Raw genomic sequence first — 57,671 nt, 5'->3', positions numbered from 1 at the left:
GCGCCTTTCCTCTTCCCGGGTCAGGCGCTCGGGCGCGCGAGCCGGTCGATGACGCCGAGCAGGATCGCCTCGCGCAGCTCGGGTGAGAGGGCGTCGAGGAGGGCGTTGAGCGGGGCCATCCGCTCCGGCAGTGCGAGCCCACCCGCTCCGTCGCCGAGGCCCGCGAGCGCGAGGAGACCGTCGAAGGCGGCATCGTCGAGCGTCGCAGGGTCGAGCGAGCCTGCGGCGGCGACGAGCTCGGCCGGGACGGGGACCGGACCGGAGGCGCGGGCGGCCGCGGTCGAGTCGGCGAGGTCGCGCCCGATCCGGTCCGATGCCGTCGCCGTCGCGGCGCTGAACGTGAGGTGGAGCGTCGCCGGGAGGTCGCCGAAACGCATCTGCGGCTGGATGTACCACCCCCGGGCGAGCATCTCGTCGGAGATCGTGAAGACGTCGCACGAGCCGTCCGTCGTCAGGGACAACAGGGTGGAGTCCGGCTCGGCCGCGAGGGAAAGCCCCGGTATGCCGCTCACCGCGGTCGCGAGGTCGAGGGTCGCCTCGCGCGCGGTGCGGGCGAGCCCGGCATAGCCCTCGGCGCCGATGTGGTGGACGACGGCCCACGCCGCTGCGAGGGGCCCTCCGGACTTCGTCGACTGGGCCGTCGTGTTGAGCATCGTGTAGCCCGGCCACCGGGCCGAGGCGAACAGGTGGGTCCGGCGCAGCGCGGCCGAGGCGTGGAGCAGGACGGAGACGCCCTTGGGGGTGTACGCGTACTTGTGCAGGTCGAGCGAGAGGCTCGTGACGCCGGGGACGGCGAACGTCCACGGCAGCTGGTCGGGCTCCGTCGCGCGCAGGTGGGGCAGCACCCACCCGCCGATGCACGCGTCGACGTGGCAGCGGACCCCGGCCGCGGACGCCGCCGCCGCGATCGGCTCGACGGGGTCGATGACGCCATGGGCGTAGGAGGGCGCGGAGGCGACGACGAGGAGGGTTCGGTCGTCGATCGCCGCGGCCATCGCCTCGGGCACGGCCCGCTTCGTCACGGGGTCGACGTCGACGAACACCGGCTCGACCCCGAGCCAGTGCGCCGCCTTGTGGAACGCCGCGTGCGCCGTCGTCGGGAGGACCATGCGCGGCGCCGCGACGTCGGGCCGCCCGTCCCGCGCGGCGAGGACAGCGAGGAGGATCGACTCGGTGCCGCCGGACGTGACGACGCCGGCGAACCCGTCCGGTGCGTCGACGAGCCGGCCCGCGATGCCCACGAGGTCGTTCTCCATGGCGAGGAGCGAGGGGAAGGCCGTCGGGTCGAGACCGTTCGTCGACGAGAACGCCGCGAGGACCTCGCGCCCGATCGCGTCGGCGCTCGCGAGCCCGGAGTCGTAGACGTAGGCGAGGGTGTGCCCCCCGTGCGTCGGCAGGTCCCGTCCGCGCAGGGCCTCGAGGTGGGTGCGGATCTCGTCAGGGGTGAGGCTCATCGTCGACCTCTCTCAGCGGGGTTCGAGGGGGTGGCTTCGCCTGGCGACAGGCGGTAGCGGCGGAGTGCGAGGAGCGACACCGCAACGAGGACCGCCGGGACGAGCGAGAACCCGAGCGCGATCGCGGTCACGGCCGACTCCGGTTGGAAGAGGTTCGACCCCGTCGAGGAGACGTAGCCCCCGAGGGCGAGCACGGCGGCATACACCGCCGGGCCGAGGGCGAGACCGAGCGTTTCCCCGGCGGTCCAGACGCCCGTGTAGAGGCCGACGCGCGACTGCGCGTCGCCGGTGCGGCTCGCGACGTCGGGGAGCATCGCCATCGGGAACATCTGTGCCCCGGCGTAGCCGACGCCGACGACCGCGACGCACCCGTAGACGAGCCCCGCCGGCATCGAGCGCGACAGCACGAGCAGGAGCGCCCCGCCGCCGAGGAGGAACGACGCGAGCAGGTAGCCGCGCTTCTTGTCTCGGGAGGTGCCGTAGCGCTGCCAGAGGGGCGTCACGACGAGCGCGGGGGCGACGAAGCAGACGAAGAGCAGGCTGGCGGCGTTGGGGGAGCGCAGCACCCACCGCGCGACGTAGTCGACCCCGGCCAGCATCGCGCCCGTCGCGAGGGCCTGGAGGACGAAGGTCGTGAGCAGCAGCCGGAACGGTCGGTCGGACCGCACGAGCCGCAGCTGGTCGGCGAAGGACGTGCTCGTCACGGCGCTTGCGACGACGCGCGCCCGCTTGGTGCCGTGCCAGGCGCCCCACGCCCCGAGGGCGATGAGGGCCGCGACGAAGAACCCGACCGCGCGGTAGCCCCACTCCTGACCGAAGGCATCACGGATGACGGGCGACAGGCCCCCGCTGACGAGGATCGCGAACGCGAGGATCGCGACCCGCCAGGTCATGAGCCGGGTGCGCTCGTCGTAGTCGTCGGTGATCTCGGCGGGCATCGCGACGTAGGGCACCTGGAAGAAGCTGTAGGCCGTCGCGCAGGCGAGGTAGGCCACGGCCACCCACGCAGCCCCCGCCCACTCCGGCGAGGTCGGTCCGAGGAAGAGGAGCGCGAAGCAGGCCGCGAGCGCGAGCCCGGCCCGGATGAGGAAGGGGCGGCGCTTGCCGTCGGGGTGCTCGGACCGGTCGCTGATGCGGCCGGCGACGGGGTTGAGGACGACGTCCCAGGCCTTCGGGGCGAAGACGATGACACCGGCGAGCCCGGCGGGGATGCCGATGCGATCGGTGAGGTAGGGCAGCAGGAGCAGGCCCGGCACGGTCCCGAAGGCGCCCGTCGCGACCGAGCCGAGACCGTAGCCCCGGCGGACGGCCGGGTCGAGCCCAGGGGAGGGTGGGGCGGAGGGCCTCGTCGCACTCATGGACGCACCCTAGGTCAGCCCGGCCGGCCGCCGGGTCGGAACCCCGTGGACGACCCGGTCGGCCACCGGGGGACGGAGCCGGCCACCCGAAGGAGGAGGAAGGGGGAACGGGTGGCCGACTCCGCGCCTCAGGCGTCGCGGGCGGCCGGGCCGCCCGCGACGACGGCGAACGAGGCGGGTGGCGTGTACCCGTGCGCCTCGAAGGCCGTGGCGATCGCGCCCGCCACCACGTCGACGGCGTCGGCCGGGACGATGGCGATGCACGAGCCCCCGAAGCCGCCGCCGGTCATGCGGGCCCCGAGGGCGCCGTGGGCGCGGGCGGTGGCCGTCGCGACGTCGAGCTCGGGACAGGAGACCTCGTAGTCGTCGCGGAGCGAGGCGTGCGAGGCGTCGAAGAGCCGGCCAACCGCGGCGAGGTCGTCGCGGCCGAGCGCCGCGACGGTCTGCTCGACGCGGTCGATCTCGGTGACGACGTGCCGCACGCGGGCACGCACGACGTCGTCGGGCAGCCGCGCGCTCGCCGCATCGAGCTCGTCGACGGAGATCTCACGGAGGGTGTCGACGCCGAGCACGCGGGCGGCCTCCTCGCAGGCGGCGCGCCGGGCGGCGTACTGGCCGTCGACGAGCGCGTGGGGGGCGCGGGTGTCGGTGACGAGGAGGGTGAGGCCGCGGGAGGCGAGATCGAAGGGCACCTGGGAGGTCTCGCCGGACCGGCAGTCGAGAAGCAGTGCGGAGCGTTCGGCGCAGAGGAGCGAGGCCGACTGGTCGAGCCCGCCGGTCGGGGCACCCGCGATGACGTTCTCGGCCTCGACGCAGAGCCGGGCGAGCCGCGCGCGGCCCTCGGTGCTCTCGAGGAGCCCGAGCGCGGCGAGGTCGCTCACGGCCGCGGCGACCGAGCACTCGAGCGCCGCGGAGCTCGACAGGCCGGCCCCGACCGGGACGCTCGAGCCGACGACGACGTCGAGCCCGGGAACGGCATGGCCGTCGCGCTCGAGCGCCCACAGGACGCCGGCGACGTAGGCGGCCCAGCCGCCGGGATGGTCGGGCCCGATCTCGGCGAGGTCGATCTCGACCGTCTCGTGCGGGCGCTCGAGGGACCGGACGCGAAGGGTGCGGTCGCCGCGCGTGCTGACGGCGGCATACGTCCGCTGGGGGAGGGCGATGGGCAGGCAGAGCCCGCCGTTGTAGTCGGTGTGCTCGCCGATGAGGTTGACGCGGCCGGGTGCCGACCACACGCCCGTGGGGCTGTGGCCGACCATCTGCCGGAAGCCCTCGGTCACGGCCGCCGTGCGGTCGTCGGGGCGCTGGGTCACTCGGCCACCTCCCGGAGGCGGGCCGCGGTCCGCTCGGGCGGCACGTCGTTGATCCAGCCGCCGACGCCCGACTCGGACCCGGCGAGGTACTTGAGCTTGCCGGGTCCGCGCAGGACCGACATGAGCTGCAGGTGCAGGCGTGACGCGTCGCGGCCGCGCTTCGAGGGGGCTTGCTGCCAGGCGGAGATGTAGGGCATGGCGACGGGCGACCCGTCGGCGGCGACGTGGTAGCGGTCGAGCCGTCGCAGCAGGTCGCGGTAGACGACGGCGAGCTCGTCGCGCTCGTCGTCGTCGAGGGCGTCGAGGTCGGGGACGTCGCGGTGCGGCGCGAGGTGGACCTCGAGCGGCCACCGCGCGGCGAACGGGACGTATGCCGTCCAGTGCGTCCCGGAGACGACGACCCGTGAGCCGTCGGCCCGCTCGGCCTCGAGCAGGTCCGCGCCGAGGAGCCGCCCGGTCGCGGCGAGGTGGGCCTCGGCCCGGTCGAGGAGCTGCTGGCTCCGCTGCGGGATGTACGGGTAGGCGTAGATCTGGCCGTGCGGGTGGTGGAGGGACACGCCGATCTCGGGGCCGCGGTTCTCGAAGCAGAAGACGTGCTCGACCTCGGGCCGGGCGCCGAGGACCCGGGTCCGGTCGGCCCACGTGTCGATGACGGTCCGCACGCGGGGGAGCGGGAGGTTCTTGAACGCCGAGTCGTGGTCGCTCGTGAAGCAGACGACCTCGCACCGGCCCTCTGCCGGACGGGTGCCGAAGAGCCCGCGCGGGTCAGGCGCCTCGACGCCGCTCGACTCCGACGAGTAGGAGGGGAACCGGTTCTCGAAGACGACGACCTGGTAGTCGTCCTCGGGGATCTCGGAGGGCGCCGACCCCACGCCGTGCGCACAGAGGGGGCACTCGTCCTTGGGCGGGAGCAGGACGCGGTTCTGGCGGTGGCCGGCGATGACGACCCAGTCGCCGACGAGGGCGTCCCAACGCAGCTCGCCGGACGTGACGCGCTCCTCCGCGGGGCGCTCGTCGACGGCGAGGCGCTCGTGCGTGCCCGGCTCGTCGACGTAGATGATCTCGCGCCCGTCGGCCAGGCGCCTCGACGTCACACGGTTGGGCCCGCTCATCCGCGTCCCCCTTCGGGCGAGACGACCTCGAGGGTGCCCACGAGGTCGCGGAGTGCGGCCCGTCCGCGTTCGGAGAGCCCGTCGTCGGTGACGAAGAGGTCGACCTCCTCGAGGTCGCCGAAGGTGCTGAGGCCGATCGTGCCCCACTTGCTCGAGTCGGCGAGGACGCAGACCCGCCGGGCCGCCGCGATGAGGGCCCGGTTGGTCTCGGCCTCGACGAGGTTGGGGGTCGTCAGGCCGGCGTACGCGTCGACGCCGTGGGCGCCGAGGAAGAGCAGGTCGACGTGCAGGTTGCGGAGCGAGCCGAGCGCGACCGGGCCGACGAGGGCGTCGGACTTGGTGCGGATCCCGCCCGTCAGCACGACGGTCTGACCGGGCGCGCCGGACTCGTGGAGCAGCTGGGCGACTGGGACGGAGTTGGTGACGACGGTGATCGAGGGGATGTCGGCGACGTAGCGGGCGAGCTCGTACGTCGTCGTCCCGGCCGAGATGCCGATGGCGCTGCCGGGCTCGACGCGGTCGGCGGCGGCGCGGGCGATCGCCTGCTTCTGGGCCCGCTGAAGCTCCGACTTCGCCGAGAAGCCCGGCTCGTCGCTCGTCCGCGCGCCGTTGATGGCAAGGGCCCCGCCGTGGACCCGCTCGACCAGTCCCTCGCCCGAGAGGCGCTCGATGTCGCGGCGGATCGTCATGTCGGACACGCCGAGCCGTTCGACGAGGTCGGACACCTTGACGGCGCCGGACTCCTCGACGAGCTCGAGGATGACCGACCGGCGCTGGCTCGCGAGCACCTCAGCCCTCCCTGAGGACGGCGACGCCGCCCGGGGCGAGCTCGACGCCGTCGAGGCGCCCGTCGGTGACGAGGTCGTGGCCGCTCGCGGGGACCGCCTGCGGGGCGTCGGTGTGGTTGAGCAGGAAGAGCCAGGACCCCTCGCCCGACCGTCGGCGGGTCGCCTCCACGCCGGTCGGCAGGCCGGCGACCGTCGGCGTGACCCCTCCGGCGGCGAGGACGTCGTCGAGCAGGCGCCCGAGCCGGTCGTCGTCGGGGAGCGTGCTGAGGTACCAGGCCCCGCCCTGGCCGACGTCGCGACGCGTGAGGGCGGCCTTCCCGGAGAGGGGCCCGGCGGCATACGACTCGAGGACGACGGCGTCGGTCACCTCGACGTGCTCGCTCCACCACGTCCCCGTCCCGCCCGTCAGGGCGACCTCGCCGCCCGGGCCGAGCGGGAAGAACTCCTCGACGCGGACGCCGAGCAGGTCGCGGAACGCGCCCGGGTAGCCGCCCAGACGGACGTGGTCGTCGGCGTCGCTGATGCCGGAGAAGTACGTGACGAGGACCTGGGCGCCCGCCCGGGCGGCGTCGGCGACGGCAGCCGCGTGCTCATCGGTGATGAGGTAGAGCTGCGGCACGACCACGACGTCGTATGCCGTGAGGTCGGCGCTCGGGTGGACGACGTCGCAGGTGACCCCGCGGTCGTGGAGGAGCCGGTGGATCGTGTGCGCCGCCTCGAGCGGGTCGAGCTCGGAGCTCGGCATGCACGGTCCGGCCGCCGCCCACATCGACTGGTAGTCGTGCAGGAGCGCGACGCGGGCCTCGACCCGGCTCCCGACGAGCTCGCCGAGGCGCCCCGCGATCCGGCCGAGCTCCTCGACCTCGCGGAAGCGGGCGCTGTCGGCTCCGGCGTGCGGCACGACCGCGCTGTGGAACTTCTCCGAGCCCGCCCGGGACTGGCGCCACTGGAACCAGCCGATCGTGTCGGCGCCCCGCGCCACGTGCGCGAGCGCGTCGCGGATCGTCTGGCCGGGCGCCTTCGCGTGATTGGTCGGCTGCCAGTTGACCGCGCTCGTCGAGTGCTCCATGAGCATCCAGGGTGCGCCGCCGGCGAGGCCGCGGGTCAGGTCGCCGCTGTACGCGAGCTCGGAGCGCGGGTGCGCGAGCGCGTCGACGATGTAGTGGTCGGTGCTGACCACGTCGACGGTCGGCGTCCACTGGTGGTAGTCGAGGTGGCGGAAGCCCGAGAGCGTCATGAAGTTCGTCGTCACGAGCACGCCGGGCGAGTGCTCGTCGAGGACGGCGCGCTCGGCCCGCATGAAGTCGAGGAGCGCGTCGGAGGAGAACCGCTTGTAGTCGAGGACGTGCGTCGGGTTGTTGAAGCTCGTCGAGCGCCGCGGCGGCAGGACCTGGTCCCACGCGGTGTAGCGCTGGCTCCAGAAGGCCGTGCCCCACGCGTCGTTGAGCCGGTCGAGGGTCTCGTAGCGGCGCTGGAGCCAGGCCCGGAAGTGGCGGGCGCACTCGTCGCAGTAGCAGGGCAGGTTGTGGCAGGCGTACTCGTTGGACACGTGCCACATCGCGAGGGCCGGGTGGTCGTGGTAGCGCGTCGCCATCTGCCGGGTGAGCGCGAGGGCGTAGTCGCGGAAGACCGGCGACGTCGGGCACCACGCCTGGCGGCTGCCCGGCCACAGCGTGTGCCCGTCGCGGTCGACGGGGAGGATCTCCGGGTGGGCGGCCGAGAGCCACGGGGGCGGCGTGGCCGTCGCCGTCGCGAGGTCGACGGCGATCCCGCCCGCGTGGAGCTTGTCCATGATCGTGTCGAGCCACTCGAACTCGTACTCGCCCTTGGCCGGCTCGAGCCACGACCAGGAGAAGATCCCCAGGCTCACGAAGCTCACCCCCGCCCGGTGCATGAGCTCGATGTCCTCGTCCCAGACGGGTCGGGGCCACTGCTCGGGGTTGTAGTCGCCTCCGAGGGCGAGGGTCTTCGTCGGCCAATCGCGCATGGCGACAGCGTGACGGGTCAGGATGTTCGATGTCAACATTTTCCAACAGGCGACTCGGGGCCGCTCGGGGTGCCTCCGCTGCAGGACCACGGCGCCGGCGCCGACGGCGCCGGCGAGGAGCGGTGCCGACGAATCCATGCTCAGGGGGCCAACATTGGACAACATCGCCCGCCAGATAACGAACAGGTCACCGAAGCCTGGACTCGCGCCTCCCAAGTCTTGACAGGCCCCGGGTCGGGCGACATCCTCTGTTCATTGCTGACTGTTTGTGATGACTGATGTTCGAAATGGTGTCAGTCTGTGATCACCGTCGGCAGCACCCGGCACAGCGTCAAAGGAGACCGCCATGACCCGCCCGCAGAGCGAGGCCGAGTACCTCGCCAGCATCGTTCCCCCCTCCATCCGCGGCGTCGACCGTCGGACCCTGCTGCGCGGCGCCGTCGGCGTCGGCGCGCTTCTCGGCACCGGCGCACTCGCGGCCTGCAGCAGCGGCTCGACCTCGTCCGGCGGCGCCACCTCCGGCCCCATCACCGGGACCGTCACGCTCGGCTCCAACCAGTCGGACGCCGTGCCGAAGGCCGCCGTCCAGTCGGTCGTCGACGCCTTCCAGAAGGCCAACTCCGGCGTGACGGTCAAGGTCAACACGGTCGACCACAACACGTTCCAGGAGAACATCAACAACTACCTGCAGGGCTCGCCCGACGACGTCTTCACGTGGTTCTCGGGCTACCGCATGCGCTTCTTCGCCTCGAAGGACCTCGCCAGCGACATCTCCGACGTCTGGAGCAGCAGCATCACCGGCATGAGCGACGCGCTCAAGAAGGCGTCGACGGGCGACGACGGCAAGCAGTACTTCGTCCCGTCGACGTACTACCCGTGGGCGGTCTTCTACCGCAAGAGCCTCTTCAAGGACAAGGGCTACCAGGTCCCCAAGACGCTCGACGACCTCAAGACCCTCGGGGCCCAGATGCAGAAGGACGGCATCGCACCCATCGCCTTCGGCGACAAGGACGGCTGGCCGGCCATGGGCACCTTCGACCAGCTCAACCTGCGCATCAACGGCTACGACTTCCACATCAGCCTGATGGCCGGCAAGGAGTCCTGGACCGACCCCAAGGTCAAGAAGGTCTTCGACACGTGGGCCGGGATCCTCCCGATCCACCAGGCCGACCCGCTGGGCCGCACCTGGCAGGAGGCTGCGCAGGCGCTGCAGCAGAAGAAGGCCGGCATGTACGTCCTCGGCTCCTTCGTCGCCCAGCAGTTCGCCAAGGGTGCCGAGCAGGACGACCTCGACTTCTTCACCTTCCCGGAGGTCGACTCGACGATCGGCACCGACGCCATCGAGGCGCCGATCGACGGCTACATGATGAGCAAGAGCCCGAAGAACGAGGCGGCCGCCAAGAAGCTGCTCGCCTTCGTCGGCTCGCCCGACGCGCAGAACATCGCCGTCAAGGCCGACCCGAGCGTCATCGCGACCAACGACGGTGCCGACCAGGCCGCCTACACCGCGCTGCAGAAGAAGTCGGTCGAGTTCGTCAAGTCCGCCAAGTCGATCGCGCAGTTCATGGACCGCGACACCCGCCCCGACTTCGCCTCGACGGTGATGATCCCGGCGATCCAGTCCTTCCTCAAGAACCCGAAGGACATCGACGGACTCTGCAACTCGATCGAGCAGCAGAAGAAGAGCATCTTCGGATCCTGACGGGAAGTAGTGACGCCATGGCGAGCAAGAGGAAGTACCGAGGGATCGACCAGCTCTCGACCCGTGACAAGGTCATCGTCGGTCTGATGGTCGTCGTGCCGACGCTCATCGTCCTGTGGCTCGTCTGGCTGCCGGCGATCGGCTCGGTCCTGCTCTCGTTCACGAACTGGGACGGGATCGGGCCGCTCTCCGACATCAAGTTCGTGGGGGTGCAGAACTACCACGACATCGCGACGATCTACCCGCCGTTCTGGCCCGCGATCCAGCACAACCTGATCTGGCTCGGGGTGATGTTCTTCATCGCGACCCCGCTCGGCATCCTCTTCGCGGTCCTCATCGACCGCGGCGTGGCCGGGACGCGGTTCTACCAGTCGAGCATCTACCTGCCGGTCGTGCTGTCGCTCGCGCTCGTGGGCTTCATCTGGCAGCTCATCTACTCGCGCGACCAGGGCCTGCTCAACGCGATCACGGGTGGCACGACCGACTGGTACGGCGACCCCGACGTCAACCTCTGGGCCGCCCTGGTCGCCGCGAGCTGGCGGCATGCCGGCTACATCATGCTGCTCTACCTGGCCGGCCTCAAGGGCGTCGACCCGTCGCTGCGCGAGGCCGCCAAGATCGACGGCGCGAGTGAGACGAAGACGTTCTTCAGGGTCGTCTTCCCGGTCATGCGCCCGATCAACATCATCGTCCTCGTCGTGACGTTCATCGAGTCGCTCCGCGCCTTCGACCTCGTCTGGGTCATCAACAAGGGGCGCAACGGCCTCGAGCTCATCTCGACACTCGTCACCCAGAACGTCGTGGGCGAGGCCAGCCGGATCGGCTTCGGCTCGGCCCTCGCGACGATCATGCTCGCGATCTCCAGCGTGCTCGTCTTCGCCTACCTGCGCATCGCCATGAAGGAGGACTGACCGATGACCGACATCACGGTCGACACCCCGCGAGCCAAGGCGCGCCGCGCGCCGAGGGAGGGTGGCCCGTCCTCGGGCCGCCGGTGGGTCATGCCGGTGGTCCTCACCGTCATCTCGCTCATCTGGCTCTTCCCGATCCTGCTCGCCGTCGTCAACTCGTTCCGCGACTACGCCTACACCGCGAAGTACGGCTACGTCTCGTGGGGCGGCTTCACCATCGACAACTACAAGAACGCCTGGCAGCAGGCCGACTTCGGCATCCACTTCTGGAACTCGCTCATCATCACGGTCCCGGCCGTGCTCCTCACGCTCTTCCTCTCGTGCTGCGTCGCCTTCGTCGTCGCGCGGTTCTCCTACCGGTTCAACCTGGCGCTCCTCGGCTTCTTCCTCGCCGCCAACCTGCTGCCGCCGCAGGCCCTGCTCATCCCGGTCTACCGGATGTTCCGGGCCATCACGGTGCCGCTCTGGGTCAGCGACTCGGGCACGCTGCTCAACAGCTTCGCCGGGCTGATCCTCGTCAACGTGGCCTTCCAGACGGGCTTCTGCGCCTTCGTGCTCAGCAACTACATGAAGGCGCTGCCGCGCGAGCTCTACGAGTCGGCGGTCATCGACGGTGCGGGAGTCCTGCGTCAGTTCTTCACGATCACTCTGCCGCTCTGCCGTCCGGCTCTCGCGGCCCTGGCGGTGCTGCAGACGACGTGGATCTACAACGAGTTCTTCTGGGCGACCGTCCTGCTCCAGCAGGGTGACAAGTTCCCGGTGACGAGCTCGCTCAACAACCTGCGGGGCCAGTTCTTCACCGACAACAACCTCGTGGCCGCCGGGTCGATGATCGTCGCGATCCCGACCCTGATCATCTTCTTCGTCCTCCAACGACACTTCGTCGCGGGGCTCACCCTCGGCGCGACCAAGGGCTGAGTGTGGCTGCAACGCGATCGAACCCGTCCGACCGTCCCGACCCGACCCAGCCGGTCTTCATCGAGTCGGCGGGCACCGCGCTCGTCGTCCTGCCCGCCTCCGACGGGTCGGGGCTCCCGGAGGTGCTCCACTGGGGGGCGACGCTCGAGGGCGGGAGGGCGGCATACGCCGCGATCGTCGACGCGACGGTCGCGCCCGTGGCGCCGAGCGCCTTCGACGCCCCCTGGCCGCTCACGCTCCTCCCCGGCGAGGCCGACGGGTGGTCGGGAACGCCGGCGTATGCCGGTCACCGCGCGGGCGCGGCCGGCGCGGTCCGCTGGGGCGAGGTGACGTGCGAGGCGTCGGGGTCGACGCTCGTCACGCGAGCGACGTCGTCGAGCGGGCTCGCCCTCGAGCTGCGCCACGCCCTCGACGAGGACGGGGTGCTCCGGGTCGACGCCGCCGTGACGAACACGGCCGAGGCCGACGCGCCCCTCGACGTCGCCGCGCTGCGGGCGATGCTCCCGCTGCCCGGGCGGGCGGACGAGGTCCTCGACCTCACCGGTCGCTGGTGCCGCGAGCGGTCCCCGCAGCGCAGCCGCCTCGACCACGGCACCCACCTGCGGGCGAGCCGGCGCGGGCGCACCGGCCACGACGCGACGCTCCTGCTCGTCGCCGGGACGTCGGGGTTCGGCTTCCGCAGCGGCGAGGTGTGGGCCGTCCACACGGCGTGGAGCGGCAACCACGAGCACCTCGTCGAGGCGCTCCCCGAGGGCGCCGGCCGTCACGTGTCCGTCCTCGGTGGGGGCGAGCTCCTCGCGCCCGGAGAGGTGCGCCTTCGGACGGGCGAGACGTATGCCGCTCCGACGGTCGTCTTCGTCCACGCCAGCGACGGCCTCGACGGCCTCTCGCGCCGGCTCCACCGCAGCCTCCGCGCGCGGGCGGGCCACCCGAGCCGGCCGCGACCCGTCGTGCTCAACACCTGGGAGGCGGTCTACTTCGACACCGACCTGGGCCACCTCACGTCGCTCGCCGACACGGCGAAGCGGATCGGTGTCGAACGCTTCGTCCTCGACGACGGGTGGTTCGGCGGCCGCCGCCACGACCGGGCCGGCCTCGGCGACTGGGTGGTCTCCGAGGAGGTGTGGCCCGCTGGGCTCTCCCCCCTCGTCGACCACGTCAAGGGTCTCGGGCTCGAGTTCGGCCTGTGGTTCGAGCCGGAGATGGTCAACGTCGACAGCGACCTCGTCCGCGAGCACCCCGACTGGGTGCTCCGCCCGGCGGACGGCTACCCCCGCGACTGGCGCTTCCAGCAGCTGCTCGACCTGACGAATCCCGACGCGTTCGCCCAGCTGCTCGAACGGATCAGCGGCCTCGTCGAGCGCTACGGCATCGACTACATCAAGTGGGACCACAACCGTGACCTCCACGAGGCGGTCCACACGGTCGAGCGCGGCGGGGTCCGGGTGGTCGACGCGCCGGCCGTCCACGCGCAGACCCTCGCGTTCTACGCCCTCCTCGACGCCCTGCGCGAGCGGCACCCCGCGCTCGAGATCGAGTCGTGCTCGTCGGGCGGCGCTCGCGTCGACCTCGGCGTGCTCGAGCACACCGACCGCGTCTGGACGAGCGACTGCAACGACGCGCTCGAGCGGGCCAGCATCCAGCGATGGACCACGCTGCTCGTCCCGCCGGAGCTCGTCGGCAGCCACATCGGGCCGCCGACCGCGCACACGACGCACCGGCACGTCGACCTCGGCTTCCGGATGCTCATGGCGATCCAGGGCCATGCCGGCCTCGAGTGGGACATCACCGGCTGCACCGACGACGAGCTCGACGCGCTCACGGCGTGGACCGCGCTCGTCCGCGAGCTGCGCCCCCTGCTGCACTCGGGCGACCTCGTCCGTGCCGACCTGCCCGACGACGCGCTCCAGGTGACGGGCACGGTCGCGCGCGACGGCGGGAGGGCGGCCTACGTCGTGGCGCGGCTCGTGACCTCACGCAACGCCGTCGCGGGCGCGCTACCGCTTCCCGGCCTCGACCCGTCGAGGACGTATGCCGTCCGCGTCCGTCCCGAGGCGGGCCTCCCCGCGCTCATCCAGCACGCGGGTCCCCGCTGGTGGGAGCCGGCGCTGTCGGAGGAGGGCTTTGTTGTCCCCGGATCGGTCCTGACCGGGATCGGCCTGCCCGTTCCCGTGCTCGGCCCGGCGCAGGGCTACCTGCTCGACGTGCGCGCGGTCTGACCCGCGACCGGGCGCCTGCGCCCCGGACGGGTGGCGGCCTCCGACGTCTCCCAGCGGAAGCGGAGCGCGACGACGACCGCGCCGACTACCGTCCACGCGAGCAGGACGGCGAGGTGGTCGAGGGCGAGCCCCGAGCCGGTGAGGTCCGGCGCGACGGCCTGGGTCATCGCGCTGGCAGCGTGGCGGAGCGGGAAGAACCACGAGATCGCCTCGATGACGGGCGGGAACGACGCGCCGACCACGAAGATGTCCGAGATGAAGGCGAGCGGCAGGAGGGTGCCGAGCGTGACCCCGACCGCGGCCTGGGCCGAGCGGACGAAGGACATCACCGCGAGGCCGAGCACGGCGAAACACACCGTCGCGACGACGAGGGTGAGCACGGCCGCGGGCAGCCCGCGCGGGTACGCAGGCCGGTAGGCGATCGCGGCGAGGAGCGCGATGTCGAAGGCCGTGAGCAGCGCGACCGCCAGGGCCCCGACGACGCGTCCGACGAGCAGGGCCACAGCAGGCAGTGGGGTCGCCCCCGTCCGCTTGAGCACGCCGCGCTCGCGGTCCTCGGCGAGTCCCTGCGGCATGTTGACGTAGGCCGTCACGGCCGCCCCGTAGACCGCCATCGTCGCCGCGTAGAAGGTCCCGAGCAGCTGGCCGTTGGACAGCCGCACGTCTCCGCCGCCGTTGACGGACGGGATGATCGCGACGAGCAGGACGGGGAAGGCCACGGCGAAGAACACCGCCGACCAGTCCCTCCACAGGATCGACTGCGTGTGCCGGACCTGGCCGAGGACGAGGGAGAACGTGGAGGGCGCCGCGGTGTTCACCGGTGCGGCATCCGCGGCCCGGCCGTGGACGTGGGCCCGGCCGCTCCCGGTCGCCGCCGCGCCCGCGCGGTCACGGTCGCGGCGCAGGAGCAAGGTCGCGGCGACCGCCCCGGCCAGGCCCCACAGGGCGAGGACCGCGAGGTGGTCGAGCTCGAATCCGGCTCCGGACAGGTACGGGTTGAGGGCGTCCCGGAAGACGGCGGTCAGGTGCCGGAGCGGGAACAGCCAGCCGATCGTCGAGAGCCAGTCGGGCATCCGACCGCCGATCATGAACATGTCGGAGATGAAGGCGAGCGGGATGACGATGCCGTTCGTCACGGCGAGCGTCATCTGCATGGACGGCAACGCGACAGCGAGCGCGAGCCCCAGTGCACTGAAGCACGCGGAGGCGAAGAGGAGGGTCACGACGATCGCGGCCACGGACCGGGTCGGCACCTGCAGGCCGTAGAAGAGCAGTCCGGCGGCGAGGATCAGCGCGGTGGCGGTGAGCCCGAGGACGAGGGCGGCGCCCATCCGGCCACCGATGAGCACCCAGCGAGGCACGGGTGTCCCGGACTGCCGCTTGAGGACCCCGGTCGAGCGCGCCTCGGAGAGGCCCACGGCGAGGAACGAGAAGGTCGCCATGACGACGCCGAACGAGGCCATCCCGGGTGCGAGGTACTGCACGAGCCGCACTCCGGTCCGTTCGTCGACGACGGAGTTGCCGACGAGCGCCGAGAGGATCACGAAGAACACGAGCGGCAGCCCGATGCTGAGGATCAGGGTGATCGGGATGCGTGAGAGGGTCACGAGCTCGTGCCGCGTCTGCCGCCACAGCAGCCCAGCCTCCCCCGGCCGTGCCGCGTCACGGGCGGCGCGCGGGGGCCGTCCGGCCTCGACGGTGGTCATCGCCGGGTCTCCGATCCTGACGCGGCCGCGCGGAGCGGCTTCGTGCCGCCTGTGTCCGCACCCCCGGCCTCCTCGACGGCCCGCTCCTGCTCGCCGACGAGGTCGAGGTAGACGTCCTCGAGGCTCGGCCGGGCCAGGGTCAGCGCCTCGAGCTCCAGGCCGTGGGCCACGGCCCACGCCGAAAGGGTGGCGACGTCGGCAGTCGGCGTCTCGGTGCGCACCTCGATGAGGTTCCCGGCCTCGCGCCTCTCGTGCCCGATGAGGGGCAGGTCGCCCACCGTGATCCCGGCCGGCATCCGGAAGGAGATGACGGTCGACGCGCCGGCCTCGGCCGCGAGGGCGTCCGGGGTGCCCTCTGCGAGCACCGTGCCGTGGTCGATGACGACGACCCGGTCGGCGAGGTGCTCGGCCTCGTCGAGGTAGTGCGTCGTCAGCAGGATCGTGGCGCCGAGGTCGCGCAGCCGCTCCACGAGCTCCCAGGCCCGGCGACGCGCCGACGGGTCGAAGCCGGTCGTCGGCTCGTCGAGGAAGAGCAGCTCGGGGTCCCCGATGAGGGCGAGCGCGAGGTCGAGGCGCCGGCGCTGCCCACCCGAGAGCGTCCGGACCCGGGCGTCGGCCTTCTCCTCGAGGCCGGTCAGCGTGATGACGTCGGCGACGGGCCGGGGGTGCGGGTAGTAGCCGGCGTGCAGCCGGAGCAGCTCCCGCGGGCTGAAGTTGTCCTCGAAGCCGGCATCCTGCAGGACGACCCCGATGCGCTCACGGAGGGCGCGGCTCCCCACTCCTGGGTCGTACCCGAGCACCGAGACGGTCCCCGCATCGCGGGCGCGGTAGCCCTCGAGGACCTCGACCGTGGTCGTCTTGCCGGCGCCGTTCGGGCCGAGCAGGGCCACGACCTCACCCGCCTCGACCATGAGGTCGAGTCCGTCGACGGCCGCGACCTCCCCGTAGACCTTCCGCAGACCCCTGACCTCGATCGCAGCCATGCTCCTCGCCCCTTCGGTGCCCTCGGATGCGTGGCGCTGCCTCGGCGCGACAGCGCCTCCCCTCCAGTCAATCCCTCCCGTGCAGAGCCGGCCGACGTTTGTGAGGGATCACTCGGCGGGGCACGGCACGCGGACCCGGCATAGGATCGCTGCCATGACCGAGTCCCGGGCCGGGCTGTCCCCGGATCGCCACGAGCTCGGGCTTCGCCGCGATGCGCTGACGATGGCCCTCTACGTCGCCCTCTGCCTGCTCGGCGCGCTGTCGCTGCTCGACGGGAGCCTCGGCGGTGACCGTCTCCAGATCGTGGCCACGATCTGGGGGATCACGATCGGGCTCGTCCTTGCCCACCTCTTCGCCTTCGTCGCGTCGGCTCACGTCGTGGGTTCCGGGCGCCTCCACCCGCACGACCGCGAGGCCGCCCTCGCCCACCTCGCGGGAGGGACCGCCGTGGCCGTCCTCGCGACGGTGGCGGTCCTCCTCGTCCCCGATGCGGCCGAGCTGTTCATCGTCCGGCTCGTCCTCAGCGTGTTCATCGGCAGCGTCGGCTACCTCATGCGCAGGGCCGTGGGCGCGTCCCGCCCGCGCGCCTTCCTCTTCGCCCTGGTCCTGATGGCGGGCGCAGCGCTCATCGCCCAGGTCAAGGTCAACCTGTCCCACTGACGCGAGTGGCCCGTCCGCCTGCGGCTCCGGCGGGTCAGCGACGGCAGTCCGCGCAGGTCCCCAGGAGCGCGGCGTGCGTCGTCTCGAGAGCGAAGCCGAGCTCGTCGAGGAGCCGTGCGGCGACCCCGTCGAGCACGTGCGGCGGCACGTCCTGGACCCGGCCGCACGCGACGCACTGGACGTGCCCATGGCCATCCTCGCCCGGGGGCTCGTGGGCCCGCTCGTGCTGCGGCTCCCCGGCCACGGCCAGGTGGTAGACCGTCGCCGACCCGCCGAGGTGGACGTGTGACAGGACGCCGGCCTCCGTCAGCGACGTCAGCGTCCGGTACACGGTCGCCCGGTGCACGGTCGGCTCGAGCGCGCCGACCCGGGTGCCGACCTGCTCGGCCGAGAGGTGCTCGTCCGCGAGGTCGGCGGCGTCGATGACGCGCAGGACGGCATACCTCGCGGGGGTGACCCGCTCACCCGTGGACCGCAGCCGGGCGACGGCGGCGGCCACGCGCGGGGTGTCGGTCCGCGGGCTCGTCTCCATGCGCCCATTGTGCCGCGTGCCCGTGCGTGGGCCGGGGTGGCAGACTTTGCGGGCGACGGACACCCCGTCGCCCGTTCCCGAAAGGACGCCCGTGCGCGCACTCACCAAGCTGACGGCCGGACCCGGCCTCGAGCTCGTCGACCGGCCCGAGCCCGTGTGCGGGCCGACCGACGTGAAGATCCGTGTCCTGCGCGCCGGCCTCTGCGGCACCGACCTGCACCTCCACCAGTGGGACGACTGGGCCGCGTCGACGGTCAAGGCGCCGCTCGTCATCGGGCACGAGTTCTACGGCGAGGTCGTCGAGGTGGGTGAGGACGTCACGAGCGTCCAGGTGGGCGACAAGGCCTCCGGAGAGGGACACGTCGTCTGCGGCGTCTGCCGCAACTGCCGGGCCGGCCGCCGCCACCTCTGCATCCGCACCCAGGGCATCGGGGTCAACCGCGACGGCGCGTTCGCCGACTACGTCGTCATCCCGGCGACCAACGTCTGGGTCCAGCCGTCCGACCTCGACCCCGACCTCGGCGCCGTCTTCGACCCGCTCGGCAATGCGACCCACACGGCCCTGCAGTGGCCCATGGTCGGTGAGGACGTCGTCATCACGGGCGCCGGACCGATCGGCGTCATGGCCGCAGCCATCGCGCGTCACGCCGGTGCACGCTATGTCGTCGTCTCCGACGCGAGCGACTACCGCCTCGCGCTCGCCGAGCACGCCGGCGCCGATCTCACGATCAACGTCACCCGTGAGTCGCTCGCCGACGCCCAGCACCACCTCGGCATGAAGGAGGGCTTCGACATCGGGCTCGAGATGTCGGGCGCCGCCCCCGCCGTCAGCGACATGCTCGCCAACATGAACCACGGCGGCCGGATCGCCCTTCTCGGCCTCCCGCACCAGAGCTACGACCTCGACTGGGGCAAGGTCATCACCCACATGATCACGCTCAAGGGCATCTACGGCCGCGAGATGTACGACACCTGGTACGCCATGTCCCAGATGATCGCGACGTCCGAGCGCTTCCGCTCGGCGGTCACGCAGGTCATCACGCACCGGTTCAAGGCCGAGCAGTGGGAGGAGGCCTTCGAGACCGCGAAGTCGGGTCAGTGCGGGAAGGTCGTCCTCGACTGGAGCTGAGTCGTATGCCGCCGGACTCGGTCCCGGGCGACGGCGCCGCCGAGCGCCCGCGTCCTCTCATCCTGCTCCACGGCCTCGGGCAGTCGCCGATCGCGTGGCAGGACTTCGTGTCGGCCTTCGGGGCCGGCCGGGCGATGAACGCCCCGTGGATGAAGGGCCTCAAGCCCGGCGACCCGATCGGTTTCGACCTCGACGCGGCAGCAGTGGGCGTGGCCAACGAGCTCGAGCTGCAGGGGATCCGGCAGGCCGACTTCGTCGGGGTCTCGGTCGGCGCCAGCGTCGCCCTGCGGCTCGCCGTCGAGCGGCCCGAGCTCGTCGGCCGGCTCGTGCTCGGCGGGGCGCTCGTCCGGCCGTCGAAGGGGGCGCTCCGCCTGCAGAAGATGGCCCTGCGCATCGTGCCCGAGAGCAGGCTCGTCGCTGCCGGCGTGTCCCGCCCCCGGATGCTCGCGGTCCTCGACGCCCTCAAGGGTTTCGACGGGAGTGAGTCGCTGCGCCAGGTGAAGGCGCCGACCCTCGTCGTCGCCGGGTCGAAGGACAAGGCTGGAGTCATCGCCGCCCAGCAGCTCGTGGCCGACATCGCGGACGCACGGCTCGAGGTCATCGACGGGGCGGGGTCGCTGCTCAACACGGAGTCGGCTCGCGAGCTCGCCGACCTCACTCACCACTTCCTGGGCTCACCTGGCCGGAGTTCGCGGCCTCTCGAGTGAGGACCATCGCCTCTTGGCGCCCCTCCCGTCCCGGCTCCACGGTGGAGGAGGAGGGAGGTGAATGCAGATGGCAACGTTGACACGCAACATCAGGATCAACGCCCCGGTCGACACCGTGTTCGAGCTGGCGCTCGACATCCGGGAGCTCTGGAAGTTCAAGGATGTCGCCCTGACGGAGGTCGACATCAAGCCCGAGGGTGTCGGCACGTCGGCCCGCATGTTCACGCACATCCTGGGCTTCCACATCGAGGGAGGCGTGGAGTACACCGAGGTCGTCCCGGGTCAGCGCATCGTCGCGCAGGTCCACTTCTTCGCGGAGAAGCCGACCTGGACGTTCACGTTCGAACCGGCCGACGGTCGCACCACGGTGACGGCCGTGGGCGAGTGGATCGTGAAGGTCCCTGTCGTCGGACGGCCCATCGAAGGGATGATGGTGAAGGAGCACGAGTCGTTCGTCGAGCTGATGCTCTCCAACCTGAAGGCCCAGGCCGAGGCCAGGACGGCCGCCGCCTGAGGACAGCGAGGCCGCCGGGTCGAGGACGGCCCGGTGGCCCCTCACGCGGCTCGCTGCCCGCCGTGGGCGGGGGCTGTGCAGGTCGGTGGCCTCGGAGGATGCTGGGGAGATGACCGATCGCGAGGACTTCCTGGCATGGGTGACGTCCGCGCTGTACGAGGCGGAGGTTGCCCTGCACAACGGCAATTCAGCCCCGCGCCGGGCGCTCTGGTCCCGCAAAGAACCCGTCAGCATCCTGGGCGCGTGGCGCAACGCCTACGGGCAGCGCGAGGTGGACGAGGCCTTCGCCTTCCTCGAGAGGAGCTTCTCCGACTGCCTCTCGTACGCCTTCGAGCTGCAGGCCCATGACGTGGTGGGCGACATGGCCTACACAGCCGGTCTCGAGCACACGTCGGCCTCGGTGGACGGCCAGCCCCGCACGTACACGCTGCGGGCCACCCAGGTGTATCGCCGCGAGGACGGTGCCTGGAAGGTCGCCCATCGGCACGCCGATACCGTGACCGGGTAGCGAGCCCGTGTGGCCCGCTCCCGTGGCGAACCTGTTGTCGGCGAGGCGGAGGCTGTGGGATCAGGCTTCGGGCTGCTCGTCGAAGAAGAGCCGCCGGACCCCGGCCCGGGAGGCCAGCAGGGCGACGACGAGGAGGGTCACGGACCAGAACCCGCCGAGGCTGACGGCGTCGCCGAACACGAGGTCGACGAGCTCGAGCACGACGAGCTTGCTGCCCGCAGCGACGGCCCACAACGCGAGCGCCGTCAGGACCTTGCCGCCTCGCGTGCGCGCGGCCCGGTGGCGGGCCAGGACCCTGCCCTTCGCGACGAGGACCACCTCGAGGGCGACCTTGAGCAGGACCGCGGTCAGCAGGGAGAGCGTGAAGCCTTCGCTGATCACCGCGGGGAGGTACTCGATCGCGAGGTTGAGGACCACGACGTACACGAACAGGTCGACCACGTCGGCCGGGTGCGTGCGCACCCACCCTCGCACGGGCCCGGGCCGGCGGCGGGGTGCGGTCGCGCGGTCCGGGCGGTCCGGCTCTGGGGGAGGTGCCACGCCACGATGATGGTGCACGGGACGTCCTCCCCGAGGCGGATCAGTGCTCCCAGGTTCGCGCCGTGCGTTCGTGGTTATGGTCGGGTCCATGGAAGAGGCACATCGCAGCAGGTACGTCGACCTCGTCCGGCTCCTCGTCCGGCACGGACGCTCCGACCTGCTGGCCGGTGCAGGGACCGACGAGTTCCTCACCGAGGACGCCGAGCCCGTCGTCGACGAGGAGGGGCCTCAGCGGCTGGCCGAGGACCTCGAGCGGATGGGCCCGACCTACGTCAAGCTCGGCCAGCTGCTCTCGACGAGGGTCGACCTGCTCCCGGCTCCGTACACCGAGGCACTGTCCCGGCTGCAGGACGACGTCGAGCCGTTCCCCGTCGAGCAGGTCCGGGAGATCATCGAGACCGAGCTCGGCGCACCGCTCAGGAGCCTCTTCTCGGAGTTCGACGACACGCCCCTCGCGGCGGCGTCGCTGGCCCAGGTCCACCGGGCCGTCACCCGCAACGGCCACGACGTCGTCGTCAAGGTCCAGCGGCCCGGCGTGCGCGAGCGCGTCCGCGACGACATGGAGGTCCTCGCCGACCTCGCCGCGAAGGCGGACCGGCACACCGAGGTCGGCCGGCGCTACGGGATGGGCACGCTGCTCGCGCACTTCCGGCGCGCGTTGGCCGACGAGCTCGACTACCGCCGGGAGGCGGCCAACCTCGTGCGCTTCGGCGAGCTGACCAAGCACTACGAGCACCTCGTCGTCCCCCAACCCGTCGGGGACCTCTCGACCTCGAAGGTCCTCACGATGGATCGCGTCATCGGCAGGTCGGTCACCGACGTCGGTCCGCTCGGGCTCCTCGACGTCGACCGGCGCCCGCTCGTCGAGGAGCTGTTCAGCGCCTACCTCCGGATGATCCTCGTCGACGGGGCGCTCCACGCGGACCCACATCCCGGCAACGTGCTGCTCACCGACGACGGACGGCTCGCACTCATCGACTTCGGGATGGTCGCGACCGTGCCGAGACGAGTGCAGGACAAGATCGTCAAGCTCCTCCTCGCACTCAGCGACGGCGACGGCGAGGAGGCAGCCCTCGTCCTGGCGGAGATGGGCCACCCCCTCGCCGGGTACGACGCCGCTCGTTTCCGCGACGACGTGTCGCATCTCGTGTCGAGCGCGGTCGCCCTCGGCGGCGAGGTCGAGGTCGGCTCGGTCCTCGTCGAGCTGTCGCGCCTCTCCGGCGACCGCGGGCTCCGGCCTCCGGCCGAGATGTCGATGGTGGGCAAAACGCTGCTCAACCTCGACCAGGTGACCAGGCACCTCGACCCCGGCTTCGACCCGACCCAGGCGATCCGCGACGACATCGAGGAGATCCTGCGGAGCGGGTTGTCGGTCTCCCTGTCGGGCGCGCTCTCCTCGGCCATCGAGGCGAAGGACTTCGCCGCCCAGCTGCCGAGACGGGCCAACCGCATCATGGACGCCCTGTCGGAGGGCGAGCTGGCGATACGTGTCAAGACGATGGACGAGGTGCGCTTCCTCGGGGCCCTGCAACGGCTGGCCAACCGCCTGACGATGGGCGTCATCATCGCGTCGATCGTCGTCGGCGCGGCCCTGATGATGCAGGTCCAGACCAGGAGCACGATCCTCGGCTACCCGGCGATCGCGATGGTGTTCTTCCTGCTCGCGGCCCTCGCCGGTGGGGCGCTCGTGGCCTCGATCGTCATCGGCGACCGGCGCGCGCAGCAGGCCGCCCGTCGCGATCGCCAACCGTGACCGCCCCGAGGCCGGGCGGCGGTGCCTAGGAGGGTGCGACCGAGGAGTCCCAGCGCCACTGCTGCAGCCGGGGACGGTCGGGAAGGGCGATGCGACCCGTGCACCAGAGCAGGGCCGCCGAGGGGTCGCCGGCCGGTGCGTCGGGGAAGAGTCGGGCCAGCACCGGGGCGCACAGCGCGGCCGGCGGCGCCCAGTCGAGGGCCAGGCCACGCGTGATGTCGTAGGTGTGCACGAGGACCTCGACGATCCCCATGGCGGCGAACCCGTCGGGGTCTGAGACACCGTAGGGGTGCCAGGCCCGCACATCGGGGGAGCCAGCGGCGACGGCGAGCCGGAGGAGCTCGCCGCACATGACGACGGACTGGAGCAGCGCCTCGGGCGAAGCGCCCGGCTCGATGACCGCCTCGATGGGAAGGTAACCCGCGGCGGGATGGGCCACCACCTGCGAGGCATAGGAGAACAGGTCGTCGGCGATGTGTGCGGCGGTCGCCCGACAGGACCAGTCCAGCTCTCCTGCAGCCACATCCCAGTCGCGGTCGAGCGCGGGCTCTACCGCGCGGCGGGTCTCTGCGGTGGCGGCGGTGACCAGACTCCCCATCTGACTCATACGCGCGAGCCTCTCACGCGGTGCCGACAGGGCGGGACGCAAGATGGGATCGTGATCCCATGACCGAGCCGCAGCAGATGGACATCACCCCCAACGACGTCGTGGCGTTCCTCGTCGAGATCGCCGCGGTCGTCGTCCTCGCGGCGTGGGGCTGGTCTCTCGGCACCAGCGCCGGGACGAGAGTCCTTCTCGCCGTGGTGATCCCGGCGGTTGCCATCGCCCTGTGGGCGTGCTTCGCTGCACCGCGGGCCGTGTTCCGTGTGCCGGCGGCAGCGGTCGCCGTCAAGGTCCTCGTCCTCGGTGGAGCGGCGCTCGCTTCGTTCGCGGTCCTGCCCGTCGGGTGGGCGGTGGTCTTCGCGGTGGTCGTCGTGGTCAACACGCTGCTGACGTGGTTCGGGCCCTTCGCCCGCTGACGAGCGGGGCGGCCGGAGGGCCGCCCCGCCACGAGGTCAGACGGCCGGAGCCGCGTCGATCCCACCGACCGCATCGTCCGAGACCAGCTTGGGCGACGGACCGTACTGGTTCATGCCTGCCTGGCTGTCCTGGACGCAGAAGACGATCAGGACGATGGCACCGACGAGCGGGATCAGGCCCAGGAGCAGGAACCAGCCGCTGCGGTTCGTGTCGTGCAGGCGGCGGACGCCGACCGCGAGGCCCGGGAGCAACAGGGCCAGGGCGACCACTCCGTAGAGCGCCGAGTTCAGGCCGATGGCCCGGTCGATGAAGTTGGCGACCATGAGGACGAGGAAGTTGAAGAGGGCGAAGAACCAGTACTCGCTCCGGCGGGCGCGGCCCGAGAAGGTGACGTACTGGGTGAGGGCGCTGCGAACAGCGTCTTGGAAGGACATGAGGTCCCTTTCAGTGCGGTGGAGTGACGGAGCGCACAGTAGCGACGAACGGGCACGCAAGGGGCCGAACGCCGCACCTGAGTCCGCGTCGTGACCGGAGACGGTCGCGTGGGCGTGGGTTCCCCTGCGGCTCAGGGATCGACGGCCTGCCCCGCCTTCGCTCCCTCGTCGATCCGGGTGAGCCCTTCGGCGAGGGCCTCGAGGAAGGAGGCGCGCTCCGGCACCGCCGTGCCGGCCATGACGGCGAGGAACGCGACCTGGTCGCGGACCTGCTGGAGCTGCTCCTCGCTGCCGAGCTCGCTCGCCCGGCGGTAGAGGTCGAGCACCTTCGGCAGCGTGGACGGCTCCGGGTGCGCGCTGAAGAGCGCATCGAGCGCCAGGAGGTCGCCGTAGACCGCGACGCTCCAGAAGCTCGGGGCGAGGTAGGCCTCCTCGCGGGCGCCACGGAGGGACTCGGCCAGCAGGGCCCGGGCCTCCGCCTTCGACAGGAGTGCCAGGCCGTCGAGGTGGTTCGTGCCCTGGTGCCACCGGAGACAGAGCTCCGCGCCGAGCCGGTTGCCGAGGGCGCCGTGGCGGCGGCGGTTGGTCGGGCCGGCGGCCTGTCGCGCGGCCTCGTACCAGCGCGCGGTGGAGACCAGGGCCGCCTTGGTCCGGGCCCAGCTCCGCGCGGACCCCTTCGCGCCGATCCTCGTCGGGCACGTGACGAGTGCGAGGCGCTTGTACGCGCTCGCCACCAGCCACAGCCGGTCGCTGCTGACGGTCTCGGGGAGGGCGTCCGGCTCGGGCAGCACCGTCGGCAGGTCGGAGTGCTGGTGGAGCACGAGCAGAGCCGGGTCGAGCAGGAGACCGCGGAGCAGCTCGATCGAGGCCTCGATCGTCGCGACCGCCTCCTCGACCTGTGGCCCGGCGCCCGCGGCGCTCGCGACAGCGGTCGCGGTGCGCACCCGCTGGTCGATCCACACCTCGAAGTCCCGGACCGTGAGGGCGCCCCCACCCCGCCGAAGGCTCTGCTCGAAGATCTCGCGCGCCGTGTCGAAGCTGCCGAACTTCGTGTAGGTCCGCGCGAGGAGCGCCTGCATCGTGTCGTCGTCGCGGTCGCACGGGTCGATCGTGTCGAGGATGCGTTGGAGCCGTTCGAGGCCGTACTTGGTGTCACGGCTCACGTCGACGGACTGGCCGAGGTTCTCGATCTCGACGCGGGCGACATCGAGGCAGGCGGGGGCCCGGGACTCCTGCTTGACCGGGCGCGCGCCGTCCCTCGCGAGCCGGAAGTCGGGGTCGCCGTAGCACTGGTACGCGCCCCACGTGTTCACGTCGGGGTGCTGCTCCCACGTTGCCGTCCGAGCCTTCGAGACGGCTTCTCCGAACGGCTCCCCGTCGAGCAGGGCTGCGTAGAGCGAGGATGCGAACGTCGAGGCGGCGCCGTCGTCGACGGCCCAACCGCACGCGACGACCCCGCGGACCCCGATCTCGATGAGCTCGGTCGCGAAGCTCGCCGCCAGTCGGTGGAAGTTGCCCGAGCGTGGAGGCGCGGACGGGTCGCTCGCGTCGGCGGCCACCGTGCCGAGATGGCAGCAGTTGACGACGACGAGCTCGGGGACCTGCCGCATCTGGCCGATCTCCCCTGCGGTCAGGTACATCCCGCCGCCGAGGACCATGCCCGTCACGAGCGTGGGCGCGACCGCGGGGGCGACAGCGGAACCCGCTGGGGCACCGTCGGTCGCCGGGGCACCTGCGGGCTCAGCGGCATACGGCATCGGGCTGCGGGGCGCGGGCAGCGGCCACTGGTAGACGCCGTGGCCGGCGAGGTGGACGACGCGGTAGGACCCGTCGAAGAGGGCCTGGATCACCTGTGTGCCGGTGGCACCGATGAGGGAGTTGGCGTCGAACCCGTTGGCCTGCAGTGCCGCCGAGACCTCGCGGCCCTCCTGCTGGGCGGCGGGCAGCGGGGTCAGCCCGCTCGCGGTGTCGCCGACGACGAGGGCCCGGCTCGTCGTCGCCGAGAGGACGTGGCTGCGCATCGAGGAGCCCTCGAGCTGGCGGATGAGACCGCGACGGACCCCGAGCGGCGCGCGGCCGGTGTCACTGGCGTGGTCGTCGAGCAGCTCCCACGGGTAGTGGGCGGAGCCACGGTCGACGACGAGGACGATGTTGTCGGTGTCGGGGGCCTGTGCCTTGAGATCGTTGGGGAAGAGCAGCTCGAAGAGGGTCCGCGAGGCCGAGTCGTCCGGCGACGGGGTGTCGACGAGCGACTCGACGAGGCGGTCGACCAGCGCGCGCTGGGTCGGGACGGTCCGCGTCGGGGCTCCGGCCCGGCGGACCGAGGCGTCGAAGACGAGCGCGCCATCGGGGTCGGAGTGCACCCGCACCTGCTGCCACCACCCGGTCGCCTCCTGGAAGAGAAGGCGACGCTGCCGGCCCGGCAGCTCGCGCAGGCGGGCGTCCCACTCGAACGACTCCTCGATCTCGCTGCTCGTCAGCGAGGCACGCACCGCCTCGAGCGCCTGCAGGGCCCGGTCCTGCCAGAGCTCGATGATCTCGACGTCGGCGATGTGGACGGGCATCCCGGTGTCGGAGAGCCGGTCGTTGGCCCGCTGGATGCCGGTGAGGAGGGCCTGGACGCTGTCGCGGACCGGCAGGCCGCCGGCGCCAGTCCCGATGAGCAGGCTCGAGAGGCGCATCTGGAGGATGTCGCTGACGGTCCGGTCGGGGCCGGGGCTGCTCGTGGGGGCGCTCGCGCCGTTCTTCGACGGGGAGGGCGTCGCGCCCGGGTCTGGCGTGGGCGTGATGCTGAGGTGGCCGAGCGCGGCGGTGAGCGCGGCGTGTGCGACGGCCCGCGCCAGCGAAGCGGCACTCAGCATGCCGACCGGCCCGAGGCCCGCGACGACCGCTCCGGGCGGGCTGGACCACTCGTTGGGGTCGGTGAAGACCTGGCACGTCTCGATCGCGCCGGGGTAGATGCCGAGGAGCGCCGCCCGGGACAACCGGCCGTCGAGGAGCTGGTCCAGCGCGGCCTCGCCGCCCGCGATGGTGCTGCCGGGGTAGTGGCCGACGAGGACGTGGTGCCGCGCGAAGCGCAGATCGCCGTGGGCGACGTGGACGGTCGTCCTCGGCCGCCCGGGATCCTCGTCGTCGTCGGCTTCCTCGGGCGCGCCCGCCGCCGTGCTCGCTGCCGTCGCCGTGGGCGTCGGGGTGGGCGTCGGAGACGCCGTCGCGGCGGGTGCCGCGGAAGGCGTTGTGCTGGTGGTCGATCCGGCGGCGGTCGCGCCGGCATCCGTCACTGCCGCCCCGCTGGCTGCCCCGTTCGCGGCCGCGTTGGCACTCCCGTTGGCGGCCGCGCCGGCGGCGGGTGGTCGGTCCCCCGGGTTCGCCGCAGGCCTCACGTCGACGGTGGCCATCGCAGCCTCATCCCGCGGGGGAGAGGACGTCGGCGTCGAGCCGGGCGGCTCGGCCCTCGAGCTGCGGCACCTGGTCGTAGTTGCCCTTGAGCCCGGCCATCGTCGCGGCGTGCAGCTCGCGGTAGGTCGCCTGCGGTTGGTCGCGCATCGCCTTGACGAGGAAGTACGTCAGGGCGCCGTTGTAGACGCCGTCGATGATCGCGTCGGCGGACGTCTGCGTGTCGCGGCAGCCGCTGATGAGCGTCTCGATGATGTCGACGTCGTGGACGTCGACGGGCGCCCGGCGCCTCAGGCTGCGGCTCAGCCGGCCGGTGTGCTCGCCGCCGGATGCCTCGTCGTCGGGGTTGGGCAGGAAGCGGTCGATGATGGGGGCGTCGGGCGGGATCGGCTCACGGGTGTTCGTGCCCGAGTGGCAGCAGTCCATCACCACGGTGAGGCTCGCGGCCGGGTCGAGCCGGTCGAACGTGGTGCGCAGCCAGTCGTCGGTGAGCGGGTCGTTGAAGTCGAGGTCGTGGGGGCAGAGGATCTCGTCGCGGCCGTCCGACTCGTCGCCGTTGGTGTCGGGGACGTTGGAGCCGTGGCCCGAGTAGTGCAGGTAGAGCACGTCGCCGGCCGCCGCCGTGGTGACGAGCGAGGTGATCGCCGCCTCCATGGCCGCCTTGGTCGCCTGCTCGTCGGTGAGCATCGTGATGTCGGCATCGGTGAAGCCGTAGCAGTCCTTGAGGGCCGCGGCGATGTTGTTGACGTCGTTGACGCAGCCCCGGAGGTCTGCGTTGGGGATGTTGGGGATGGCGTAGTGGTTGATCCCGATGAGCAGCGCGCGCTTGGCCATGATCTCGCTCCTTCTCGCCCGGCACGTGTCCGGAGGGTGTGACCGCAGTGGTCAGAGCGCCCAGCGACAGGGGGTGATACACGAGCGTCGAGCCGTCAGGTCGTCGGAGGGGCGCGGTGTCCGTGGGGCCAACACCCTCACGGTATGCCGCTGAGCAGGGTCGCGTCCGCGAGTTCGCGAACGTCGTGGCCGGGCCTCCGGATGCCTGGTCGCCGATAAGGACCCGTGAGGGCCTCTTCGCCTCTATGGTGTCCCCGGCGGGCCCGGGCGCTCCGCCGAGAAGGGATCGGCAGTCCGTGGGACAGGGCGTCTGGCGCATCGTGGGCATCGTGCTCGCGACCCTCGGCCTGCTCGGCGTCGCCGGCCACGTCGTCCTCGCAGACCTCGGCGAGACCCACACGGTCACGGGAGACCTGGCGCTCACGGCGGCAGGCAGCCCCGACCCCGGTGACTGGTGCGTCGGGAGCCCTGCCCCGCGAGCGGGGGAGGACGGCATCCGACAGGGAGACCGGGTCGTCGTCGAGGACGCTGATGGGACTCTTCTCGCGGCGAGCTCGCTCGGGCGCGGGACGTTCGACGGGAAGGTGTGCGTCTTCGGCTTCCACCTCTCGGAGGTGCCGCGTGCCGCGTCGTACCGCGTGCGGCAGGGCGGCATCGGCAGCGCTCTGAGCAGCTACGAGGAGATGGTCGCTTCCGACTGGTCCGTGCACCTGACTCCCGGAGGTGGGTGACCATGGCGACGGAACTCAGGCCTCGCGTGACCACGGAAGGCGACGACGTCGAGGCCGACGACGTGCTCCACGTGTTCCGGCACGCCCCGGCCGCCCGGCAGCCGGAGGCACCTGCGGCAGTCGGGTCAGCCGATCGCCGCGACAGTCTCCGGGCTGTTCGCTGGGTCGGCGTCGGTGCCGCGGCCCTGCTGCTTGCCGCGTCGGCCGCGACCATGCTCGTGCCGTCTCGCGCCGGGTCCTGCCCCGGAGGTCTCCAGTCCTTCACGACCGCGCCTGCGGTCCTGCCCGCGGGGGAGCCGCCGCTTCCTGACGACGCCCTCGAAGCCACTGACGAACGCGCCGTCGCCGAGGCCCGGACGGAGACCGTCCGGGCCGCAGCGCAGGTTGCCGAGGCCGAGGCCGTGACCGGGCAGGCCCGCATCCTCCAGTCCCGGTCCGACGCGGCCCGGGCCGCGCTCGACCTCGACACGGCGCAGGGTTCGGCCTGGTCGATCGAGCAGGCGCGCGCGAGGGTCGCGTTCGACCGAGACGCCGTGCAATGGGCCAAGGACCGGCTCTCCGGGGCTGCGGTCGCCGATGCCCAGGCGACGCTGGATCGGGACCTGGCGACGCTCGCCTCCGGGGAGAAGGCGGCCGCCGCCGTCGCTCCCCAGACGCAGGCTGCCCGCGCCGCGGCGGACGCTCTCGCCGCGCAGGCCCAGGCCGCCACGAGCGCCGCCCAGGCAAGGCTCTCGGAGGCCGTCGCGCGCCAGCGTGCCGCGGAGTCGGCACTGACGGCGGCCGAGTCGGCCCGGCTGGAGCACCAGCAGGCAGCGCGCACCGCCACGGTGGAGTGGCACCACCAGCGGCGCCTCACGGCCTTCGACGTGCGGGCTTCGAACGCCGTCCTCAGCGACTGCCGGGACCTGGCGACGATGCACGCCGCCGTCGCCGGGGGCCTTGCCGTCGGCGCGGTGATCGTGCTGCTCGTCGGCCTGCGGGGCAGTCGCCGCAGTGCCACCCAGGCGACCACCTGACCTAGACGAAGCGGCGCTCGAGCTCGGCGAAGAAGGCGTCGGCGAGCCTCTCGAACTGGTCTGCGCTGAGCCGGATCCGGTCACCGACCTCGAGACCGAGCGTCGACTCGGCCGGGACGTACCTGATCGGGCTCAGGCTCTCGAGCACCCCCTCGTTGCCGATGATCGACTCGGCCAGCAGCTCGACCTCGTTGAGCGGGTTGCCGTCCTTGCCGGCGACCATGCGGACGCGGTGGACGAAGAAGCGGTCGAGGGCGAGCACCATGTTCGTGAAGAGGACCGGTTCAAGCTCCTCGAGGGCGGACGAGACCCCGGCGTCCGACGGTGCTGCATCGACGGCGTGGGCGAGCGTGCGGTAGGCGGCGACCTGGGTCGCGACGGCGGCCTTGGCTGTCGCGACCTCGTCGGGCGAGTAGTCCTTGCGGCCGAGCATGAGCGTGCCTCCTCCTCGTGGTGGACCTGTCGTCACCGATGACGATTGTCGACCCGCGGATGTGACCGCGGGGTCGCAACGGCCGGGTGGCCGCCGGGCCGGCCCAGCGGCATACGTCCTGTGCGACCACCCAGGGAATGACAACATCAGCACCGTTCCCTGCCAGAGCAATGGGGCCAAGGCGCCGAACACCACGTGGGACGCCGAAGGGCACCTGGCCGCTACGACGAGCCGCGGCGGCGCAACGAGCAACCTGTACGACGCCCTCACCGCGGTCCATCACCCCGTGCGCCCTCAACCGTGAGCGGGCCGGGACCTGCGGAGAAGACTCGGTGAACGACCCACGCACACAGAGAGACTCGAGGCATCCGCCACGTTGTCTTGTGCGAGACCAGCCGCAACGAGACCCGACCATAGGCTGGCTCGAGCCCATGACCTCACTTCGTGACACGACTGCGTAGAAAGCAGCCATGATCACCGAGGTCACGCGCCCTCACATCACCGACGCGGACCCGGACCCTGCCCGGCTACGCTCGATGAGCTGGTTGGGTGTGGTGTAGCGCGGAGGGACGGCCGCTGATGTCGCCCGAGTATTCGACAGGGCGTCGCGAAGGGCGCTGCGCGAGCCGACTCCGAGCTTGGGAAAGGCCCGGCTCAGGTGGAATCCCACCGTTCGCGCACTCAGGAAAAGGCGTTCCCCGATCTGCTTGTTCGTCAAGCCGGTGGCCGCGAGCTCGACGACCTTGCGCTCCTGCGGAGTGAGGGAGCGCGCAGGGGCCGCCGGGTCGGGTCCAGGTGCGGCCACTCCGGTCGCACCCAGCTCCGCGGTGGCTCTGCTCACCCAAGGACCGGCGCCCAAATCGCGGAAGGTGCTTACCGCGGACGCGAGCTGTGCACGAGCGTCGCGGACTCTGTGCAGACGGCGCAGCCGCTCGCCGTACAACAGCTGCACGCGTGCCTGCTCGAAGGGCCAGCGTCCCGCCTCGGGCAAGGTCAGCGCAGACTCGAACAGCTCGGCGCACCGGTGATCCGGTGCCGTCAGTGCGGAGGCTGCACCCGCGAGGAGCGCCAGCCTCGAAGACAGATCCGCGAGCCCCGCCTCTTCCACGGCCCGAACGTGCTGGTGCGCTTCGCACTGACGTCCCGTCCGTACCGCCGCCTCGACGAGGTCGAGGATCATCCACAGGGCGTAGGGGGCGCAGTGGGGCAGAACGCCGGCGGGCCCCGGCACCGTGGCTTCTTGGTAGGCGAGCTCGAAGTCGCCGCTGCCGATCGCGGCGAGGCAGCGCGGGGCCCACGATGAGGCCCCGATGCCGCGCGGGATGGCCCACAGCCGGAGCTCGTCCGTGAGCTGTCCGACCGCGTCCAAGTCCCCACGGGCGGCAGCGAGGAAGGCCCTGACCTGTCGAGCGGTCACGCTCCAGTAGCCACCGCAGGCTTCGGCCAACTTCTCCGATTCCATGGCCAGACGGTCGGCGGCCTCCCAATCCCCGGTGCGGAACGCGTCCTGTGCGAGTAGTGCGAGCGCGGTGACGGCGGAGCCGGCAGCGCCCCCGGCGCGGCCGTCCCGGGCCACCCTCCACAAGGGGCGTCGGCAGTCACCGGACCGGTCGACGAACATGCCGGTCGTGGAGACCCGGACGATGCGTGCCGGGTCGAGCTCGGTGGTCAGCTCCGCGATGGCGCCGTCCAGCTCGCGGAGCGTGGAGTGAGCCAATCGGGCTGGGTCTGCCAGAGCCTGGCTGCCGATGACGAGCTCGACGGGTGGGTCGGACAGGCGTTCGAGGTGGCGGAAGAAGTTCTCCCAGAGGTCCCCGCGTCCACCGAAGCAGCAAACCCGCTGCAGCGCGTACAGCGCGTCCCGGTGTGCCTCCGGGTCGATACCGCGACGGCCCTCAGCCGTGCCGAGCGCTGTCGACAGCAGCCGGTTCGCGACGTCGAGGTCGCCGTCACCGCTGAGCAGGATCAGTGCGGCGGACGCGGCGAGCCGGAGCGATGCGTCCGGCTCGGGGTCGGTCACGGTGGAATTGGCCAGCCAGCCGGAGGCGCGCTCCAGCTCGCCTGTGACCTCGGCTCCGATGTAGGTCGCCTTTGCCATCCGTCGACCGTGATCTCGCGGAGACGGGCTCAGCTGCGCCGCACGCACCAGCATGGTCGTCGTGCTGCGGGAGTCACCGCGCCGCAGGCTGCGCTGCGCTGCGGCTTCGAGGGCGACTGCAACGCTCTCGTCCGGCTCGACCGTTGCAGCCGCGACGTGCCAGCTGTACCGCTCTGACTGGTGCGGGTACCTCCTCGCCAGGTCCTGGTGAGCGCGCCGCCGCTCTGCCGAGCGCGTGCCGGCGATGACGGCCGACCGCGTCAGATGATGGGTGAAGGCGATCCGATGGGTCGTCTCGTCAACGCACGCAAGTCCTGCTCGCTCCGCTTCTGACAGATACCCCGTCGCATCCTGCAGCGCTCCGGCCGCAGCCAGGCATCGCAGGTCACCGGTGCCGTCGAGTGCCGCGAGCAGCAGCAGACGCTGGGCCTGCTCTGAGATGGTGTTGAGCCCTGAACCGAACGCGGCCTGCAGGCGCCTTGTCATGGGGACCCAGTTGTCCAGGGCGGCTGCTGCCGGGGCTCCTTGGAGCCGCTGGAGGGCTGCCGGCAGCTCGAGCAGTGCCAGGGGATTCCCTCTCGCCTCTGCAAGAACGCGCCGCCGCAGGTCCGGAGGCAGTTGCGGATGGTGCTGGTCCAGCAAGAGCCTCGCGGCCGGGTCTGCGAGCGGTTGGACCATCACTTCGCCCGTCCCGGGGAACTCGAGCACCGGGACTCGCTCCGGCCTTCCGGCCGCGAGGAAGCCCATTCTGGTTCCCTCCAGGCGCCGGGCCACGAACGCGAGCACCGATGCCGTCTCCCGGTCCAGCCAGGACACGTCGTCGACGATGACGAGCAGTCCTGCGGTTTGCGCATGCCGCCGGAGCGCTGTGAGCGTTGCATGACCGATCGCGAGCGGGCCGGCAGAGCGCTCGTCACTGCCGGCGATGGCGGACCGGAGCGCCATGCGCTCCCACCCTGGGAGGCCCTCGACCTGGTCGTACAGCGGAAGGAGCAGCTGATGCAGTGTGGAGTACGGCAGGTCGGCCTCGTGCTCGGCGCCGCCGGCGCGCAGGACTGCGTGGCCGTGCCGCGCAGCCGCGCGGGCCGCCACCTCCAGCAGGGCGGTCTTGCCGATTCCCGGTTCTCCCGTCAGGCGCAGGCTGTGCCCCGTCTGTTCGAGGCGGCAGACGAAGTCGCGCATGATGTCTTGTTCGTGGTCGCGGCCCACCAGCGCGCTACGAAGGTCGGGGTCGGAGTTCGGCTGCGCCATCGAGCTTCTCCCTCGCCTGATGATGGTCGGTTGACTGAGGTGCCGCGGCCTGGGGGTGAGCGTCTGTCTGGCCTTGGTCGGCCCGTCGTGGCCTTGCTCCGGGGTCCCAGCACCGTTCCCCCGATGCTCCCGATCAGCGTTGAACGACCGCTGACGGACCGCTGACGGCCGCTGACGGACGTCGGCGGGCATCACGCTGTCTTGCCTGCGGTCCTCGGCTGGCAGGGAGATCGTCCCGCGGGAGTCAGCGCGGGTGGCCGGCTCCAACATCCGAGATGTCTGGAATGGTTCGCTCGGCGAGGGCAACCTCGACCGCTTCGGCCAGGGTCAGGCGCGCCGCCGGGTCGTCCACGTCGAGCGGCTGGCCGGCCAGATGGGGCAGGAACGTCTCGATGATTCGCCGGTTGGACGAGCTGACGTTCGGCCCGTCCTTCTCGTCCAGTGCACGCCACATCGTGTACAGGACCCTCGCTCTATCGGTGGCGCCCCGCACTCCCTCCACGGCCGCCAGACGGAGCAGATCCTCGATCTCGGTCGCAACGTCTCCGACGCGACGGGCGCCCTGGAGAGAGGTGCGCAGATCCGCGGCAGCCTGGCTCGAGGACCCCCCGGCGAGCAGGACCGCGGCGCCGGCGTTGCTGAGGCCGCGCGCCTGCGGCACGACGTCGCCCATGAGGAGGCCGATCTGAGTCGCGCGGCGACCCCATTGCTCCGCGTGCGCCAGCACCGCCGGCTGGTCACTGTTCAGGGCGACCTCGCTGAGCTCGAGCAGCGCGTAGGACTCGACGATCTGGTTGTCGTGGCGGCGAGCAGAGCTCAGGGCCCGTTCGGCCCTGGCGAGGAACCCAGCACCCGCGGTCATCGGCTGGATGGTCTCAACGATGGCGATCAACTCTTCGTTGCCGCTGGCCAGGGCCGCGGACTTGGCCAGCTCCGACTCCAGGGCTCTGCGGCGGGAATCGCCGCGGTGGTAGGCGATGACGGCGCCATACTGGTGCAGGACCGCCTCCTGAGCAGGGTTCGGCGGCACCATCGTCGCCACCAGGTCGAGCGCCGCGTCGAGCAGACGGCCCGCTCGGACGGTCTCGCCGCGCATCTCGGCGAGCCAGGCCGCCGCGCCCGTGAGGTCCACTTGGCTCGCGACCGCCACGTCGGGTGACGCCCGGAGGGCGGTCAGGTGGGTCTCGAGCTCGTCGATGAAACCGCCGTTCTGCGCGATGCTGAACAGCGCAACCGCCAGGTCGGCGCGCAGCTGGGATGCGCCGGTCTCCTCCAGGGTCTGCAGCGCCGCTCGTGCGTTGGGCAGCTCTGCGGTCCAGGCGGCCAGCTCCTGGGCGTTGCGCGGTGGCCAGAGGCACGCGTTGGGCTCTTGGGCAAGAAGGTCGTGGAAGTGGCGCGCGTGGGCCAGCTTGACCACATGGCGCTCCCCGGAGGATTCCAGCAGCTCGGCCGCGAGCTCGCGCACCGTCTCGAGCAGGAACAGCCTCGTGCCGGCCCGGTCGGAAACCGGTCTGAGCAGGCTCTTGGCGACCAGGGAGTCGACGACGGCCACAGCGTCCACGTGGGGCAGGATTGCGGCGGAGACTGCCTCCAGCGAGGCGAGCGTTAGTCCGCCGACGAACACTGAACTGACCCCCAGGAGCCACCGCTCGCGATCTGTGAGCAGGTCCACGCTCCACTCGAGGCAGGCCCGCAGTGACTGCTGCCGGTGGGGGGCGTCTCTGGTGCCCGTCGTGAGCAGGCTCAGCCGGTGCGACAAGCGCTCGGTCATCTGCTCCGGCGGCAGGACGTTGACGCGGGCCGCCGCCAGCTCGATCGCGAGCGGAAGGCCGTCCAGCCGCTCACAGATCGCACGCACCGCGGCCGGGTCGTTCTCGCGGCGGAACTCAGGGCTGGCAGCCTCGGCCCGCTGCCAGAACAGCTCTACGGCCGGTGCCGGCGTCGCTCCGGCCACTGCACGCCCGACGCCGTCACCGGAGTCGTCCGGGCCCGAGAACTCGGTGGCGAGTGGGTTGACTCGGACGAGGTGCTCACCGCGGATCCTCAGGGACTCGCGGCTGGTAACCAGCAGCTGGACCCCTCCCCGGGCAAGGCTGAGCAGCCGGGCCAGGTCGGGCGCGACGCGAATGACATGCTCGAGGTTGTCGAGCACCAGCAGCAGGTCACGGCCCTGGACGACATTGGCGATCTCGGCCACAAGGTCCGCGTCAGGCGTGGCCCTGAGCTGGAGCGCGGCGGCTACGGTCGGCAGCACGCGGTCGGCGGTCGGGACCACGTCGAGGGCCACGTAGACGACCTCGCGGTCGGTTGCGGCCCGCAGGGCCAGCTCGACAGCAAGTCGGGTCTTGCCCACACCGCCGGGCCCGCTCAGGGTGATCAGCGCGACCCCGGGAGCGGCCAGCAGCTGTTCGACCTCTGTCAGCTCAGGCTCACGACCCAGCATGGCGTTTGCGGGCCGTGGGACCGTGTCGGGCAACCACCGAGGGGCGGCGGGGGCTGCCAGCGTCGGGTCCGCGGCCAGCACCGCGACGTGGGTGGCGCGCAGCCGCTCCCCAGGATCCATACCAAGCTCTTCGACCAGCCTGGCCCGGATCCGGTCGTAGACTTCCAGGGCATCCGCGGTTCGGCCCGTTCCCGCCAGCGCCCGCATCAGCTGCTCGGCGGCCGACTCGTTGAACGGGTGCTCTGCAGCCAGCGCGCCGGCCCGCTCGACTACCGCGGCAGCGTGCCCCATCTCGATCTCGACCGAGACCCGCAGCAGTTCGGCGGCCAGGAGGGCATCGTCCAGACCCGCTCGGGCCGGCGCTACGAACGGACAGTCGGGCAGGTCGGCCAACGCCGCGCCGCGCCAGAGCCCGACGGCCTCCCACAACAGACGAGACGCTGCCGCCGCGTCCCCCGTTTTCCGGCGGCGCCGGGCCTCGGCGACGAGGGCGTGGAACCGGCTTACGTCGACCGAGACCGGATCCACCCTCAGCCGGTAGCTGGCCCCCGCCGTCACGATCGCCTCCTGGCCGAGCCCGGCGCGCAGCGCCGAGACGTGCTGCTGGACGGAGTTCACCGCGGTGGCCGGCGGGTTCGCCCAAAGCGCATCGACGAGCTGCCCCCGGGTCAGGACGTGCCCGCGCGCCAACGCCAACGAGGCCAGCAGGGCGCGCTGCATGGGTGCCGTCACGCTGATCAGGTTTCCATTCACCGCGACCTGCAGCTGCCCCAGCACCCGCACCTCGAGCATGCAGGCAACGTACCGAGCGAACCCGCACGCCGTACAGAGGGGGAGCTCCTTCGGCGCCGTGCGATGACGCCGGGCAGTCGTTGTCGACCCATCTTTCCGCGTCGTCGCCACCACTGGTGAGAGTCCCCACTCGGCCGGGGTGGCCCGCCGGGGTGACCCGGTCACCATCCCCGTCATCTGACAGAAGCGGTCACGTCGGTCTCCGGAACACGCTCGGTGATGACCCCACCTCGAAGGCGGCCCTGCCGTCCGTCCCCCAAGGAGAAGCCCCTATGTCTGTCAACCTCGAGCCAGCCGCCCAAGCGTTCTGTGATGCCACTGCCAACCCGCCGTACCTGTTCGACCTCGGCCCCGAAAAGGGGCGGCAGGTCGTCGACGACGTCCAGAGCGGGACCGTCGCCAGGCAACCCGTCGACATCGTCGACACCCGCGTTCCAGGGGGGCCGACCGGTGAGGTGTCGGTGCGCATCCTGCGCCCGCAGCATTCGCCGGCGAGCCTTCCCGTGATCGTCTACGTGCACGGCGCCGGGTGGGTGTTCGGCAACAGCCACACCCACGATCGCCTCATCCGCGAGCTCGCCGTTCGCACCCAGGCGGCTGTCGTGTTCCCCAACTACACGCTCTCCCCGGGGGCGAGGTACCCCACGGCCGTCGAGGAGAGCTTCGCCGTGGCCCAGTGGGTGGCCGCCCACGGACTCGAGTTCGGTCTGGACGGGGAGCGAATCGCCGTCGCCGGCGACAGTGTCGGCGGCAACATGACGATCGCCCTGACGTTGCTGGCCAAGGAGCGGGGTGGCGTCGCCTTTCGCCACCAGGTGCTGTTCTACCCGGTCACTGATGCCAACTTCGACACCCCCTCCTACCACGAGTTCGCCGAGGGCTACTTCCTGCGGCGCGATGCCATGGAGTGGTTCTGGGACCAGTACACGACCGACCCCGCCGAGCGGGCCCAGATCACGGCGTCGCCGTTGCGGGCCACGACAGAGCAACTGGCCGGGCTGCCGCCCGCTCTGGTGATCACCGGAGAGGCCGACGTCCTGCGTGACGAGGGCGAGCGGTACGCCTCCAAGCTCCGGGCGGCGGGCGTGCCGGTCACCGCAGTCCGATTCGGCGGGATCATCCACGACTTCGTCATGCTCAACGCCCTGGCCGACACCCAGGCCGCCCGCGGCGCCATGAGTCTCGCGGCCAGCACGCTCCGCCAGGCGCTCGGTGCCCGGTGACAGAGCTGGCGGGACCACGGCACGGACGGGGCGCCGCAGTCATTCGCGCACGACACCTCACTCCCTGGCCGCCCGGGCGCCGCGGGCGCCATACGGACCCCCGGCTGGCGGATCGCCCCGGACACGGTCTGACGCGGCCCCGGGCAGCCCTAGGACCCACCTTCGCCAACAGCGACACGTACAGGAGAGACCAATGACAGCAGGACTCACACGACCTCGACACGCAACCCGACGACTTGAGTCCGACCGGGCCCGCGCCGCCGCATCCGGCGGGCTGCAGGCCAACCTCCAAGCCGCCCTCGTCGATCTCATCGAGCTCGAGCTGCAGGCCAAGCACGCGCACTGGAACGTGGTCGGCGCGGACTTCAAGGCGGTCCACGAGCTGCTCGACACGGTCGTGGACACCGCTCGGAGCGGCGGGGACACCATCGCGGAACGGATGCGAGCACTCCAGGCCGTCCCAGACGGCCGGTCCACCACCGTCGCATCGGCAACACACCTGCCACCGATGACGGCCGGTCCGGCGCAGGCCGGGGAAACTGCCCGCACGGTGGCCGGGCGCATCGCCACGGCCGTCGGCACCCTACGAGCGATCCGCGACGCGGTCGACGCCGAGGACCCTTCCACGACGGACTTGCTGCACGGCCTGGTCATCGACCTGGAGAAGGACCTGTGGATGCTGGCCGCCGCCGCGCAGTAGCCGGACCTGTCGACCAGGACGCGACGTACCGCAGCCTGCGAGCGGCAGGCAGGTCGACGCGGATTGCAGCTCGCTCGACGCACCTGCGGAGCCGTCGGCCCCCGCGACGCAACGTCGGGGCGTGGCCGCCCAGGGCGGGTCACGTCACCGGATCAGGTCATCCGACAGAAGCGACAGGCGACGACCAGAGCCGACGATCGGAAACGTCATCACCCCACCCACCAAAGGAGAGCCCCATGTCCCACCACCTCGCGGCTGCACAGGCCGGCACGCTCGGGCAGCTGTACATCGACGACATGTACGTCTTCCCCGGCGAGAACAGCACGGTCTTCATCATGAACGTCAACTCCACCATCACGGGAGAACACTCCGAACCGTCCTTCCTTCCCGACGCGCGCTACGAGTTCAAGGTCCACTTCGACGGCGCAGCTCGGGAGGAGCTCACTTACCGGCTCAGCTTCGAGCCCCCAAGCAGAGACGGGCACCAGGCCTACCGGCTCCACGTCCTCGACGGCGCGGCCGCCAGCGACGACTCGGCCTCCGGTGACCTCGTGCTCGAAGGGCGCACCGGGTCGGCCGCGGAGGCGGGCGACGCCAACGTGTGGGCGGGGCGCATCGCAGACTCGTTCTACATCGACCTGTCACTGCTGGGAATGGTCAACGGCGCCGTCCGCGGCGGTACCGCTCTGGACCTGTCCGGCTGGAACCCGGACGCAGCGGAGAACAGCTTCACCGACACCACCGTCGACTCCATCGTGCTCGAGGTCTCCCATCGGCACCCCCGGCTGCAGCCCGGGGCTGCAGTCGCCGTCTGGTGCACCACCAAGATCAGCGAGGGCGACGACGAGTGGCACCAGATCAACCGGTTCGGGCGCCCGATGCTCTGGCCGATCTTCTGGCCCGACGACGTGCACTTCGCCCACCCGGCAAACACCCGCCACCCGTCCGAGGACCGCGCCGCTGACGGCAAGTACGTGGCCGACCTCATCTCGTCCACCGTCGCAGCGTCCGGCACCTCTGGCGACCCCGACGGGTACGGGCACGTCGTGGCCGACCAGCTCTTCCCCGATGTGATGCCCTACGTTGTCGGTACTCCGGCGGTGTACGGCTTCGCCGTGCGCAACGGCCGTACCCTCGCCGACAACGCCCCCGAGGTCATGCTGTCCCTGGTCACGAACACGGCCATCCCGTCGGGTTTGACGCCGTCAGTGTCCGGGCATCTGCGCGCCAGCGCATTCCCCTACGTGGTACCCGCGCCGAGGCCCTAGTACCTCGGACGGAGCGGATGCTCGGGCCTTCGGAGCCGCCTCGGTCCGAGCATCCGCTGCGGGATGCGCGTGCCCCGTGCCCGCACCGGCTCCTTCCCGGACATCCACCAGCGCGCCCGGCGCACGAGCCGATCAGCCGACGAGCTAAACGCTCAGTCAACACGACCCACGAGAACGACCCGATCCGGAGGACCCAGCCATGTTGTCCCAGCGTGCGACCACCGCGGTCGACACACCACCGTTGGCCCGCAAGCCGCTACGGGCGTTCGCGCGGAGCCTGACCCGAGCTGAGCGGCGCGGACTGGGCCGCATGGCGACGTCCATCCTCGTGCTGCACCTGGTCGGGTTCGGCCTGCTGTTCGGGCTCGTCGCGCCGCGGCACTTCCGGCTCGGGGACGGTCACCACTTCTTCACCGTCGGCGTGGGCGTGCTCGCCTACACGTTCGGGCTCCGGCACGCCTTCGACGCCGACCACATCGCCGCGGTCGACAACACGACCCGGAAGCTGATCGGCGACAACCTCGCCCGGCGGGCCGACGGCGACGACCGAGGAAGAAAGCCTCTTTCGGTGGGCTTCTGGTTCTCGCTGGGCCACTCGACCATCGTGTTCGCGCTCGCTGCCTTCCTGGCAGTCGGGGTGAAGTCGTTGGTCGGTCCGGTCGAGAGTGACAGCTCTCGGCTCCACGCGATCACGGGGATCGTCGGCCCGGTGGTTTCCGGGGCGTTCCTGTGGGTGCTCGGAATTGTCAACCTCGCCGCCCTGCTCGGCATCATCCGCATCTTCCGCGAGATGCGCACCGGCCGTTTCGACGAGGCCGAGCTCGAGAAGAGGCTTGAGTCCCGTGGGGCGATCAACCGCGTTCTGGGCGGCCTGACAAAGTCGGTCACCAAGCCGTGGCAGAGCTACCCGATTGGCTTGCTGTTCGGCCTCGGCTTCGATACCGCCACCGAGGTCGGGCTGCTCGTGCTTGCTGGCGGTGCCGCCGCTTTCGACCTGCCGATCTACGCCATCCTCGTGCTACCCCTCCTGTTCGCAGCGGGCATGTGCCTTGCGGACACCGGCGACGGGGTGCTCATGAACGCCGCTTACGGCTGGGCGTTCGCGCACCCGGTCCGCAAGGTCTTCTACAACCTCACGATCACCGCCATCTCGGTTATCGTTGCCCTGGCGATCGGCAGCGTGGAGCTGGCCGGCGTGATTGCCGACCAGCTCTCCGTTACCAGCGGACCATTGGCAGCCATCGCAAGCATCGACCTGGCCCACGCGGGCTACGCCATCGTCGGCCTGTTCGCCGGCTCGTGGCTGGTCGCGTTGGGGATCTGGCGCCTGGGCCGCATCGAAGAGAGGTGGTTGCCGAGCGAGTTTGGCCCCGATCATGTGACAGGCCCTCGTTCGACGGCGACGCCACCGAAGGGGCCCCGGCCGATCGGCAGCGTGGCGGAGAGGCTCGGGGAGGCGACGGTCGTCGCCGCGCCCGGGCCTGCTGCCCGCCGCCCCCGTGGCGCACAGCTCGGTGGAGCGCCGGGGTGGACCGGGGGACCGGGGGCGGGGCCCGTGGATCGGCAAACCCGAAGACAATGGCACCGCGGCACTCACGAGGGTTGACCGGTCGGCATCGAGATGACCTCAAAGGCGACCAGGCGATGGCGTGGGTCTTCCGAGTGAGTTCGTCGATCACGTACTGTCCCTCGGCGCAGATCTCATGAGCTCGGAAGCGGACGACACGTGGTGGATCGAGACCTGCGGTGGGCACTGACTCTGCGCCAGGCGGGCTGACTCGTCTCAGGTGTGCCTGAGGGCTGCTCGTTGGAGTTCTCCGGGCCGCTTCGACGCAGCCGGGTGGCCGCGGAGCCCGCCCAGCGGCATACGTCTCCGGGCCCGTTCGCCCCATCGGGGCCCCTCCTGTGGTCGACTTCCCGTGAAGGGCACGCAACGGCGCGCGCGGCACGGGCGGGAGAGGGACGGCACGGCGAAGGAGACGCGATGGCACTGCTGGTCTACACGGTGATCACCTCGCTCGACGGTTACGTCGCAGACGCGGAGGGACGCTTCGACTGGGCCGCGCCGGACGAGGAGGTGCACGCCTTCGTCAACGACCTCGAGCGACCGGTCGGCACCTACCTCTACGGGCGCAGGCTCTACGAGACGATGCTCTACTGGGAGACCGCCCCGACCTCGGGGGAGCCCGCGTCGGCGATGCACGACTACGCGGCCATCTGGCAGGGCGCCGACAAGATCGTCTACTCCACGACCCTCGGCTCCGTGTCGAGCGCGCGGACCCGCCTCGAGCGGAGCTTCGACGTCGAGCAGGTGCGTGCCCTCAAGGCGTATGCCGGCCGCGATGTCAGCGTCGGAGGCCCCCACCTCGCCGCGGAGGCCCTGCGCCACGGCCTCGTCGACGAGGTCCGGCTCCTCGTGACGCCGGTCGTCGTCGGGGGCGGCACCCGGGCGCTGCCCGACGGGGTCCGGCTCGACCTCGACCTGATCGACCACCGGCGGTTCGATGGCGGCACGGTCTTCGTGCGCTACGCGACGCGGTCCTGACGAGCCGTCAGGCGAAAAGCTTCTCGCGGACGGCCTCGCGCCGCTCGCACGCATCCTTGATCCGCTCCATCTGCTCGTCGCTGCACGACAGGTCGAAGACGTCCCGGATGAACTCCGGCAGGTCGGCGCGGTAGTCGTGCGCCCAGGCCCGGTAGGCGCCGGGGATCTGGGCGTTCTTCATGTCGACCATGAGCTGGAAGAACGTCGTCACGGGCCGCCACCGCATCGACGGAGGTATGCCGCGGGGTGACCGTCCGGGGACCTCCTCCTCGGCCGGGCGCTGCGGCCCGAGCCAGGACGGCCGGTACGCGAGCAGGTCCGGGGTGAACTTCGTGACGCCGTCGTTGTCGTGGCTGAGCAGGACGTACCTGACCTTCTTTCGGGCCTCCTCGCCGAGGGCGCGGAACTGCTCGTAGTCGTTGACGATCGCGACGAGGCTGCGGTCGACCTCGAGCCGGCTCGGGTCCATGAGCTCCTTGCGCCAGGCACTGAGGGCCGGGGTCCCGATCCACAGCGCACGGTCGATGCCGAGCGCCGCCGGGCCGAGGGTCCCCCACCCGGCGAAGGCCGCCTGGCTCGTGTGCGCCCCGAGCGACTCGCCGAAGACGACGACCCGCGGCCGTCGCTCGGACGGGATCTCGCGGAGCCGCTCGACGATCCGCAGCCACAGGAGCCGGTTCTGCTCCTTGGCCCGGCCGACCATGCCGAGGGAGAGCGGCGAGGGCCGATGGGAGTACTGGAGGGTCACGGTGGCGATGTCTCCGCGGGTGAGGTACTGCGCACAGGCCAGCGCGACGTAGTTGACGTAGCCGGTGCCGGTCGGGGAGACGAGCATGAGGAGCGAGCGCGACCACGCGTCGGTCCGGTCCATCTCGGCGAGGGCGAGGTCGACGCGCTCCTTCGCGGTCGGGGCGTTGTCGAGCCCGACGAAGACCTGGATGGGGTCGGCTTTCGGCTCCTCCTGCATGACCGTGCTGATGGAGTAGTCGGGCAGGGGGACGCCATTGATCTCCGCGGGCGCGTCGGTGAGGTGACGTGGACGGACGAAGGAGATGGCGTGGCGCCGGCCCTCGCGGCCCATCTGCCTCCACGACACGAGGCTCTCGGGCGAACCGCTGATCGACGGGGTCGTCCACGCGCCCGTCTCGGCACCCTCGACGACATCCTCGTACGTCGTCGTCGCTGCCTCGATCCGGGTCATCGCCCGGTCCCACAGGGCGTGGGTGCCCAGGGCCATCGTCCCCATGGCGAGGGTGTGCGCGAGGCGCAGCCACGACGTCTCCGACATCGGCAGCGCCCGGGCGCCGAGGGCGGCGACCTGGCGGGCGCTCCAGTTCTCCGCGGCGACGACCGCGGTGAGCGCGAGGACGACCCCACCGCCGGCGGCGAGCCCGACCATCGGGTTGGCCCGGGCCGGGTCGGTCTCGTGGTCGGGCGGCACGTCCCGCTGGCGCACGGCCTCGGCGACCGCGTTGATGAGCAGACCCGCGGGCACGGCGACGGGGAGCCGGGCGAGTCGCCCATCGGCTCCCACGGCGTCGTCGAGCCGCTGCGTGACCGCAAGCCCGCTCTCGAGCGTCGACCCGCACAGGCCGGTGACGCCGAGACGCCAGCCGGCCTGCCTGACGAACGACCGGGTCCGCTCCTCGTACTCGTCCCGGACCTTCAGCTGGCTCACGGCCAGGCCCACCGGGACGGCGAGCAGGTCGACGGCGATCGTCACGGCCCGCACGCGCTGCTCGTCGGTCCACGACTGCGGCATCGGCAGGAGTGGTGCGAGGAACGAGGCCGTCCGGGACAGCGCCGCCTGCGACCCCACGGTCAGCACGAACTGCGTGCCCGTGGAGAGGCCCGTGATCAGCCCTTGGTCGATCCACGAGCGCTTCGAGAGCGACCGCGCGAACGTGGCCGGCACGGTCGCGGACGCCGCGACGAGCCCCACCTGCGATGCGCGGTTGACGACCGGGTGCTCTGCCATCGTGACTCCTAGTGCGGTCTCGTCGGTGCTGCCAGCGTAGGCGGCGGCAGCGTGCGGCTCACCGGAATCAGCGTGGTGCGACCGAAGGCACACCGGTGCGGCCGCATCGCCCCTAGCCTGTCGGGATGAGCACTACGACGAGCAAGCCCGCCAGTGGCCCGGAAGTCCGGATGGTCCCGCTGGCCGACGGCCGTGAGCTCGAGGTCCTCGTCACCGGCCCGGACGGCGGTGTTCCGTTCGTCTTCCACCACGGGACGCCACAGGGAGCCGTGCCCTTCGGGATACTCGAGCGGGCCGCGACCACTCGCGGCCTGCTGACGATCTCGTACTCACGTCCGGGCTACGGGCGGTCGACGCCACGAGTCGACGCCGCAACGACCGCGACGGTCGCCGACGACGCTGCCGACACCGCCGCGATCCTCGACCACCTCGGCCACACGGAGTTCATCACGCTCGGCTGGTCGGGCGGGGGCCCCCGGGCCCTTGCCTGCGCCGCGATGCTGCCGGACCGCTGCCGGGCCGCGACCTCGGGTGTCGGCATCGCCCCTCCGGACGCGGAGGGACTCGACCTCCTGGCCGGCATGGGACCCGAGAACGTCGAGGAGTACGGGGCGGTCAGCGGAGGCATCGAGGCGCTCACGGCCTGGCTCGAGGAGCACGGAACGCCGCTCTTCTCCGTCACGGCGGCGGACGTGGTCGCCGAGCTCGGCGGGCTCCTGCCTCCGGTCGACCAGGCCGCCCTCACCGGAGAGCTCGCCGAGTACCTCGCGGCGTCCTGCCGCCATGCGGGTCACCAGGGCATCGTGGGCTGGCGTGACGACGACCTGACCCACACCAGGCCGTGGGGCTTCGACGTCGCGGACGTGCACGTGCCGACCTCGATCTGGCAGGGGACCGAGGACCTGATGGTTCCGTTCGCGCACGCGGTCTGGCTGAGCGAGCACGTCGCCGGGACCCGTCCGCACCTGGTCCAGGGGGAGGGCCACATCTCGCTCCTGATGAAGATCGAGCAGATCCTCGACGACCTGCTCGACCTCGCCGGCCTCCAGCCGCCCGGGCGCGCCTGACTCGCCCGGTCTCGGCGCGCCTCGCCGGCCGCTGCCGTCGGGAACCTTGCACCGAATCGGCACGCGCACGAAGGTCGGCGGAGGATCATCGAGACATGGTGGACACAGGGGACACACGCCCGCAGAACCCTCTCGGCGCCGCGGCATCGGCACCCATGGCACACCCGGCGCCGGCACCACCGCCATCCCCACCGAGCGCCAAGCCGGTCGTGGCCGTGTCGGTCGCCGACCTGCGCCAGTCCATCCGGACGATGGAGAAGAACGCCTGGCTCCAAGCCGAGCGACACGTCACGGCCGCCGGCTTCTGGGGGAACTTCCAGTGGGTCGCGGGCGGTGCGGCGGCCGTGCTCGCGGCGGCGGCCAGCGCCACTGCCTTCAACACCATGCCCGTGCTCGCCGGGGTGCTCGCGCTGCTCGCCGCGGCCGCCGCCGCGCTCGTGACGGCCCTGCGGCCAGGTGACATCTCCGAGCAGCATCTCAAGGCGGCCGCCTCGTACAACGCGCTCCAGTCCTCGGCGCGGGACCTCGACGAGCTGACGCCGGACGCCGACGCCGACGACCTCCTCGAGGCGCTCGCGGCGATGACCACCACCTGGGTGGAGACGACCTCCCGCAGCCCCCGGATCCCGCGGCGTCTCCTTCGCAAGACGACGACGTTCGACAAGAGCGACGAGAACTACTTCCCCCGGCCCCGCTGGCTCTCGGCCGACGAGTCGCGAACGGGCCACGCGTAGGACCCGACGTGACGCTGGGAGCGGGCCCGGCGGCATACGCTGGGTGGCGCCACAAGCACCCGACCCGCGAAGGACACCGATGTACGGCTCAGTCAAGGACGAGCTCGCTGCGACGCTGCAGGAGATCAAGGACGCCGGCCTCTACAAGAACGAGCGAGAGCTGACGTCGCCGCAGGCGGCGCACATCACGACGCTCAAGGCGGAGGCGCTCAACTTCTGCGCCAACAACTACCTCGGGCTCGCGGACGACCCGACCGTCATCGAGGTATCGAAGAGGGCCCTCGACGAGTGGGGCTTCGGGATGGCCTCGGTGCGCTTCATCTGCGGCACCCAGACTCTCCACACGGAGCTCGAGCACGCGATCAGCGACTTCCTCGGCACCGAGGCGACGATCCTCTACTCGAGCTGCTTCGACGCCAACGGCGGCGTCTTCGAGGTCCTCTTCGGCCCGGACGACGCGATCATCTCCGACGAGCTCAACCACGCCTCGATCATCGACGGCATCCGCCTGTCCAAGGCCCAGCGGTTCCGCTACCGCAACGCCGACATGGACGACCTGCGCACCCAGCTCGAGGCGGCGCGGGCCGCGGGCGCCAAGCGGATCGTCGTCGTCACCGACGGCGTCTTCTCGATGGACGGGTCCTACGCGCCGCTCGACCGGATCTGCGGCCTCGCCGACGAGTTCGGCGCGCTCGTCTTCGTCGACGACTCCCACGCGGTCGGTTTCGTCGGCGACGGCGGCCGCGGCACGCCCGAGCTGTTCGGCGTGAGCGACCGCGTCGACATCGTCACGGGCACGCTCGGCAAGGCCCTCGGCGGCGCGTCCGGCGGCTACGTCAGCAGCCACCAGGAGGTCGTCGACCTCCTGCGCCAGCGCTCGCGGCCCTACCTCTTCTCCAACTCGGTTGCGCCGGCCGTCGTGGCGGGCTCGATGGCGGCCCTGCGGCTCGTCGAGGGCTCCGCCGACAAGCGCGACGCCCTGAAGCGCAACACCGCCCTCTTCCAGGAGCTCATGACCGAGGCCGGCTTCGAGCTGCTCCCCGGGATGCACCCGATCCGGCCGGTCATGTTCCCCGGCGAGGACGGCGCGCGCCGAGCGACCCAGATCGCCGACCACATGCTCGGCAACGGCGTCTACGTCATCGCCTTCAGCTACCCCGTCGTCCCCAAGGGCAGGGCCCGGATCCGCGTCCAACTCTCCGCCGCGCACTCCGAGGACGACGTCCGCGCGTGCGTCGACGCGTTCGTCAAGGCGCGGGACGCCGTCGGCTGAGTTCCTTTCTGTCCGTATGCCGCTGGGCCGGCACCCGACCGCGGGTGCCGACCCAGCGGCATACGTCTCAGGCGTTGGCGGGGTCGACGCGGTCGTGCAGCCAGGGGCGCGACAGGTCGAAACGGCGACCGGTGATCTCGGTGACGGTGATGGCGACGACCTGGTACTTCGGGTAGTCGACCCAGGGCCGGAGCGGGAGCGACTCGACGATGTACCTCTCCTGGCCCTCGAGGTGACGCGCCCGGCCTCGGGCGACGACGCTGACCGCCGTGTCCTCGCCGACCTCGTCGACCTCGAAGGCGACGTCCTCGTTCATCGTCACCCCGAGGAGCTTGTTGCCCTCTGAGGTGAGGAAGAGGATCCGCTCGCGGTCGACGGCGTAGTTGATCGGGGTGATGTGCACCTCGCCGACGAGATGGAAGGCGAGCCGGCCGAACTCCCGGTCGCGCAGGAACTCCCAGCACTCCGTCGGGTGCAGGACGTGGACGGGGTCCGGTTGCTCAGGCTGCTCGTAGTGCTCGGACTGGTCGGACATGGTCGCCACCTTTCCTGGGGACTCGGCCGCTCCCTGGACCGAAGTCCAGGTACTACGAATCGTAGTAACGATGCGGGTGCCACGCGAGGCATTGCGAGGAGGCTCACGTCACGTCGACCGATCCGATTGACTGTGCGCATGGACACTCCGAACGGCAGTCCGAACGACGGTCCGAACGAGCGCGCGACCGAGGGGTCGCAGCCGGGCCGGGCCCGCGAGCGGCACCCCTTCTTCAACGCCTACCGCCAGGGGTTCGCCCGGGTCGCCGCGTGCACGGTGCCCCTCGCCACGGCCGACCCGGAGCGCAACGCCGACACGGTCATCGCGCGCGTCCGCAGCCTCCACGACGACGGCGTGGCGGTGGCGGTGTTCCCCGAGCTCGGCCTGTCCGGCTACGCGATCGACGACCTCCTGCTGCAGGACCCGCTCCTCGACGCCGTCGAGTCGGCCCTCGCCCGCATCGCCGAGGCGACCACCGACCTGCGGCCCGTCATCGTCGTCGGGGCGCCGCTCGCCAAGGGCAACCGCCTCTTCAACTGCGCCGTCGTCGTCCATCGGGGCGCCATCCTCGGCGTCGCGCCCAAGTCCTACCTGCCGACCTACCGCGAGTTCTACGAGCGGCGGCACTTCGCGCCGGGCGACGACCAGCGCGGTGAGACCATCGAGGTGGCGGGGTGGCGGGTGCCGTTCGGGCCGGACCTGCTCTTCCGCGCGACCGACGTGCCCGGGCTCGTCCTCCACGCCGAGGTGTGCGAGGACATGTGGGTGCCCGTCCCGCCGAGCCACGAGGCCGCGCTCGCCGGCGCGACCGTCCTGCTCAACCTCTCCGGTTCGCCGATCACCGTCGCCCGCGCCGACGACCGCCACCTCCTGTGCCGCAGTGCCTCCTCCCGGTGCCTCGCGGCCTACCTCTATGCCGCCGCGGGCGAGGGTGAGAGCTCGACCGACCTCTCGTGGGACGGCCAGACGATGATCTACGAGAACGGCGCGCTCCTCGTCGAGACCGAGCGCTTCCCGGAGGGCCCGCGCAGCTCGGTCGCCGACATCGACCTCGACCTGCTCCGCCAGGAGCGCCAGCGCCAGGGGACGTTCGACGACAACCGCCGAGCGCTCGCGGGGCGCCTCTCGGGGTTCCGGTGGGTCGACCTCGAGCTCGACCCGCCGTCGGGTGACATCGGGCTGCTCCGCAAGGTCGACCGGTTCCCGTTCGTCCCGGACGACGAGGCGCGCCTCGCGCTCGACTGCTACGAGGCCTACAACATCCAGGTCTCCGGGCTGGAGCAGCGCCTGCGCGCCATCGGCCAGCCGAAGGTCGTCATCGGCGTGAGCGGCGGCCTCGACAGCACCCACGCCCTCATCGTCGCGGCCAAGGCGATGGACCGGCTCCGGCGCCCGCGCACCGACATCCTCGCCTTCACCATGCCCGGGTTCGCGACGAGCGAGCACACGAAGGGCAACGCGATCGCCCTGATGAAATCGCTCGGCGTCACGTGGGAGGAGCTCGACATCCGGCCGGCCGCGACCCAGATGCTCACGGAGATGGGCCACCCCTACGGCCGCGGCGAGGAGGTCTACGACGTCACCTTCGAGAACGTCCAGGCCGGCCTTCGGACCGACTACCTCTTCCGGATCGCCAACCAGCGCGGCGGCATCGTCCTCGGCACCGGCGACCTGTCCGAGCTGGCCCTCGGCTGGTGCACCTACGGCGTAGGCGACCAGATGTCGCACTACGGCGTCAACACCGGCGTGCCCAAGACGCTCATGCAGCACCTCATCCGGTGGGTCGTCTCGTCCGGGCAGTTCGACGGCGGCGTCAACACGACGCTGACCTCGATCCTCGACACCGAGATCACGCCAGAGCTCGTGCCGACGAAGGAGGGCGAGACGCCGCAGAGCACCGAGGCCTCGATCGGGCCCTACTCGCTCCAGGACTTCACACTCTTCCACGTCCTGCGCCGCGGGTACCGCCCCTCGAAGATCGCCTTCCTCGCCCACCACGCCTGGCGGGACGTGGAGGAGGGCGAGTGGCCCGCGGGGTACCCGGAGAGGGAGCGAGCGGCATACGACCTCGCGACGATCCGGCACTGGCTCGAGGTGTTCGTCAAGCGCTACTTCGGCAACCAGTTCAAGCGCTCGGCCCTGCCCAACGGCCCGAAGGTCGTCGCCGGTGGGTCGCTCTCGCCGCGCGGCGACTGGCGGATGCCGTCGGACGCGTCGGCCGCGGCGTGGCTCGACGAGCTCGACGCCAACGTCCCGGAGCGCTGACGCGAGGTCCCCCGTTCCGGAGAACGACCACGAACGGGTCCCGGCCCGTGCGCGTGCGTGGACCTGCCGCGTCACGGCGATCGTGGTCGTCATCCGGGGCACTGCCACCCCGGCCCGCACCTATCCTGACCCGATGGATCTCGAGTTCAGGGGCGAGGTGTGGTTCTGGAAGGGCCCGTCCCCGTGGCACTTCGTCACCGTCCCCGACGAGCAGTGCGGTGACCTCGAGGTGGCGTCGGCCTCGGTCAGCTACGGCTGGGGGATGATCCCGGCCACTGCTGTGCTCGGGGACACCGAGTGGGCGACGTCCCTGTGGCCCAAGGACGGCCGATACATCGTGCCGCTCAAGACATGGGTGCGCGAGGCCGAGGGCGTCGAGCTGGGCGACACGGTGACCGTCCGCCTGACCATCGACCTCTGACCCACACGACGCCGACCGAACGCAGCGTTCGTTCTCGAACGCAGCGGTAGAGCACTGAGTTCAAGAACGAACGCTGCGTTCACGTGGCGGGAGGAGGGGGCGGAGGTATGCCGCTGGGCTCGCCCGGGTCCGCACGAACCGGCCCCGGACGGACCGCACTCCCGCCCAGAGGTCCGGGCCGGAGTGCGGCAGCGTGTGCTCAGCGGGAGAGGACGACCTTGAGGGCCCTCGTCTCGGCGGCGTTGGCGAACGTGTCGTAGGCCTCCATGAAGTCGCCGAGGGCGAACCGGTGCGTGACGAACCGGGCCAGGTCGATGTGGTGCGCGGTGAGCAAACGAAGCAGGGTCGGCGTCGAGTAGGTGTCGACGAGACCGGTCGTGATCGTGACGTTCTTGATCCAGAGGTCCTCGAGATGGAGGGTGGCCGGGCCTCCGTGGACGCCCACGTTGGCGACCGTCCCACCCGGGCGGATCAGTGCGGCGCACTGCTCGAACGTCGATGCGACCCCGACCGCCTCGATCGCCACGTCGGCGCCGAGGCCTTCGGTGAGGCCGCGGACGATCTCGACGGGGTCCTCGCGCGAGGGGTTCACCGTGATGTCGGCCCCGAACTGCTTGGCCGCCTCGAGTCGGGCATCGGCCAGGTCGATGGCCACGACGTGCGCTGGACTGAAGAGCTTGGCGCCCATGATGGCGGAGAGGCCGACCGGGCCGGCGCCCACCACCGCTACGACGTCACCGGGGGACACCCGGCCGTTCAGCACACCGACCTCGTAGCCCGTGGGCCCGATGTCGGCGAGCATGAGCACTTCCTCGTCAGTCACACCTTCAGGGACGGCAAACGTCGACGTGTCCGCGAAGGGGACCCGGACGTACTCCGCCTGTGTTCCGTCGATCTTGTGGCCAAGGATCCACCCGCCGCCGCCGATGCACTGGCCGTACTGGCCCTCCCGGCAGTACCGGCAGGCGCCGCAGGCGGTGATGCACGAAACGAGCACGCGGTCGCCGACGTGGACGTTCTTGACGCCCGGGCCGACCTGCTCGACCGTGCCCACCGCCTCGTGGCCGAGGATCCGGCCGTCGGTCACGGCGGCCACGTCGCCCTTGAGGATGTGCAGGTCGGTGCCGCAGATCGTGACGGTGTCGACGCGGACGATGGCGTCGGTGTCGGCCTGGACGGTCGGCTTGGCGACCTGCTCCCAGCTCTTGGCGCCCGGCCCGTGGTAGACGATCGCGTACATGGTCTCGGTGGTCTTGGTGCTCTCGGCCACGGCGATCAGCTGATCTCGACGTGCGTGGTCTTGGCCTCGGTGGCCTTGGGCATCGTCACCGTGAGGACGCCGTCGGCGAGCGTCGCCGTCACCCCGGACTCCTCGACGGCGACGGGAAGGATCGCCTCGTACGTGAAGGTGCCGGATGTGCGGGTCGTGTGGCGCAGCGTGCCGTTGCCTTCCTTCTCGGTCGTCTTCGTGCCGCGGACGCTGAGGCGCCGGCCGGAGAAGTCGATCGTGATGTCCTTCTTGTCGACACCGGGCAGGTCCAGCTCGAGCGTGAAGGCCTCGTCGGTCTCGCGCAGCTCCCCGCCGGGAGCGAAGTCGCTCGCGGCCATGGCCGGCGACCACATCTGCTCCATCAGGTCCTGCATCCTCGTGGCCCAGGGTGCCAGGTCGGCCCACGGTGACAGCTCCGCCCACGGCGAACGCCGTTCCGTGGCCTTGCTGGGCGTGTTCGTGCTCATGTCGTCTCCTCTTTGGATGGTGCCGCGGCTCGTCAGCGGCCCCTAACCAGTGGATGCCCGGAACGCCTAGGGAAACAGGGCCATTGGTCCCTGCCGAGGGCCGATCGGCGCGAGGGAGCGTGGTCTCATGGCTGATCTGGCTGCCCCGCGCGCCGGTCACCTCGGTGGCCACGCCCCGATCGAGCACATCCCGTCGCTGCCGCCCCTCATCGGTGACTACGAGGAGCGATGCCGTAGGTTCACGTGGGAGGGCGCGCGGGCCTGGCTCGACCCCGACCCGTCCGGTCACGTCAACATGGCCCACGAGGCCGTCGACCGACACGCCGCCGGACCCCTCGCGGGCGTCGTCGCCATCCGCTTCCTCGACCGGACTGGCGAGGCCACCGAGCTGACGTATGCAGAGCTGCGCACACGGACGAACGTCACGGCGGCGGCGCTCCGGCTGCTCGGCCTCGAGCCCGGGGACCGGGTCTGCACGCTCCTGCCGCGCTCGCCGGAGCTCTACCTGACCGTCCTCGGCACGCTCAAGGCCGGCGGCGTCTACTGCCCGCTCTTCCCGGCCTTCGGACCCGAGCCGGTCCGCGAGCGCCTCGCCCTCGGGCGGATCCGCGTCCTCGTCACCGACACGCTCTCCTACACCCGCAAGATCGCTCCACAGCGCGCGAGCCTGCCCGACCTCGAGCACGTCCTCATCGTCGACCCAGACGAGGCGGGTGCTCCGACCGGCACGACGCCGTGGTCGGCGGCGCTGGCAGCCGGCTGGGCGGCATACGACCCGGAGACGTTCACGGTCGCGCCCACGCGCCCCGAGGACCCGGCGCTCCTGCACTTCACGAGCGGGACGACGGGCAAGCCGAAGGGCGCCGTCCACGTCCACGCGGCGATCCTCGCCCACCACGTGACGTCGGAGTTCGCGCTCGACCTGCGCCCCGGCGACGTCTACTGGTGCACGGCCGACCCGGGCTGGGTCACCGGCACGTCCTACGGCATCCTCGGGCCCCTCAGCTGCGGCGTCACGATCGTCACGGACGCGGCCGACTTCGAGGCACGGCGGTGGTACCGGATCCTCCACGACGAGCAGGTGACCGTCTTCTACACGGCTCCGACCGCGCTCCGGATGCTCATGCGCGCCGGCACCGCGCTCGCGCGCGAGCACACCTTCCCGACGCTGCGCCACGTCGTCAGCGTCGGCGAGCCGCTCAACCCCGAGGCCGTGCTCTGGGGGCTCGAGGCGTTCGGCCTGCCCGTCCACGACACGTGGTGGCAGACCGAGACGGGCGCGATCATGGTCAGCAACTACGCCGGTATGCCGGTCCGCCCGGGCTCGATGGGACGTCCCGTCCCCGGGGTGGTGGCCGCGGTCCTCGCCCAGGGAGCCGATGGTCGCGCCGCCGTCGTCGACGGGCGCGTCGAGGTGCTGACCGGGCCCGACGAGGTGGGCGAGCTCGCACTCCGGCCCGGGTGGCCGTCGATGTTCCGGGCCTACCTCGACGACCCGGACCGCTACGCCAAGGCCTTCGCCGACGGGTGGTACCTCACCGGCGACCTCGCGAGCGTCGACGCCGACGGCTACTGGTGGTTCGTCGGGCGAGCCGACGACGTCATCAAGTCCGCCGGCCACCTCATCGGGCCGTTCGAGGTCGAGAGCGCCCTCATGGAGCACCCGGCCGTCGCCGAGGCGGGCGTCATCGGCAAGCCCGACCCGCTGGCCGGCGAGATCGTCAAGGCGTTCGTCACGCTCCGGGTCGGCTACGAGCCCTCGCCCGGGCTGGCGCGGGAGCTCATCGCGTTCGGGCGGCACCGGCTCGGCTCGGTCGCACCGCGCGAGATCGCGTTCGACCAGGCGCTGCCCCACACACGGAGCGGCAAGGTCATGCGGCGGCTGCTCAAGGCCCGGGAGCTCGGGCTCCCCGAGGGGGACCTCTCGACCGTCGAGACCGCCCCGGCCGCGGCGACGGACGAGGGGGCGACGACATGAGCGCCAGGGACCGCGAGGTCGAGCACGACACGCACCTGGACCTCCTCTCGTGGCTCCTCCGGCAGATGATCCGCATCCGCCGGTTCGAGGAGAAGTGCGCCGAGCTCTACAGCGCGACGAAGATCCGCGGCTTCCTGCACCTGTGCATCGGCGAGGAGGCCGTCGCCGTCGGCGTCGTCGGCGCGCTCGACGCGCACGATGCGATCGTCTCGACGTACCGCGAGCACGGCCACGCCCTCGCCCGCGGGGTGCCGATGGAGTCGATCATGGCCGAGATGTTCGGCCGGGCGACCGGCTGCAGCGGCGGGCGCGGCGGGTCGATGCACCTCTTCGACGCCAGCCGGCGGTTCTACGGCGGCAACGCGATCGTCGCCGGCGGGCTCCCCGTCGCCGTCGGCCTCGCCCTCGCGGACCACCTCACGGGAGACAAGGCCGTCACCGCGTGCCTCTTCGGCGACGGGGCCTTCGCCGAGGGGGAGTTCCACGAGAGCGCCAACCTGGCTGCCCTGTGGCACCTGCCGGTCCTCTTCTGCTGCGAGAACAACCGCTACGCCATGGGCACCGCCCTCGCCCGCGAGCACGCCGAGACCGACCTCACCGCGCGGGCAGCGGCATACGGGATGGTCGCGTGGTCCGTCGACGGGATGGATGTGCTCGCCGTGCGCGAGGCGACCGACAGGGCGCTCGCCTACGTGCGGAGCAGCGGGCAGCCGTGCTTCCTCGAGCTGCGGACCTACCGGTTCCGCTCGCACTCGATGTATGACCCCGACCGCTACCGCGACAAGGCGGAGATCGAGCACTGGAAGCAGTCAGACCCGATCCCCGCGCTCGCGTCCCGCCTCGTGAGCGAGGGTCTCATGACCGCTGCCGAGGTCGAGGAGTGGCTGGCGGAGATCGAGTCGGAGGTCGCGACCGAGATCGACGAGGCCGTCGCCGTTGCGGAGGCGGCGCCCCTCGAGCCGGTCGAGGATCTGACCCGCTTCGTCACGACGGCGGCCGGCGACCCGGTGAGGAGGACCTCATGAGCAGGCGCACGGCGACCGCCGACAGGGCGCGCGAGCAGGCCACCGAGAAGGCCACCGGGAAGACCACCGGGAAGACCACCGGGAAGGTGCCTCCTACAGTCGAGACGACGTACCGAGAGGCGATGCGCGCCGCCCACCGGGAGGCGCTGCTCCGCGACCCGCGGGTCTTCCTCATGGGTGAGGACGTCGGCCGCTATGGCGGCTCCTTCGCGGTCAGCCTCGGGCTGCTCGAGGAGTTCGGCGAGGAGCGGATCCGGGACACTCCGCTCTCGGAGTCGGCGTTCACCGGCGCCGGTGTCGGTGCGGCGATGCGTGGCCTGCGACCGATCGTCGAGATCATGACGGTCAACTTCAGCCTCCTCGCGCTCGACCAGATCCTCGACAACGCGGCGACCCTGCGCCACATGTCCGGAGGGCAGCTCTCCGTGCCGCTCGTCATCCGGATGACGACGGGCGCGGGCCGCCAGCTCGCCGCGCAGCACTCGCACAGCCTCGAGGGCTGGTACGCCTCGATCCCCGGCCTGCGGGTCCTCGCCCCCGCGACGCTCGAGGACGCGCGCGGCATGCTGTGGCCGGCGCTGGAGGACCCCGACCCGGTTCTCATCTTCGAGCACGGCTCGCTCTACAACCTCTCGGGGACGCTGCCCGTGGAGCCCACGCCCGTCGACATCGAGCGGGCGGCCGTCCGCCGCCCCGGCACCGACGTCACCCTCATCGCGTATGCCGGTGGGCTCGGGAAGGCGCTCGCGGCCGCGGACCTCCTCGCCGCTGAGGGGATCTCGGCCGAGGTCGTCGACCTGCGGGTGCTTCGACCGCTCGACGACGCCACGATCATCGGATCGGTGTCCCGGACGCACCGGGCCGTCGTCGTCGACGAGGCCTGGCGCTCGGGCAGCCTCGCCGCGGAGGTGACTGCCCGGATCGTCGAGCAGGCGTTCTACGAGCTCGACGCGCCGGTCGAGCGGGTCTGCGCCGCGGAGGTCCCGATCCCCTACCCGCACCACCTCGAGGAGGCCGCGCTGCCGCAGCCGGAGGGGATCGCGGCCGCGGCGAGGAGGGCGGTCGGCGAGCATGGGTGACTTCCGGATGCCCTCGCTCGGGGCCGACATGGAGCGGGGCCAGCTCATCGAGTGGCTCGTCAAGGTCGGTGACCCGGTGCACCGCGGCGACATCGTCGCGGTCGTCGAGACGCCGAAGTCGACGGTGGAGGTCGAGTGCTTCGAGACCGGGACGGTGGCCGAACTCGTCGTGGAGGAGGGTCAGACGGTCCCGGTCGGCGCCGTCCTCGCCCACATCGGTGAGCCGGTTCAGGGCCGGGCGGCACCCGTTCGCGAGGTGCCGGTGGCTGCGACGCCGGCGCCAGTCGTGGCGACACCGGCACCGGTCACGGTGACGCCGGCACCGGTCGCGAAGGTCGCTCCTGAGCCGGCGAGGGCGAAGGTCGCCCCGCCGACCCCGGCCCGACGCCTGTCGCCGGTCCTGCGGCACCTCGCACACGAGCTCGGGGTCGACCCGACGACGCTGCGGGGCACGGGCCCCGACGGCACACTGACCCGGCACGACCTCGAGGAAGCCGCGGCCGCCCACGCCCACACCCACCGGGCCAGGGTGTCGCCGCTCGCGCGCCGGCTCGCCGCCGAGGCCGGCGTCGACCTGGCCCGCGTCGTGGGGACCGGAC

At 71.5% G+C, this 57,671-nt stretch carries 48 protein-coding genes; 27 read left to right on the top strand and 21 right to left on the bottom strand.

What is annotated here, in order from left to right:
• Positions 1–20: 20 nt before the first annotated feature.
• The 6 genes from N865_RS06775 to N865_RS06750 form a co-directional block, all read right to left on the bottom strand.
• Positions 21–1,454 (bottom strand): pyridoxal phosphate-dependent decarboxylase family protein, encoded by a 1,434-nt coding sequence (locus N865_RS06775; RefSeq protein ID WP_051510290.1) that lies wholly within the window; start codon positions 1,452–1,454, stop codon positions 21–23.
• Positions 1,451–2,812, bottom strand: coding sequence for an MFS transporter (locus N865_RS06770; protein ID WP_051510289.1), 1,362 nt, complete (start codon positions 2,810–2,812; stop codon positions 1,451–1,453). Before N865_RS06770 ends, N865_RS06775 begins: the two co-directional genes overlap by 4 nt.
• Before the next feature lie 128 nt (positions 2,813–2,940).
• A complete protein-coding gene (gene galK / locus N865_RS06765; protein WP_034803316.1) occupies positions 2,941–4,125 on the bottom strand; it encodes a galactokinase in 1,185 nt (394 codons plus the stop codon).
• Positions 4,122–5,237, bottom strand: a complete 1,116-nt coding sequence (gene galT / locus N865_RS06760) for a galactose-1-phosphate uridylyltransferase (RefSeq protein ID WP_034803315.1) — start codon at positions 5,235–5,237, stop codon at positions 4,122–4,124. Before galT ends, galK begins: the two co-directional genes overlap by 4 nt.
• Complete coding sequence (locus N865_RS06755; protein WP_034803314.1) at positions 5,234–6,025, bottom strand: DeoR/GlpR family DNA-binding transcription regulator; 792 nt, start codon at positions 6,023–6,025, stop codon at positions 5,234–5,236. Before N865_RS06755 ends, galT begins: the two co-directional genes overlap by 4 nt.
• 1 nt (position 6,026) lies before the next feature.
• The gene (locus N865_RS06750; RefSeq protein ID WP_034803311.1) at positions 6,027–8,012 is read right to left on the bottom strand and encodes a beta-galactosidase; all 1,986 of its coding nucleotides are present in this window, start codon (positions 8,010–8,012) and stop codon (positions 6,027–6,029) included.
• 346 nt (positions 8,013–8,358) lie between these two features.
• Here N865_RS06750 and N865_RS06745 point away from each other — a divergent pair, with 346 nt between their 5' ends.
• From N865_RS06745 to N865_RS06730, 4 genes are read left to right on the top strand one after another with little or no spacing between them, the layout of a single operon-like run.
• Positions 8,359–9,714, top strand: coding sequence for an ABC transporter substrate-binding protein (locus N865_RS06745; protein ID WP_034803308.1), 1,356 nt, complete (start codon positions 8,359–8,361; stop codon positions 9,712–9,714).
• A 17-nt stretch (positions 9,715–9,731) separates the two neighbouring features.
• Positions 9,732–10,625, top strand: coding sequence for a carbohydrate ABC transporter permease (locus tag N865_RS06740; RefSeq protein WP_034803305.1), 894 nt, complete (start codon positions 9,732–9,734; stop codon positions 10,623–10,625).
• 3 nt (positions 10,626–10,628) lie between these two features.
• Positions 10,629–11,543, top strand: a complete 915-nt coding sequence (locus N865_RS06735; RefSeq protein WP_051510288.1) for a carbohydrate ABC transporter permease — start codon at positions 10,629–10,631, stop codon at positions 11,541–11,543.
• Between the two features lie 2 nt (positions 11,544–11,545).
• Positions 11,546–13,762 (top strand): alpha-galactosidase, encoded by a 2,217-nt coding sequence (locus tag N865_RS06730; RefSeq protein ID WP_084328020.1) that lies wholly within the window; start codon positions 11,546–11,548, stop codon positions 13,760–13,762.
• Here the strand turns inward: N865_RS06730 and N865_RS06725 are convergent.
• Positions 13,735–15,468: an ABC transporter permease gene (locus tag N865_RS06725; RefSeq protein ID WP_034803302.1), complete on the bottom strand. Its 1,734-nt coding sequence runs from the start codon at positions 15,466–15,468 to the stop codon at positions 13,735–13,737. The two genes, N865_RS06730 and N865_RS06725, sit on opposite strands and share 28 nt — an antisense overlap.
• Positions 15,465–16,451, bottom strand: a complete 987-nt coding sequence (locus N865_RS06720) for an ABC transporter ATP-binding protein (protein ID WP_084328019.1) — start codon at positions 16,449–16,451, stop codon at positions 15,465–15,467. The genes N865_RS06725 and N865_RS06720 overlap by 4 nt, the downstream gene beginning before the upstream one ends.
• Before the next feature lie 154 nt (positions 16,452–16,605).
• Here N865_RS06720 and N865_RS06715 point away from each other — a divergent pair, with 154 nt between their 5' ends.
• Entirely contained in the window at positions 16,606–17,112 is a 507-nt protein-coding gene (locus N865_RS06715; protein ID WP_051510287.1) for a hypothetical protein, read from the top strand.
• 34 nt (positions 17,113–17,146) lie between these two features.
• Here the strand turns inward: N865_RS06715 and N865_RS06710 are convergent, their stop codons facing one another.
• Complete coding sequence (locus N865_RS06710) at positions 17,147–17,644, bottom strand: Fur family transcriptional regulator (RefSeq protein ID WP_034803299.1); 498 nt, start codon at positions 17,642–17,644, stop codon at positions 17,147–17,149.
• Between the two features lie 91 nt (positions 17,645–17,735).
• Between N865_RS06710 and tdh the strand changes: the two genes are divergently transcribed.
• From tdh to N865_RS06690, 4 genes are all read left to right on the top strand, one after another.
• Positions 17,736–18,773, top strand: coding sequence for an L-threonine 3-dehydrogenase (gene tdh, locus N865_RS06705; RefSeq protein WP_034803296.1), 1,038 nt, complete (start codon positions 17,736–17,738; stop codon positions 18,771–18,773).
• Between the two features lie 5 nt (positions 18,774–18,778).
• Positions 18,779–19,480, top strand: a complete 702-nt coding sequence (locus N865_RS06700; RefSeq protein ID WP_051510285.1) for an alpha/beta fold hydrolase — start codon at positions 18,779–18,781, stop codon at positions 19,478–19,480.
• 67 nt (positions 19,481–19,547) lie between these two features.
• Positions 19,548–19,994 (top strand): SRPBCC family protein, encoded by a 447-nt coding sequence (locus tag N865_RS06695; protein ID WP_034803375.1) that lies wholly within the window; start codon positions 19,548–19,550, stop codon positions 19,992–19,994.
• Between the two features lie 109 nt (positions 19,995–20,103).
• Positions 20,104–20,502 (top strand): nuclear transport factor 2 family protein, encoded by a 399-nt coding sequence (locus N865_RS06690; RefSeq protein WP_034803293.1) that lies wholly within the window; start codon positions 20,104–20,106, stop codon positions 20,500–20,502.
• Between the two features lie 60 nt (positions 20,503–20,562).
• Here the strand turns inward: N865_RS06690 and N865_RS06685 are convergent, their stop codons facing one another.
• A complete protein-coding gene (locus N865_RS06685; RefSeq protein WP_051510283.1) occupies positions 20,563–20,964 on the bottom strand; it encodes a hypothetical protein in 402 nt (133 codons plus the stop codon).
• 166 nt (positions 20,965–21,130) lie between these two features.
• Here N865_RS06685 and N865_RS06680 point away from each other — a divergent pair, with 166 nt between their 5' ends.
• Positions 21,131–22,795 carry an ABC1 kinase family protein gene (locus tag N865_RS06680; protein WP_051510282.1) on the top strand — a complete coding sequence of 555 codons (1,665 nt, stop codon included), beginning with the start codon at positions 21,131–21,133 and terminating at the stop codon, positions 22,793–22,795.
• 25 nt (positions 22,796–22,820) lie between these two features.
• Here N865_RS06680 and N865_RS06675 read toward each other — a convergent pair whose 3' ends face one another.
• On the bottom strand, positions 22,821–23,402 hold the full coding sequence (locus N865_RS06675) for a maleylpyruvate isomerase N-terminal domain-containing protein (protein ID WP_034803284.1): 582 nt from the start codon (positions 23,400–23,402) through the stop codon (positions 22,821–22,823).
• A 59-nt stretch (positions 23,403–23,461) separates the two neighbouring features.
• Here N865_RS06675 and N865_RS06670 point away from each other — a divergent pair, with 59 nt between their 5' ends.
• A complete protein-coding gene (locus tag N865_RS06670) occupies positions 23,462–23,815 on the top strand; it encodes a YrdB family protein (RefSeq protein WP_157557593.1) in 354 nt (117 codons plus the stop codon).
• Between the two features lie 36 nt (positions 23,816–23,851).
• On the opposite strand, the gene N865_RS06665 is transcribed toward N865_RS06670, so the two are convergent.
• The 3 genes from N865_RS06665 to N865_RS06655 all read right to left on the bottom strand — a co-directional run bounded on the left by N865_RS06665 (position 23,852) and on the right by N865_RS06655 (position 28,480).
• On the bottom strand, positions 23,852–24,250 hold the full coding sequence (locus N865_RS06665) for a DUF805 domain-containing protein (protein ID WP_034803281.1): 399 nt from the start codon (positions 24,248–24,250) through the stop codon (positions 23,852–23,854).
• Between the two features lie 131 nt (positions 24,251–24,381).
• On the bottom strand, positions 24,382–27,648 hold the full coding sequence (locus N865_RS06660) for a CHAT domain-containing protein (protein WP_034803278.1): 3,267 nt from the start codon (positions 27,646–27,648) through the stop codon (positions 24,382–24,384).
• 7 nt (positions 27,649–27,655) lie between these two features.
• The gene (locus tag N865_RS06655) at positions 27,656–28,480 is read right to left on the bottom strand and encodes a caspase family protein (protein ID WP_034803275.1); all 825 of its coding nucleotides are present in this window, start codon (positions 28,478–28,480) and stop codon (positions 27,656–27,658) included.
• Positions 28,481–28,776: 296 nt separating this feature from the next.
• Here N865_RS06655 and N865_RS06650 point away from each other — a divergent pair, with 296 nt between their 5' ends.
• Both N865_RS06650 and N865_RS21655 read left to right on the top strand, forming a co-directional pair.
• Positions 28,777–29,211, top strand: a complete 435-nt coding sequence (locus N865_RS06650; RefSeq protein WP_034803272.1) for a hypothetical protein — start codon at positions 28,777–28,779, stop codon at positions 29,209–29,211.
• 2 nt (positions 29,212–29,213) lie between these two features.
• The gene (locus tag N865_RS21655; RefSeq protein WP_051510281.1) at positions 29,214–30,227 is read left to right on the top strand and encodes a hypothetical protein; all 1,014 of its coding nucleotides are present in this window, start codon (positions 29,214–29,216) and stop codon (positions 30,225–30,227) included.
• A 1-nt stretch (position 30,228) separates the two neighbouring features.
• Here N865_RS21655 and N865_RS06635 read toward each other — a convergent pair whose 3' ends face one another.
• The 3 genes from N865_RS06635 to N865_RS21650 all read right to left on the bottom strand — a co-directional run bounded on the left by N865_RS06635 (position 30,229) and on the right by N865_RS21650 (position 37,244).
• On the bottom strand, positions 30,229–30,660 hold the full coding sequence (locus N865_RS06635) for a hypothetical protein (RefSeq protein ID WP_034803264.1): 432 nt from the start codon (positions 30,658–30,660) through the stop codon (positions 30,229–30,231).
• Between the two features lie 493 nt (positions 30,661–31,153).
• Positions 31,154–34,009 (bottom strand): AAA family ATPase, encoded by a 2,856-nt coding sequence (locus tag N865_RS06630; RefSeq protein WP_169735712.1) that lies wholly within the window; start codon positions 34,007–34,009, stop codon positions 31,154–31,156.
• Between the two features lie 244 nt (positions 34,010–34,253).
• Positions 34,254–37,244, bottom strand: coding sequence for a BTAD domain-containing putative transcriptional regulator (locus N865_RS21650; RefSeq protein WP_051510279.1), 2,991 nt, complete (start codon positions 37,242–37,244; stop codon positions 34,254–34,256).
• A 272-nt stretch (positions 37,245–37,516) separates the two neighbouring features.
• Here N865_RS21650 and N865_RS06620 point away from each other — a divergent pair, with 272 nt between their 5' ends.
• The 5 genes from N865_RS06620 (at position 37,517) to N865_RS06600 (ending at position 42,980) form a co-directional block, all read left to right on the top strand.
• The gene (locus N865_RS06620; RefSeq protein ID WP_034803261.1) at positions 37,517–38,467 is read left to right on the top strand and encodes an alpha/beta hydrolase; all 951 of its coding nucleotides are present in this window, start codon (positions 37,517–37,519) and stop codon (positions 38,465–38,467) included.
• 193 nt (positions 38,468–38,660) lie between these two features.
• Positions 38,661–39,167, top strand: coding sequence for a Dps family protein (locus tag N865_RS06615; protein ID WP_034803245.1), 507 nt, complete (start codon positions 38,661–38,663; stop codon positions 39,165–39,167).
• Between the two features lie 236 nt (positions 39,168–39,403).
• Complete coding sequence (locus N865_RS06610; protein ID WP_034803242.1) at positions 39,404–40,435, top strand: DUF4331 family protein; 1,032 nt, start codon at positions 39,404–39,406, stop codon at positions 40,433–40,435.
• Positions 40,436–40,634: 199 nt separating this feature from the next.
• Entirely contained in the window at positions 40,635–42,041 is a 1,407-nt protein-coding gene (gene nicT / locus N865_RS06605) for a Nickel transporter NicT (RefSeq protein WP_084328017.1), read from the top strand.
• A gap of 378 nt (positions 42,042–42,419) precedes the next feature.
• Positions 42,420–42,980, top strand: a complete 561-nt coding sequence (locus N865_RS06600) for a dihydrofolate reductase family protein (protein ID WP_034803239.1) — start codon at positions 42,420–42,422, stop codon at positions 42,978–42,980.
• A gap of 7 nt (positions 42,981–42,987) precedes the next feature.
• Here the strand turns inward: N865_RS06600 and N865_RS06595 are convergent, their stop codons facing one another.
• Positions 42,988–44,958: an alpha/beta-hydrolase family protein gene (locus N865_RS06595; protein WP_034803236.1), complete on the bottom strand. Its 1,971-nt coding sequence runs from the start codon at positions 44,956–44,958 to the stop codon at positions 42,988–42,990.
• A gap of 125 nt (positions 44,959–45,083) precedes the next feature.
• On the opposite strand from N865_RS06595, the gene N865_RS06590 reads away from it, so the two are divergent.
• The 3 genes from N865_RS06590 (at position 45,084) to N865_RS06580 (ending at position 48,032) form a co-directional block, all read left to right on the top strand.
• Positions 45,084–46,025: an alpha/beta fold hydrolase gene (locus N865_RS06590; RefSeq protein ID WP_169735711.1), complete on the top strand. Its 942-nt coding sequence runs from the start codon at positions 45,084–45,086 to the stop codon at positions 46,023–46,025.
• Positions 46,026–46,120: 95 nt separating this feature from the next.
• Complete coding sequence (locus N865_RS06585) at positions 46,121–46,759, top strand: SLATT domain-containing protein (protein WP_157557592.1); 639 nt, start codon at positions 46,121–46,123, stop codon at positions 46,757–46,759.
• Between the two features lie 79 nt (positions 46,760–46,838).
• The gene (locus N865_RS06580) at positions 46,839–48,032 is read left to right on the top strand and encodes a glycine C-acetyltransferase (protein ID WP_034803227.1); all 1,194 of its coding nucleotides are present in this window, start codon (positions 46,839–46,841) and stop codon (positions 48,030–48,032) included.
• A gap of 67 nt (positions 48,033–48,099) precedes the next feature.
• Here N865_RS06580 and N865_RS06575 read toward each other — a convergent pair whose 3' ends face one another.
• Entirely contained in the window at positions 48,100–48,567 is a 468-nt protein-coding gene (locus N865_RS06575) for a pyridoxamine 5'-phosphate oxidase family protein (RefSeq protein WP_034803224.1), read from the bottom strand.
• Between the two features lie 138 nt (positions 48,568–48,705).
• Here N865_RS06575 and N865_RS06570 point away from each other — a divergent pair, with 138 nt between their 5' ends.
• A complete protein-coding gene (locus N865_RS06570) occupies positions 48,706–50,832 on the top strand; it encodes an NAD(+) synthase (protein WP_084328016.1) in 2,127 nt (708 codons plus the stop codon).
• Between the two features lie 133 nt (positions 50,833–50,965).
• Positions 50,966–51,253, top strand: a complete 288-nt coding sequence (locus tag N865_RS06565) for a DUF1905 domain-containing protein (RefSeq protein WP_034803368.1) — start codon at positions 50,966–50,968, stop codon at positions 51,251–51,253.
• Positions 51,254–51,452: 199 nt separating this feature from the next.
• Here the strand turns inward: N865_RS06565 and N865_RS06560 are convergent, their stop codons facing one another.
• Positions 51,453–52,523, bottom strand: coding sequence for a zinc-dependent alcohol dehydrogenase family protein (locus N865_RS06560; protein WP_407636743.1), 1,071 nt, complete (start codon positions 52,521–52,523; stop codon positions 51,453–51,455).
• A gap of 5 nt (positions 52,524–52,528) precedes the next feature.
• Positions 52,529–52,990 (bottom strand): Hsp20/alpha crystallin family protein, encoded by a 462-nt coding sequence (locus N865_RS06555; RefSeq protein WP_084328015.1) that lies wholly within the window; start codon positions 52,988–52,990, stop codon positions 52,529–52,531.
• 127 nt (positions 52,991–53,117) lie between these two features.
• Between N865_RS06555 and acsA the strand changes: the two genes are divergently transcribed.
• From acsA to N865_RS06535, 4 genes are all read left to right on the top strand, one after another.
• On the top strand, positions 53,118–54,968 hold the full coding sequence (acsA, locus tag N865_RS06550) for an acetate--CoA ligase (protein ID WP_084328014.1): 1,851 nt from the start codon (positions 53,118–53,120) through the stop codon (positions 54,966–54,968).
• A complete protein-coding gene (gene pdhA / locus N865_RS06545) occupies positions 54,965–55,993 on the top strand; it encodes a pyruvate dehydrogenase (acetyl-transferring) E1 component subunit alpha (RefSeq protein WP_051510278.1) in 1,029 nt (342 codons plus the stop codon). Before acsA ends, pdhA begins: the two co-directional genes overlap by 4 nt.
• The gene (locus N865_RS06540) at positions 55,990–57,072 is read left to right on the top strand and encodes an alpha-ketoacid dehydrogenase subunit beta (protein ID WP_084328013.1); all 1,083 of its coding nucleotides are present in this window, start codon (positions 55,990–55,992) and stop codon (positions 57,070–57,072) included. Before pdhA ends, N865_RS06540 begins: the two co-directional genes overlap by 4 nt.
• Positions 57,065–57,671: E3 binding domain-containing protein (locus tag N865_RS06535; protein ID WP_034803221.1), on the top strand; the 607-nt coding region annotated here is incomplete at its 3' end. The genes N865_RS06540 and N865_RS06535, both read left to right, overlap by 8 nt.

The sequence above is a fragment of the Intrasporangium oryzae NRRL B-24470 genome (assembly GCF_000576595.1).
Classification (GTDB): Bacteria; Actinomycetota; Actinomycetes; order Actinomycetales; family Dermatophilaceae; genus Intrasporangium_C; species Intrasporangium_C oryzae.
The sequence above is the reverse complement of the archived record's forward strand: the minus strand, read 5'-3'. Positions and strand labels throughout refer to the sequence as shown.

Coding starts and splice junctions, on each gene's coding strand:
- N865_RS06615 (WP_034803245.1), top strand. CDS start 38,661: ATGACAGCAGGACTCACACGACCTCGACACGCAACCCGACGACTTGAG.
- acsA (WP_084328014.1), top strand. CDS start 53,118: ATGGCTGATCTGGCTGCCCCGCGCGCCGGTCACCTCGGTGGCCACGCC.
- N865_RS06585 (WP_157557592.1), top strand. CDS start 46,121: ATGGTGGACACAGGGGACACACGCCCGCAGAACCCTCTCGGCGCCGCG.
- N865_RS06745 (WP_034803308.1), top strand. CDS start 8,359: ATGACCCGCCCGCAGAGCGAGGCCGAGTACCTCGCCAGCATCGTTCCC.
- N865_RS06665 (WP_034803281.1), bottom strand. CDS start 24,250: ATGTCCTTCCAAGACGCTGTTCGCAGCGCCCTCACCCAGTACGTCACC.
- N865_RS06635 (WP_034803264.1), bottom strand. CDS start 30,660: ATGCTCGGCCGCAAGGACTACTCGCCCGACGAGGTCGCGACAGCCAAG.
- N865_RS06675 (WP_034803284.1), bottom strand. CDS start 23,402: ATGAGTCAGATGGGGAGTCTGGTCACCGCCGCCACCGCAGAGACCCGC.
- N865_RS06680 (WP_051510282.1), top strand. CDS start 21,131: ATGGAAGAGGCACATCGCAGCAGGTACGTCGACCTCGTCCGGCTCCTC.
- N865_RS06540 (WP_084328013.1), top strand. CDS start 55,990: ATGAGCAGGCGCACGGCGACCGCCGACAGGGCGCGCGAGCAGGCCACC.
- N865_RS06700 (WP_051510285.1), top strand. CDS start 18,779: ATGCCGCCGGACTCGGTCCCGGGCGACGGCGCCGCCGAGCGCCCGCGT.
- pdhA (WP_051510278.1), top strand. CDS start 54,965: ATGAGCGCCAGGGACCGCGAGGTCGAGCACGACACGCACCTGGACCTC.
- N865_RS06775 (WP_051510290.1), bottom strand. CDS start 1,454: ATGAGCCTCACCCCTGACGAGATCCGCACCCACCTCGAGGCCCTGCGC.
- N865_RS06670 (WP_157557593.1), top strand. CDS start 23,462: ATGACCGAGCCGCAGCAGATGGACATCACCCCCAACGACGTCGTGGCG.
- N865_RS06610 (WP_034803242.1), top strand. CDS start 39,404: ATGTCCCACCACCTCGCGGCTGCACAGGCCGGCACGCTCGGGCAGCTG.
- N865_RS06620 (WP_034803261.1), top strand. CDS start 37,517: ATGTCTGTCAACCTCGAGCCAGCCGCCCAAGCGTTCTGTGATGCCACT.
- N865_RS06565 (WP_034803368.1), top strand. CDS start 50,966: ATGGATCTCGAGTTCAGGGGCGAGGTGTGGTTCTGGAAGGGCCCGTCC.
- N865_RS06715 (WP_051510287.1), top strand. CDS start 16,606: ATGACCGAGTCCCGGGCCGGGCTGTCCCCGGATCGCCACGAGCTCGGG.
- N865_RS06750 (WP_034803311.1), bottom strand. CDS start 8,012: ATGCGCGATTGGCCGACGAAGACCCTCGCCCTCGGAGGCGACTACAAC.
- N865_RS06725 (WP_034803302.1), bottom strand. CDS start 15,468: ATGACCACCGTCGAGGCCGGACGGCCCCCGCGCGCCGCCCGTGACGCG.
- N865_RS06590 (WP_169735711.1), top strand. CDS start 45,084: ATGAGCACTACGACGAGCAAGCCCGCCAGTGGCCCGGAAGTCCGGATG.
- N865_RS06690 (WP_034803293.1), top strand. CDS start 20,104: ATGACCGATCGCGAGGACTTCCTGGCATGGGTGACGTCCGCGCTGTAC.
- N865_RS06660 (WP_034803278.1), bottom strand. CDS start 27,648: ATGGCCACCGTCGACGTGAGGCCTGCGGCGAACCCGGGGGACCGACCA.
- N865_RS06695 (WP_034803375.1), top strand. CDS start 19,548: ATGGCAACGTTGACACGCAACATCAGGATCAACGCCCCGGTCGACACC.
- N865_RS06575 (WP_034803224.1), bottom strand. CDS start 48,567: ATGTCCGACCAGTCCGAGCACTACGAGCAGCCTGAGCAACCGGACCCC.
- N865_RS06630 (WP_169735712.1), bottom strand. CDS start 34,009: ATGGCGCAGCCGAACTCCGACCCCGACCTTCGTAGCGCGCTGGTGGGC.
- N865_RS21650 (WP_051510279.1), bottom strand. CDS start 37,244: ATGCTCGAGGTGCGGGTGCTGGGGCAGCTGCAGGTCGCGGTGAATGGA.
- N865_RS21655 (WP_051510281.1), top strand. CDS start 29,214: ATGGCGACGGAACTCAGGCCTCGCGTGACCACGGAAGGCGACGACGTC.
- N865_RS06580 (WP_034803227.1), top strand. CDS start 46,839: ATGTACGGCTCAGTCAAGGACGAGCTCGCTGCGACGCTGCAGGAGATC.
- N865_RS06735 (WP_051510288.1), top strand. CDS start 10,629: ATGACCGACATCACGGTCGACACCCCGCGAGCCAAGGCGCGCCGCGCG.
- N865_RS06720 (WP_084328019.1), bottom strand. CDS start 16,451: ATGGCTGCGATCGAGGTCAGGGGTCTGCGGAAGGTCTACGGGGAGGTC.
- N865_RS06710 (WP_034803299.1), bottom strand. CDS start 17,644: ATGGAGACGAGCCCGCGGACCGACACCCCGCGCGTGGCCGCCGCCGTC.
- N865_RS06555 (WP_084328015.1), bottom strand. CDS start 52,990: ATGAGCACGAACACGCCCAGCAAGGCCACGGAACGGCGTTCGCCGTGG.
- N865_RS06595 (WP_034803236.1), bottom strand. CDS start 44,958: ATGGCAGAGCACCCGGTCGTCAACCGCGCATCGCAGGTGGGGCTCGTC.
- N865_RS06740 (WP_034803305.1), top strand. CDS start 9,732: ATGGCGAGCAAGAGGAAGTACCGAGGGATCGACCAGCTCTCGACCCGT.
- N865_RS06600 (WP_034803239.1), top strand. CDS start 42,420: ATGGCACTGCTGGTCTACACGGTGATCACCTCGCTCGACGGTTACGTC.
- nicT (WP_084328017.1), top strand. CDS start 40,635: ATGTTGTCCCAGCGTGCGACCACCGCGGTCGACACACCACCGTTGGCC.
- galT (WP_034803315.1), bottom strand. CDS start 5,237: ATGAGCGGGCCCAACCGTGTGACGTCGAGGCGCCTGGCCGACGGGCGC.
- N865_RS06655 (WP_034803275.1), bottom strand. CDS start 28,480: ATGGCCAAGCGCGCGCTGCTCATCGGGATCAACCACTACGCCATCCCC.
- N865_RS06570 (WP_084328016.1), top strand. CDS start 48,706: ATGGACACTCCGAACGGCAGTCCGAACGACGGTCCGAACGAGCGCGCG.
- N865_RS06770 (WP_051510289.1), bottom strand. CDS start 2,812: ATGAGTGCGACGAGGCCCTCCGCCCCACCCTCCCCTGGGCTCGACCCG.